Below are 54,829 nucleotides of genomic sequence, written 5' to 3'. Positions count from 1 at the left end.
AAGTCGCTTCGCGGAACGGATCATGACTGTGGCTGCCACCTGTCGCCAACAGAAACGCAATGTCCTCGAATTCCTGATGCAGGCAATCCATGCGAATTTGCGAGGTCAAACTGCCCCTTCTCTCCTGCCCAGGTAGGCTGTTTTGATGCTTCAGACCGCCTGAAGCGTTTTACTGGGCTGAACGGTTACATCATGATTACATGGTGGGTCGTCACACCAAAGTGGCCGGTTATCATAATAATTTTCTTGTTTATATGTACAGCTATATAGAATCCGGGTTTCCGGTGTTCGGCATCTTGAAAGCGCATGAACACGCGGTCGCCATTGTGGGTCATGGTCCGTTGCAACCGGATTGGTTGAGCCTCTGCACCCAGGATGAATGCATCTCGTCGTTTCAATTGATCAATTCCTTGGTGGTGAATGACGACAATAATTTTCCTTACAAGCTCCTCGGACCGGTCAAGGAGCCTGATGAAAAATATGCGATGGATGCCATCAACGGCTTTCTGGTGCCTTTGCCCGAAAAGATCTTCCTGTCAGCCGAGCGGGTGGATGGGTACATGAACCAGATTTTCACCAATCTGGATCTGAACTGGTTCGGACTGGATCTCTCCTTTTTGAAGGGGAGAACGCGCATCGTTCGGTATTTTATAGCGACATCCTATTCTTATAAATCATTTCTGTGTCGGATGAGGGCATCCATCAAAGCACGGATGGTCAATCCTGTCTTTCTGATGGATATGCCCAAATATATTTGGATTGTCGAAGTCAGTGATGCGCAATCGTATGGAAAACAGGAGTGTCTGCTGCGGTTTGTGCTGGACGCCACTGCAAGCGACAAACATGCCTATCCTTTTTTTATGGTGCATGATCGATCTGAAGTGGTTGTTTTTGACCGTTCCCAGCCGAAGATTGTCACGTTGCGGATTAAACTGGATGGGGAACCGTTTACAATGCCTATGTACACCCATAACCTGAATGGGATATAGTGTTTTCAAGAATGGGGTGTTGGATTTTTTTCACTCTTTTCTTGTTTTGCGTAGTGTGCGTCATGACTGCCCAGGACGTCATGTGCGGGATCGTGAGTTCCCGCGAGCGAGACCACTCCGGGTTGGTACCGGCAAGGATGGGACCGGCAGGGCAATGGACGTGGTCACTCTTGAATTGGTGCTGATGTTGCTAACCGTGGAATAAACTGTCGGGCTTGTTCGTTTTTTTGCCCGGTGTCAAAATTTTGTTATTGTTTGTGTGGAGAGGTCCATGTCAATACCCAACTTTTCTGATCCAAGCAGCTTGATGTCTCAATTGGGACCAGAGTGGGAGATCGTGAGCGATGACAGGATCCAGGCGGGCCAGGACTTCTTTGAATCGAAAGTGCTGCCGATCATGGATCAGTTGGATGAAGAGTCGATCAAGGGGTATCAGGAGTTCGCTTTTGTGACGCTCAAGCAATTCTGTCCGGCTTGAAGAGGAATACGCCCGCCCGGCACAAAACAGCCCCGGTTTGACCGGCTGGCGTGTCTGAAAGTCGACAGGGGGCGTTTTTGTGGCAGGGAGTTCAAGGGGCGATTGTTTCCGGATCGCCCATCGGGCAGCGCCGATGGGCGATCGTTGCTGGTGTGTCGTCCGGTATCGAATTACATCTCCTTCAACGCCAGCAATTCGGCGTTGGTGTAGCGCAGTCGGTGGGAGAGGGCGCGGGCGAGGCGGCTGAAAAAGTGGTAGCCCAGATCCGGATGGCTTTTGGCCAGTTCCTCGAAGCGTTTGCGGGAGATGACGTACAGATCCGTCGGGGTGTCCACCAGAGCGTCCGAGGAGCGGCGGCCATAATCCAGAAAAGCCATGTCGCCGAAGAAGTGCCCCCGTCCAAAGACCGCCAACGTCAGGCTTTTGCCGTCTTGCAACGACAACATCATGCGCACCTGGCCCCGGCGGATCAGGTAGAGTTCATCGCCTTCGTCCCCACGATTGAACACCTTGTCACCGGCGTTGAGGCTTCTTTCTTCGGCGGATGAGGCGAGGGTTGCGGTGCTTTCTTCGTTGAGCAGATTCCGCAACAAGGGGATGTCGCTCCAGTTCAACAGTCGTTCCTCTCCGGATTTGATCTTGCGGTTTTCGTCGATCAACCAATCTTCGATCCACTCCATGGCCGCGTCCAGTTCCGGGAAGAGGCGGATGTTGTCCCCATGGGTCAGCAGGCCGGTTTGTTCAAAGTAGGCACCCAGATCCAGTCCCGTGGGCAGGGAGACGGGCAGTTCGCTGAAGATCAGGTAGGCTTCCCGTTCTTTCAACATGGCGCCGATCTGGGTCAGCATGCGAATGCCGGTGAAATCCACCGATTGAACGTGACGCATGTCCATGATCAGGAATCGGCAGGTCTTGATGTCGGCCTCCAGGCTGGTGAAGAGCTGGTCTGTGGTGCCGAAGAAGAGGTTGCCTTGCAACTCCACGATGGTGGTCACCTGACCGTTGGCGGCCAGGATCTCTTTTTCTTCCAGCAGACGGATGCGTTTGGAGGAGACTTGATCCCCATGGCGTCGCCGTCTGACCACCGAGGTGCGCACCTGATCCCGCAGGAAGAGAATCACGGCGAAGCCGATTCCGGCCCCGGCGGCGGCGATCAGGTTGAACCCGACCGCCACCACCACCACCGCGGCGATGACAAAGAAATCCAGGATCATGGTACGCTGTTTGAGCATGGTGAAGCTGTGCCAGTCGAACATGCGGTAGGCCACCACCATGAGGATTCCCGCCAGGGCGGCGATGGGCACCCAGCCGATCAGACGGGCGAAAAGCAGCAGCACCACCAGGGAGAAGACCCCTTCCAGCAGTCCGGAAAGCTGGGTCTGACCGCCACTGTTGACGCTCACCAGGGTGGCGCCCATGGTACCGGCGCCGGGCATGCCGCCCACCACGGCGGTCAACACGTTGCCCACGCCCTGACCGATCAGGGTACGGTTGGAGTCGTGCCGGGAGCGGGTCAGGGCATCCACCACCACACAGGTTTTCAAGGTGTCGATGGACAGGAGTACCGCCAGGGTCAAGGCCGGAACCAGTATGGCCACCAGATCCTTGATGCCCATTTTGCCGACCGCGTTCCAACGGTCTTCCATGCCCCGTGTCATGGCGGTGAAATCCACGTCGATGGGGCCGATCAGCAGTTTGTTGCCCGCCAGTTGATAGAGTTCCGGATGGCCCAGTCCGATGAGAAAATAGGTGGTCATGCCGGCGATCAGTCCGATGATGGGGGCCGGAACGATTTTGGTGAGTCGGGGAGCCTGGCTCATGCCGATGATGGTGGCGATGCCCACCACGATACCGGTCCATTGCCACAAGGAGGGGTCGAACAGTCCTTGCATGGGGGTGGTGCCTTTGGGCCAGCCGAGGAGTTTGGGCACCTGACTTAAGAAAATCAGCACACCCACGCCGCTCAGATAACCGGAGACCACCGGGTAGGGGATGAACTTGATTACCTTGCCGCCTCCGAGAACCCCGAAGAGGATCTGGAGTATGCCGGAGAGCAGTCCCACCACAGCCAGCAGCAACAGCACCTGTTCCGGGGTGACGGAGGACGCGGCCTGGGTTCCGGCCAGCAGTTCCACGGTGAGGGCGGAAAGCACCGCCGCCGCCGGGGCGCACGGCGCGGTGATCAGACGGGGTGCGCCGCCGATGGCCGGGGCGATCAGTCCCAGCACGACGGTGCCCATGACTCCGGCCATGGCCCCGACCCCCAGATAGCTGCTCCCCAGAGGGGTGAAACTCACCACCCCATAGGCGATGGCGGAGGGCAGGGCCACCAGCATGGCCGCCAATCCTCCCCAGATGTCTCCGGCGATTTTGTGTGATGTTGTGGACATGGTATCCGGTCCTTGAGTTTAGGTGGTGGTGTTGATTTTTTTTGTTTTATTTTGTTTTTGTTCGAGAAAATGGATGATCTTTCCGGCCACGTCCGTGCCGGTGGCCTTTTCCAGCCCTTCGAGACCGGGGGAGGAGTTGATTTCCATCACCAGCGGACCCCGATCCGAGCGCAGCATGTCCACCCCTGCCACATTCAGCCCCATGAGTCTGACAGCCCGCACTGCGGTTTGTCGTTCCTGCGGGGTGATGCGGACCGAGGTGGCCTGACCCCCCCGATGGAGATTCGAGCGAAAATCGCCTTCATTGCCTTGGCGTTTCATGGCGGCCACCACCCGTTCCCCGATCACCAGACAGCGTATATCGGCGGAGGCGGCCTCCTTGATGTACTCCTGGACTAAAATGTTGGCGTCCATGCCGCGAAAGGCTTCGATCATGCTTTTGGCCGAGCGGTGGGTTTCGGCCAGCACCACGCCGATTCCCTGGGTGCCTTCCAGCAGTTTGATCACCACCGGCGCGCCGCCCACCATCTGGATCAGATCGTCGGTGAACTGGGTGGCATGGGCGAATCCGGTGACCGGCAGTCCGACTCCGGCTCCGGCCAACAGTTGCAGACAGCGCAGCTTGTCTCGCGACTTGGCGATGGATTCGCTGCTGTTGAGGGGATAGACTCCCATCATTTCAAACTGGTGCAGCACCGCCAGACCGTAAAAGGTGATGGAGGCGCCGATGCGCGGGATCACCGAGTCGAAGCCGTTCAGCACCTTGCCGCCGTAGCGCACCGTGGGTTGATTGGAGGAGATGTTCATATAGACTTTCAAGGTGTCGATGATCTCCACCTCGTGTCCCCGACTCCGTGCCGCCTCCACGAGCCGCTTGTGGGAATAAAGCTCGGGATTTCTGGCCAGAATGGCGATTCTCATCTTTCCTCCGTCTTGTTCCGGGATACCAGGAACGACCGTCCGGGATCCACCAGAAATGTGCGTCCAATGGCCGTGCGTCCCACCAGCATGCGAAAGCCCATGGGTGCCCGGTCGGTCAAGGTGATCTCCACGTCGAGTTCCCGCCCGCCCAAGATCATGCGGGTCAGGATCACGAAGCGGTGTTCGGAGTGGCCGCCGGAGTTGACCACCGCCCGGTTGTCCACCAGCGGCGCTTCGCACAGGAGTTCCGGTTTGCTGGTGCGTTGCATCGGATGCAGGCGAAAGCGTACCAGATGGATCCCGTCCCGGGTGATGAGGAAGGGGTCCAGGGCGTGCAGGGCCGAGGTGCGAGCACCGGTATCGATTTTGGTCTTGATCCGTTCCACCCCCAGCTCAGGCAGACTGACCCACTCCCGCCAGCCGATCACCGGGCGTGTCCGGGTGTGGGTGCCTCCCGGTTTGGCGAGTTTGGTTTTCATGGGATTTTAAAGGTCCGGTGGGTTGTGTTCGGGTTTCAGATCCCGTTCCATCAGCTCCCGGACCGCGTCCAGGGGGGTGAGTCCTTCGTGCAGAATGCCGAATACCGCACGGGTGATGGGCATGTCGATGGCCAGTTTCATGGCCAGCCGATGGGCGCCTTCGGCGGTGCGCACGCCTTCGGCGATTTCGTGGCTGCCTTTCTGGATCGCCTCCAGGCTCTCCCCTTTGCCCAGGCGCACCCCCACGGTGCGGTTGCGGGAGAGGTCCGAGGTGGCGGTGAGCAGCAGATCCCCCAGTCCCGACAGTCCGGAGAAGGTCTCCGGTCTGGCGCCGAGTTGCAGGCCCAGCCGCAGCATTTCGTTCAGACCGCGGGTGATGAGCGCCGCCCGGGCGCTGTGACCCATGCCCAGTCCGTCGCAGATGCCCGCCGCCAGGGCGATGACGTTTTTCAAGGCGCCTCCCAGTTCCAGTCCCACCACATCGTCTGTGGAGTAGGTGCGAAACCAAGTGGTGTGAAACAGTTTTTGTATCCGTTCCACCCGTTCGAAGTCGATGCCGGCAATGGACACCGCCGCCGGAAGACGCATGATGGTGTCCCGGGCGAAGGAGGGACCGGAGAGAAAACAGCTTTTTTCCCCGAGGGTTTTTCCGAGGATTTCGATGTGAATGTCGGAAAGCAGGGTCATGGTGGCCGCCTCCACCCCCTTGCTCGCGGAGACGAACAGGGTTTCCGGTGTCACCACCTCCCGAATGGCGTTGAGTACCCCACGGGTGAACTGGGTCGGCACCACCATGACCAGAATGGCATGATCGCGGGCGGTCTGGGTCAGGTCGGTGGTGGCCACGATGTTGGGGGGCAGGGGGAACTCTTTCAGGAAAAAGGGGTTGTGGTGGATGCGGTTGATCCCTTCCGCCACTTCCGGCTCATGGCACCACAGGGTGACTTCCGGAAGCTTGCTGGCCAGTACCGTAGCCAGAGCCGTGCCCCAGGAACCGGCGCCGATGATCGCTGTTTTGGATGTCTGCATGGTGGATGTCTGGTTCGTGGATAAAGGGTTGAGTTGTAAAAGGATGATTGAAGAGAGTAAATTGATTGTATTGATGAAAAAAAAGAAGAGGAAAGAGAAAAGTCAAAGTCCTGGGGGATGAATCCCCCAGACCCCTTCTTTTTTTTCAATGATTTTTTCCACGGGCCAACGTGCCCGTACATTCAATTCCCATCCATCCCGCTGACCGGCCTCCAGACGCCGCAATCCGGCCAGAGCGATCATCGCCCCGTTGTCGGTACACAAAGACAGCGGGGGGAAATAGACCTGGATTCCCGTCTTTTCGGCGCGCTCCCGCAACAGTTCCCGCAGACGTTGATTGGCCCCCACGCCACCCGCCACCACCAGACGTTTTTCTCCGGTCTGCCGACAGGCGGCCAGGGATTTGCTGACCAGCACATCCACGATGGCCTCTTGATACGACGCCGCCACGTCCCGCCGCCAGGATTCTTCTTGCATCCGTTCCGGATGTTGCCCCAGAAACGTGCGCAGGGAGGTCTTCAGACCCGAAAAGGAGAAATCCAACTGTTCCCGTCCCGGCATGGCCCGGGGAAACGGCATCGCCTGACGGTCGCCACCCAGGGCGAGGGTGGCGATGGCCGGCCCACCGGGATAACCCAATCCCAGCAAGCGCGCCCCCTTGTCGAAGGCTTCGCCCACCGCGTCATCCCGGGTGCGACCCAGGGGGTGATAGTCTCCGAACGCCCGGGCGTGCAACAGCAGGGTGTGACCGCCGGAGACCAGTAGAGCCACGAAAGGAAAATCCATGTCGCCGGCGTTCGGGTCCAGGAAGGGACTCATCAGATGGCCTTCCATGTGATGCACCCCCACCAGGGGACACTCCAGAGCCAACGCCAGGCCTTTGGCCGCGGCCATGCCGGTCAGCAGACCGCCGATCAGACCCGGTCCGGCGGTCACGGCCACGCAGTCGATCTGTCGGGGGGAGAGTCCCGCTTGTTGAAACGCCTGGGCGATCACCGGTTGAATGTTGCGGATGTGGGCGCGACTGGCCAACTCCGGCACCACCCCGCCGTAACGGGCATGCACCTCCACCTGACCATGCACCACATTGGCATGCAGGATGGGTCGGGCCAAGAGATCCCCTGACGTCAGTTCCACCACGGCGGCGGCGGTTTCGTCACAACTGCTTTCGATGCCCAAAGCCCGCATGGTCCTTGTCCTCAAGGGGGGTTTCGTGTCATGGTGTACACAGGATACTCTCTTTTTGATCCTTCCACCATCGGGTTTGAAACGTCAGAGTCAGCGCATGAAGACAATCATCAAGATCGGCACACGGGGTAGCGCCTTGGCCCTTTGGCAGGCCCGCTGGGTCCAGTCCCGGCTTCAGGCGGCCCATCCTGGCTTGCAGGCGGAATTGGTCATCATCAAGACCCGGGGGGATGTGATCCTCGATGTGCCTTTGGCCAAGGTGGGAGGCAAGGGACTGTTCGTCAAGGAACTGGAAGAAGCCCTGCTGGATGGCCGGGTCGATCTGGCGGTCCACTCCATGAAGGATGTGCCGGCGGAATTTCCTGCCGGTCTGGGGGTCTCCGTGATCCTGGAACGGGAAGATCCCCGGGATGTGTTGCTTTCGGTGCGTTATGCCGGGTTGGCGGAGTTGCCCCAGGGGGCGTGCGTGGGTTCGTCGTCTCTGCGAAGACAGTGCCAGTTGTTGCATCTGCGACCGGATTTGCGCATCGAATCGTTGCGGGGCAATGTCAACACCCGCATCGCCAAGCTCGAAGTGGGTCAGTTTGACGCCATCGTGCTGGCCGCAGCCGGAGTCAAGCGGTTGGGATTGATCGAACGGGTGGTGGAGTATTTCGCTCCGGATCAGGTCATTCCCGCCAATGGTCAGGGGGCGGTGGGCATCGAGGCCCGGGTGGACGACGTGGAGACCCATCGTCTGCTTATGCCTTTGAATCATGGGGAGACCCGCATGGCCGTGAGGGCGGAACGGGCTTTCCTCCATGAGTTGGAAGGGGGCTGTCAGGTTCCCATCGCCGGCTATGCCCGGCTGGAAGCGGGACAACTGGTGATGGCGGGTCGGGTCGGCTCCCTGGATGGTCGGGAGTTGATCACCCTGGAGCGTCACGGCCTGCCCGAAGAGCCGGAAATCCTCGGACGCGCCCTGGCCCGGGAACTGCTCGCCTTGGGTGCGGATCGGCTGTTGGCCTTGGCGATTTGACCTGTCGGTCATTTATGCGTGGCTTTGTTGTCGGTTATTCATTGACAATGTCAGCCGGAACCCGCATTGTCGGTCATCGGACGCGCATCAAGTTCATCGGGTTGCCGGGGCGTTCGGCATAGGCTCGGCACCCGGTTTGCTAAAAGGCGTAACGTGACCGGTTTTTCCTCGTTTGATCTGCTTCCCCCCATCCTGGCCGCCATTGAAGAGGCAGGATACACCACCCCGACCCCCATTCAGGAACAGGCCATCCCCCATCTTCGCGATGGACGGGATCTGCTCGGCATCGCCCAGACCGGCACCGGCAAGACCGCCGCGTTCGCGTTGCCGATTCTGGATCGTCTGGCCCGTCGTCGGGTCCGGCCCGGCTCCGGGCAGGCCCGTGCCCTGATCCTGACCCCGACCCGTGAACTGGCCGCCCAGATCGACGCCAGTTTCGCCACCTACGGTCGTCGTTTGAATTTGAGCCGCGCCGTGGTTTACGGCGGTGTGGGACAATATCCCCAGGTCAAAAGCATGGGACGGGGCGTGGATATCCTCACCGCCACCCCCGGACGACTGCTGGATCTGATGAATCAGGGATTCGTCAAGCTGGACCGTCTGGAGATTTTTGTCCTCGACGAAGCGGACCGTATGCTCGACATGGGGTTCATCCACGATATTCGTATGGTGATCAGCCATTTGCCGGTGGAGCGTCAGACTTTGCTCTTTTCCGCCACCATGCCCAAGGAGATCGCCCATTTGGCCCAGGGGCTGTTGAGCGATCCGGAGCGTGTCGAGACCACGCCTTCCGCCACCACCGCCGAACGGGTGGAGCAGAAGGTCTATTTCGTGGAGAAAGGAGACAAGCGGGCCGCGTTGATTCATTTGTTGCGTCAGGAGAACCTGACCCGGGCCCTGGTTTTCACCCGCACCAAGCACGGTGCCGACAAGGTGGTGCTGGATCTCGAAAAACACGCCATCGAGGCGGACGCCATTCATGGCAACAAGTCCCAGGGTGCCCGTGAGCGGGCTTTGAGCCGGTTTCGTAGCGGGGAGTCCCGGGTGCTGGTGGCCACGGATATCGCCGCCCGGGGTATCGATGTGACCGGCATCAGCCATGTGATCAATTTTGATCTGCCCAACGAGCCGGAAAGTTACGTCCATCGCATTGGACGCACCGCCCGCGCCGGACGTGAAGGGGTGGCCATCTCGTTGTGCGATGCCACGGAAGTGGCGTTTCTGCGGGCCATCGAAAAGATCATCCGCATTCCGATTCCGGTGGAGACCCAACATCCCCACCATTCCGAGGTGGCCGCCACGGCCCGTGCCATTGCGGCGGCTCCGGTGCAGCCCCAGAACCGGTATGCCCGTTCGTCCCGACCCTCCCGTCCGCCTCGGGAACCGGGTACCCAGGAACGCAGCCAGCGTCCCCGGGTCCGCTCCGATCAGCCATCCGCCGCCTCTCCCGCCGCCCAACGGAGCGCCAAACCCCGTTCGGCCCCTCAGTCGTCCGCCGGTCACGCCCCGTCGTCCGCCCGTCCCCCCATGTCCAGACGCAAACGGGTGGATTGATCCCGATTGCTTGAAAATATAACGCGCCAAGAGCTTTCCTGAAAAGCGCGTCAAGGCAAAACCCTGGGAGATGAATCTCCCAGGCCCTCTCTTTTTTTCAATGGTGGAAAATCGACGGGTCCAGGGCGATCATCGACCTGGCGGGGTGTGGGATGAAGCCTCACGGTGTGCCGTGTGTTGTCTGCCGGCAAGTGCCCTGGTATCAATCCAGGTGGGGCAGTTGGACGTGAATCTCGGTGCTCTCCTCATCCGGGGTGGTCATGCGGATGGTGCCCCGATGGGCCTCGACGATGAGACGGGCCGAATAGGTTCCCAGACCCGTACCCGATGGTTTGCCCCAGGTAACATACTTGTCGAAGAAAGTGCTCCGGATGAGAATCGGTACCGCGCCGGGATTGCGGATGATCAGGTGGATGCCGGTGGGGTCGATGGTCAGCCTCACCCGGATGACGCTGCCGTTCGGGGCCGCCTCCATGGCGTTGTTGAGCAGGTTGTCCAGCATGCTTTGAATCAGATGACGCTCTCCTCGTGGTTTGGGAGATGGGGGAGTGACCGTGATCGCGGAGGTGACCTCCAACTGTTGGTGGCGGTGGTTGAGCTGTTCTTTTTGTTGCCGGTTCCACAGGGCGATCATGGCGATCAGATCCAGTTCTTCCGGTTCGATGAGCAGGGCGCCCCGTTCCAGCGCGGCAAAACGGGTATTGGTGGTGATGATGTCCAGTGCGCGTCGGGTGGATTCCGCGCACAGACGCAGCAGTTCGTGTTGTTCTTCCCGGGATTCCAGAGTCAGCAGCAGGTTGCACATGTTGTGGCTGTTGCCGACATGATTGCGCAGATCGTGCAACATCATGCCCATGGCCCGCTCCCGGGAGATTTCCAACATTTTGTGACTGGTGATGTTGCGGTGGATCACCAGCAGATGTTTTTGATTTTCCCAGTCACACGGTTGCAGGGTGGCTTCGAACCAACGGTGTTCCCGGGGGGCGTGGCAGGAATAAGAGAGAGTCTGGGGCTGATGTTGCCGACCGTCGAGACATTCCCGCAGTGACCGGGCCATGATGCTGGCCTCCCAGAGCTGGCTGTTGCGGTTGACCGCACGGGTACAGATATCCAGGTAGTTGCAGCCGAGATAATCCCCAAAGCCTCCGTTCTGGTTTGAAAAGGTGCGCCAGGCCGGATTGACCGCCACAATCACGCCGGAGGCATCCAGAATGGCCCAGTGTATGCCGGATGTGGTTTCGATGATTTCTTGTACGGTGTTGCGCATCGTCGGTCTCGTCCTTGTGCGGCGCCGATGGAATCCTCTTTAAAGAACAGGATCCGGTTCAGTTTTCTTTTTTGCGCTTTTTTCCCTGAAATGCAATTGCATGATGAGCCATAACGCGAACATGGAGATCGCCGCGAAGCTCAACGACACATCCCAGGCATCGGTGTCGTACCCGGCGCCACTCAGAAAAGAAATGACCAGGGCGAAGAGATGCAGGATCCACAAATAATATTTCATCGGTACGCATCCTGGGGTGGGCGGATGGTTTTGTACCTGTGGCGCGCCAGGGTATTCGGCATCGGGAATGGGTTCTCCCTGGACAAGAGTTTGCTTCAGAACCATGGGGTGGAGGGCTGAAACAAAAAAACGGCCACCTTTGAGAGTGGCCGTGCATTCTGGCTTGAATTGGTACGCGGTATTGGATTCGAACCAACGACCTTTGGCTTCGGAGGCCAACGCTCTATCCAGCTGAGCTAACCGCGCACGGTCATCGTCAAGAAGAAAGGCAAGCATACGTCATTCCGGGGTGGTCTGTCAAAGGGGGATGTCGGCATGGCCGGGATTGTTGTGATCGTTTCTGCCGGCATGGCATGTGGATGCGGTTGACTTTTGACCGTTTGAGCTTTAGCTTATATACGTCTTCCGGAAGGTGCAACGGGGGAGTGATCCCGCTTGTGCGCTCCGGAATTTTTTTAGCCCGAAACCCGTAAGGAGCCATCCGCGTCATGAGCGAGAATATTTTGCAAACCTCCGACGCCGCTTTCGAGCGCGACGTTTTGCAAGCCAATATGCCGATTCTGGTTGACTTCTGGGCCGACTGGTGCGGTCCGTGCAAACAGATCGCCCCCTTCCTGGAGGAGTTGGCCGAGGAGTACAAAGGTCGCATGTTGGTCGCCAAGCTCAACATTGACCACAATCCCAGCACTCCCGGTCGTTATGGCGTGCGTGGCATTCCCACCCTCATGATTTTCAAGGATGGTCAGATTCAGGCCACCAAGATCGGTGCTTTGCCCAAGTCCAAGCTGTTCGCCTGGGTGGACGAGTCGCTGTAAGCGTCAGCCGCAGCCGTTTTCAGTGGCGTTTGTTGTGAGTCGGGTTCGCTTCCATCCGGTTTTCGGGAGGAGGCGAACCCAGTTTTTCGGCCCAGGCCGTCACCTTGGCCGGATCCGGTGTGGTGACCCGTACCACCTTGTTGCGCGTCCGTTCTCCCTGCACGATCCTGACCCGACCCACCGCCACATCCAGTTCCCTGGCCAGAAATTTTGGCAGAGCCGCGTTGGCCGCGCCTTCCACCGGAGGGGCGGTCAGGGCCACCAGCACTTGGCCATCCCGGACCCCCATCCACCGTTCCCGGGAGGCCCGTGGTTGCACCCGCACGGTGACGATCAGATCCGTTCCATCCCAGCGCAGGCCGGACACGTCCCTCTTATCCGTGTATCATCAGGGAAGGGGCGGCCAATCCCAGCATCAGTTCCTGAAGGATCGACAGCAGGATCCACAGCAGCAGCGCAGCCGCCATCGGGGTGATGTCCATGCCCGACACTGTGGGTACCCAGCGTCGCAGGGGGCGCAAGGCGGGTTCCGTGGCCTGGAAGATAAAGCGGATCCACGGTTTGCGCAGATCGATGCCTGGTGGTTTGCCCTGGCGGAAGGTGTGCCAGGAGTGGAAATGAAAACCGCCCCGGGCCACCAGCAATAGCAGATAAAAGGTCAGCACCAGGTGGATTAGACCCACCAGTTCCGCCAGCAGTGAGGCGATGGCGCCCCCCCCTCCACCGTGAAATACCGTCAGCGCGATCCGTTGGATGACGTGTACCCCCAGCAGGGCCACCAGCGGGGAGAGATCGAGTCCCGCCATGGGGGGAATCACGCGGCGCAGCGGTGCCAGCACCGGCTCCGTGGCACGGAGCAGAAACTGCACGATGGGGTTGTACGGGTCGGGATTGACCCAGGAAAGCAATACCCGTCCCAGGATCAGCCAGGAGTAAATTTCCAGCACAAAATTCAACAAGGCGCCGATGGAACCCGTGATGCCCATGATGATGCACTCTCCTTGCAGTGGAAGCGTTCAGGATTTTCGTGGCGCGCCCAGTTCCCGGGAGCGTTGACAGGCGGCCAGCACCGCCGCCATGAGGGCGCCGCGCACGCCATTTTTCTCCAGGGGTTCCAGACCGGCGATGGTGGTGCCGCCGGGGGAGGTGACCTGATTTTTCAATACGCCGGGATGCAGGCCGGTCTCTTCCATGAGTTTGGCCGCGCCCAGCAGGGTGCGTACCGCCAGACGATCCGCCAGGGGACGGGGCAGGCCGCTGGCCACGCCACCGTCGGACAGGGCTTCGGCGATCAGATAGACATAGGCCGGTCCGGAACCCGACAACGCCGTGACCCCATCCATCAACGCCTCGTTGTCGATCTCTTCCACCAGTCCCACGGATTCCATGATCTGACGCGCCAGCAGCCGGTGGGCCGCCGGCGTGGTGGGCGCCGGCAGCAGAGCCGAAATGCCGGCGCCCACCAGGGCCGGGGTGTTGGGCATGACCCGGGCCAGGGGTTGTCCCGCGGGCAGATGGTCCGCCAGGGTGGGGAGGGTGATCCCGGCGGCGATGGAGAGCACCAGGGTATCGGGAGCGAGCAGCGGGGCGATGGCGTCCAGCACGCCGACCACCACGCCCGGTTTGACCGCCAGCACCACCACCTGGGCCCCCTGGACCGCCTCGGCGTTGCTGGAGAAGACCGGAATGCCGTGGCGTTCCGCCAGGGTGCGGCGTTGGCCTTCCACCGGGTCAGCGGCCCGCAGGCGCTCCGGCTGGACCCCGGCCCGGGCCAATCCCTGGATCATGGCTCCGGCCATGGCCCCGCCTCCCAGAAAGGCGATGATGCTGGTATCGAGGGAGGGTGAGGTGTGCGGCATGCTGGTATTCATCGTTTGGTGATCTCTCCGGGGGTGTGGTTTGGCAGTTTGCGGATCTGTTCCCGGGCCGCTTCCGCCTGGCCCTGATCGTCGAAGGGGCCGATCAGGACGCGATGCAGGATTTTGTCCTGGGAGCGGATGGGTTCCACAAAGGCGGGCAGGCCGAGTTGGAGGTATTGGGTCAAGGCTGTGTTGGCATAGTTTTCATTGCCGAAAGAGGCGGCCTTGAAGACGAGCCGTTCTTTTTTGCCCTCCGGGCTGCTTTTGGCCGGTGTGGCGGATCCTTTGGGGGTCGGTTTGGATGGGGTGGTCTCCGCGGTGGCTTTGTTTCCCGCAGGCTCGGCGGCGGTTGCGGCGGCCGGTTCCGTGGTGGCGGAAGCGGCGACCGGGGGTCGGGCCGGGGGGGTGGCGGTACGGTTTTTGGCCGCGGTGCTCGCTTTGGTGGTGGGTTGCGGATCCGGATGAACCCCTGGAGCGCTCATGCGTTCGATTTTGGGGGCATCCGAAGAGGCGACGGTCGTTTCTTCGGACGCGGCGGGGGCGCGCTCCGGGGGGACGGCTTTGGCCTCTGGAGCCTGTCGCGTACGCGACGCGGCGGCTTCTGTCGAAGCGGAAGCGGCCTTGGCCTCTGCTGCGGTGCGGGTGCGTGGCGTGGTCGCCTCTGAAGCGGACTTGGGATCCGGAGTCTGTCGTGTGCGCGGCGCGGCTGTTTCTGAAGCGGCGGGGGTGGCCTTGTTGGCCTCTGCTGCGGCGCGTGCGCGTGGCGTGGTCGCCTCTGAAGCGGACTTGGGATCCGGAGTCTGTCGTGTGCGCGGCGCGGCTGTTTCTGAAGCGGCGGGGGTGGCCTTGTTGGCCTCTGCTGCGGCGCGTGCGCGTGGCGTGGTCGTCTCTGAAGCGGACTTGGGATCCGGAGTCTGTCGTGTGCGCGGCGCGGCTGTTTCTGAAGCGGCGGAAGCGGCCTTGGCCTCTGTTGCGGTGCGTGCGCGTGGCGTGGTCGTCTCTGAAGCGGCTTTGGGATCCGGAGTTGGTCGTGTGCGCGGTGCGTCAGCCTCTGAAGCGGTCTTGGAATCCGGAGCGGTGGGAGCGGCTTTGGCTTCCGGCGCGGGTTGAGAGCGTGGCGCGGCACTCTCCGGGGTTGAAAGCGCGGCCCGGGATTCCGGCGGAGTGCGGGCCTGTTGAGCCGGGGCAGGGGGCGGATTCGGTTTTTCTGCGCCACGGGCTGTGGCCCGGACCGGCTGGGAGGATGCCGGTGGGGTTTCGGTGTTGCTCGCCGTGGGAGAGTGACGCAAAGCCTGACGGGCCAGTTGATAATAGGGGGCTTCCCGCTCCTGACTGGCCACGATGGTTTCCAGCCAGCGGGTTGCTTCGGCTTCGTTGCCCGCGCCACGGGCTTTGTATCCCAGCAGCAGCAGGGTCAGATTTTCCCGGAGGCGGCTGGCCACCGGATCCTCTCCCGCCCGGGCCGCTTCCAGCCCCTGTTCCGCCGGAATGGTGCCGAGAAAAACCGGGATCAGGATTTCCGGCCAGTTTTTCTGGTCCTTGGGCACCGAAGGATCGGTCAGCAACTCACGATCTCTTTTGCCAAGCCGCAGCCGGGTCAGATACAGCCACAGACGGGTTTCCACGTGACCGGATTGCAGGGGCAGGGCTTGGGCGAGATCCTGTTCCGCCTCGGCGAAGCGTTCCAGCAGGAAAAAGGCCATGCCCCGGGCCAGCAGGGCATCTGGGTTGTTGGTCGGACGCAGACGCAACGACTCGTAAAAATCCGCCACCGCCTGTTGGGGCATGCCGATCAGCAGCCGGCTCATGCCCCGGAGCCGATAGACCTCCTCGTGATCCCGCTTGAACCGGATGAAGGCGATGAAGTCGTCGATGGAGGTCTCGTAATCCCCCTGGGCGATGCGCAGACGTCCTCGGTTGTAGTAGCTCCAGGGGTGATCGGGCTTGAGGCGGATGGCGGCGTCGAGTTCCGCCATGGCCTCCTTGCCCCGTCCCAGTTTGGCCAGGGCCAGGGCCCGGTTCTGAAAGGAAAGATGATCTTCCGGATTCAACGCCACCGCCACCCCGAGATCCTCGGCGGCCCGATCCGCGTGTCCGGCGCTCAACAGGGCCGCACCCCGGATGCGATAGGCGGGATGCAGATCGGATTTCAATTCCAACGCCCGGTCGCAATCGCTGATGGCCTGGGTGATCATGGCTGGATTGCGTGTGCTCAATCCCTGTTTGTAGCGGGTGGCGCAGCGTCCCGCGAAGGCGTTGGCCCGTTGGAGTCGGGTGGCCTCCGAGTCGTTGATCACCTGTCCGTTGAGTTGTTCCGCCTCTTCCAGGGCATCCCGGGCCAAAGCCTCGCTGGCGGATTTCAAGGTGGTGTCCAGGGTGTTGTCGGCCAGGGCGGTGAGGGGAGTCAGCAACAGGCACGCCCCCAGAATCGGGACAACAGCCCGGAATCGTGTGAGCGCGGCGGCGAGGTTCGCGTCTGGCATGTGCAGGGCATCCGTTGGTTGGGTTTTGTCAGGTCGGCGCGAAGACGGCGCTGCCGATGCGAACCAGGGTTGCCCCTTCTTCCACGGCGATTTCGTAGTCATGGCTCATGCCCATGGAAAGCTCGTCCATGCTCACGCCGTCGATCTTGGCCTGGGCGATTTCGTTTTTCAGCCGGGACAGGGCCTGAAACCAGGGGCGGGTCTCTTCGGCCTCGGGACTGAAGGGGGGAATGGTCATCACGCCGCGCAAGGTGATGCCGGGCAAGGCCGCCATGGCCCGGGCCAAAGGCAGGGCCTCTTCGGGCAGAATGCCGGATTTTTGCGGCTCCCTTCCCACGTTGATTTGCATCAGCACCGGAAAAGGACGAATTTTTTCGGCCCGTTTCGAGATCTCCTCGGCGAGTTCCAGGGAGTCTACGGTGTGGATCATGTGAAAAATTTCCAGGGCCGCCTTGACCTTGTTGCGTTGCAACGGTCCGATCAGGTGCCATTCCAGTCTGGGATCGGCGATTTGGGGCAGTTTGTCCCGGGCCTCTTGCACCCGGTTTTCCGCGAACAACCTCTGGTCGCAGGCGGCCACCTGGCGGATTGCGTCGGCGGAGCGGGTCTTGGAGACCACCACCAGCCGGACCTGCGACGGATCCCGACCCCTCCGGCCACAGGCGGCGGCAATGCGGGTGCGGATCTGGTTCAAGGTGGCGGATGGGCTGTGCATGGTGTTTATCAAGGCGCCGGGTTGAAGGGGTTGGGGTGGATGGAGGACTTGGATTGACGCGCAGGCGTGGAAAATGTCAATATTTTGTCTGGCTGAATCGCCATAAGCAAGCAATTTTCGCGGTCCATCGCGTTCCTGGTCATTCATGGACGTTTGGCATGGATTCACAACGAGGGGATGCAACCTTCATGATGACAGGTGATTGGGGTCCGGATGTGGAGTTGCTGCGGGATCGGATCAAGGGATGGATCGGAGAATTTGTGCTGAGTGGCCCTTATGGGGTGCTGACCGCCACCCAGAAGCGGGGGTGTGCCCGGATCATCGAGGCGTTTGTGGGGGCGATGCATCGGGCGCATGGGCGCATGCCGGGAAAATGGACGGCGGGTACCGTGGAACAGTGCTGTCGGGAAGGGTTGCCGTCGGAGTTGTCCGAGAGCCTGCTGATCGCCATGCCGCCGGTGCTGGTGGCTTTTTTTTGGTTTTTGCAGGAGTCGGGTCGGATCGACAATGGCAAGGTGTTGATCCGCGCGGTGAATCGCGCCTGGGAATGGAGCATGCGTCCGGGACATGAGGAGAAGGTCGTGTCCGAGGGGTGGAATTGGGAAGGGGACACCCCCATGGAAGGATTGCGTCGTTTCGGCGCCCAGATCGCCCGGGAGATCGCCAAGGAACGGCCCGCGATGATTTCACGGGAGGCCATGGAGAGCTTCGAGCGTTATCCCATTTTGGTGTTCGATCTGCTGCATCTGCTTGCCGAGGCCTATTCCGATAGCGAGAAGCCGGATGACTATCTGGTGACCGCTTATCTCATGTTGCTGTCCCACGCCTTGCGTAACATACGGTTCGGCCTGGAACGCCGTTTCGAGTGGGCCATGGAACTGGATCGGGAGTTTCAGTCCATGGTGGTGCGGCGGGCCATGTCCGATCCCATGCCGCCGCAGTTGCTGGCCGGCATCGTCGAATCGTTGTCCGAGGCCAGGCTGGAGCCATCCAAAGAGCTTTTGGAGATTTACGAACATCGGATCATGCACCATACCGCTCCCGAGGAGTTGCCGACCCGCAATCAGATCGATTCCATGTTCGAGAATCTGGTCAACGAACATGAGGGGGATCCTTTCTCCATCGGTGAAACGTTATCCCAGATGACCCGCGCCCTTCCCCTGGAGGCCCAATCGGCCCTGATCGGGGAGTTTGCCTGTTCGACTTTGCCGGGCATGAAGGATGCGGTGGTGGTTTTGTGTCTGCACGCCGAAGAGAGCGTGCGGCGCGAGGCGTTGCATTGGCTGCTCAGGAATGTCCGTTCCCTGACCCCGACGGCGCTGCGTCGTTTGATCGTGATTCGCAACTGGCTGCCGGAACCGGAACGCAAACAATTGGATGCCCTCATCAAGGCCGCCCGGATCAAGGGAGTGGAGTGCGCCAGTTGGTCGGAAGGGTTGACGGTGCAGGGGTTGCAATGCTCCCGCATGGATGGCGTGGGGGCGCAGTCGCTGTTGCTCTCCATGCCGGTCAAGCCCGGAAAATCCCGCATCGGCGGGGTGTTGATGAAGCAGGGCATGGGAATCGTCGATGTCTGGTTGACCCCGTTGATTTCCCGTAGCGAAGCTTCCGCCACGTTTCGTCAGGTGGGGCGTCAGGAGTTTTTTCTGGATGTGACCCGGAATTTCTTGCATGCCGCCGTTCGGCATCACTTGGCGGTGGGTCTGGAGAGGGGGGATCCTCCCTCGATGGGACTGTTGCAACTGGCCGAGGCCATCACGGCCACGGGCTGGGTTCCGGAGCGGCTGGATGGACGGCTGCTGGTGGAACGCTTGATCGGCGAGGAGAAACTTTTGACCGATGACACTGGTACGGTGGAGCGGATTGTCCACACCAGCGACTCCTGGAGCGATACCTCCCGGATCACCGATTCCTGGTTTGAAGAGAGTCAGGAGGTGGTGGACTTCATGGAGAAAACCCGCCTGAAGGGACGGGAACGGCTGGTGCGGCGGGTGCTGGAGCTGTTTTGTGAACCGAACCGGGAAATCTGGGCCGAACGGTGCGTCTGGACCGCCTTTTGGTTGCGGGAACAAAACGCCAAGGGGCGGCTCATGGAGGGATTGGATTTTCATTTCGCCGTGCTGGCCCGGGAACTTTACCGGGATCGTCCCATGCACGAGTTGCCCCTGATGCGGCGCATCGCCGAACGGACCATGGGGGGGATTTAGATTGGGTTCGGCCTTCAGCCGGTGGACGCGGCCTGCAAGGCGCTCAGAAACTCGGTGGCGCTTTGAAAGCGGTCACGGGGACGTTTGGCCAGGGCCTTTTGCAGCACCGCGGCCAGAGGGGCCGGCAGCAGGGGATCTCCCGACATCGGCTGGATCGGTTCGGCGGTGAGGATTTGCCGGGTGATCTCCCAGGTATCGGAGCCGGTGAAGGGTTTACGTCCGAAAAGCAGTTCGTGGAGGATCACTCCGGCGGCGAACAGATCGGCCCTGCGGTCGATTTTTTGGCCCATGATCTGTTCCGGGGGCATGTACCCGTGGGTGCCGGTCACCAGGGCCGGGGAGGGGGTGACGCCGCCGGAGGCCAGTTGCCGGGCGGCGCCGAAATCGGTGATGCGGATTTCTCCATCCGGGGTCAGCAGCAGATTGGCCGGTTTGAGATCCCCATGGGCCAACCCGGAGGCATGGATGTGTTCCAGCCCGGAAAGGGTCTGGCGCAGCAGTTCCAACGCCCGCACCGGGCCGGGCCGCGGACCTTTGGCAATCAGATCCCGCAGGGTCGCGCTCGGATACCAGTCGAGTACCAGATAGGGGATGCCTTCCTCTTCTCCATGATCGATCAGCTTGACGATGTTGGGATGGGACAACAGCGCGGCCATTTTGATTTCGTGTTGCAGTCGTGCAATGCGCGCATCCCGCTCTTCTCTTTCCCGCAGGTGGAAGGGCAGCGTCTTGATGGCCACGATGCGCCCATTCTCTGGATCCACGCCCCGCAGAATGCCCCGTCGGCTCTCTTGTCCTTCGGGTGTCAGGAGGCGCCAGCGGCCAAGGGTTTGGGGGAAGGTCATGGGGGGGATTTCAGGTGTGGTGCAGGCTCGCCATGTGTCTTTTCGCCAACCCCCGATAACTCTCCATCGTGGCCCGCATGGCGTCTTGTTCTTCGGGGCTGAGCGGGCGCAGGGGTTTGGCGGGGGAGCCGATCCAGAGGGTGCCGGCGCTCACCCGTTTGCCGGGGGGAATCAGGGAGCCGGCGCCCACCATGGCGGTACTTTCCACCACCGCCCCGTCCAGCACGATGGCGCCGATGCCGATCATGCAGTCATCCATCAGGTGGCAGGCGTGCAGATTGACGTGATGGCCGATGATCACCCGGTCGCCGATGATCAGGGGGATGCCGTTGGGTCGGGATGGGGTGGGACGGGTGACGTGCAGGATTGAGCCGTCCTGGATGTTGCTCCAGGCGCCGATGCGGATCGGGTTGACATCGCCACGAATGATCGTTCCCGGCCAAATGGAACTTTCCGGCCCGATGTGAACATCCCCGATGACCACGGCTTCCGGATGCACGAAAGCGCTCGGGTCGATTTGCGGCAGGATGCCCTCGAAAGGGTAGATGGGCATGGGATGGGCTCCGGAAGGTTGGCGTGGCGCGAAACGGATTCATGTTAATCGTTCGCGCCACGCCTTGGCAACCCCCGGGTCAGGCGGGAATGTGGAATCCTACTCTTCTTTGGGGGCCGGGAAGATCCAGGAGGCCAGCACACCCAGTCCCAGAATCGAAAAGACCACGATCATGCTTTGGCCGGGAGAGATGTGCAGGCCGGGCCAATGGAAGATGGTATTGCCCGCCTCGATGGCCAGTTTGGCCGCGATGTAGAACAACAGTCCGATGATCGCCTTGTCCAGATGGACGAGGTATTTCATCAGTCCGGAGAGAATGAAGAACATGGCCCGCAATCCCATGACACCGAAGATCATGGCGCTCCAGACCAGCACCGGCTCCTTGGTGACGGCGATCACCGCGGGCACGGAGTCGAAGGCGAACAGAATATCCGTGAACAGGATCACCAGGGTGCATAAAAAGGCCGGAGTGGCCAAAACCTTGGCATGGGCCGGTATCCGGATGGAGGGATCCTGGTGGCGCAGGGGTTCGATTTCGGCGCCGGTCAGAAACATCGCCTGACCATGCAGACGGGGATAGACCGGCAGAAACCGTTCGGTCATGCGCACGGACCAGTGCTGGGAGTAGTCGTGCAAGGATTCATCCCCCTCGCCGGCGGTCACCATTTTCCAGGCGGTCCAGCCCACCACCGCGGCGAAGGCCATGCCCACCCAGGGAGAAGCGGCAAAAAGCGCGGTGCCCACGGCGGCAAAGATCAACCGGAACAGCAAGGCTCCCAGAATGCCGTAGAACAGTACCCGCCGCAGCAATTGATCCCGTATGTTGAACGACGAGAAGATCACCATGAAGACCATGACGTTATCGAAGGATAACGATTCTTCCAGCACGAATCCCACCAAGAAGAGCTTGGCATAGGCCGGATCATAGCTGAACCACAAGAAGGCGGCGAAACACAACGCGCCGATCACCCAAAAAATGAACCAGAAGGTGGCTTCCTTGAGACTCATCAGACGGTTCTGGTGGTGGGCGTGGATGTCGGTCACCATGTAAAAGGCGATCACGCCAACCAGGATCATCTGAATGATCACTGGGAAACCGATGGCAGGTACTTCCATGATGGATCTTTTTCCTTATTGGAGGTGTTGAACGAGGGACGGCAATAAATCGTGAAACGTTTTGCCACGGGCGGGCGAGCCAATGGCGAGCATTTTCCATTCCGCGCCATCGCGGTACAGTTGTGCCATGATCAGGGCGGTGTGGGCGCCTTGGCTGTCGAGCTGGTAGCGGGCCACTTCCCGGTCCTGGTCCCGATCGAGCAGTCGGCAGTGAGCATTGGCGATCCGGTCGAAATTTTGACCGCTGAAACTGTTGATCACAAACACCAACGCCTTGATCGACGACGGAACTTGGCACAGGTCCACCACGATTTGTTCGTCGTCTCCGTCCCCGGCGCCGGTGATGTTGTCGCCGGTGTGGCGAATCGAACCGTCCAGGCTGTGCAACTGCTCGAACCAGACCGCATCCTGTATCGTACCGTTTTGATCGAACAGGATGCAAGACGCGTCCAGGTCGATGGTGTCATTCGTTGCCAGAAAACGCATCAATCCTTTTTTTGGGGGAGCGACATCCCAGCCGAGTCCCAGGGTGATCCGTTTGAGGGGTACTCCGTTTTCTTCGCCCAGTTGGAAGGTGTCTCCTTTGTGTAATGAAATGGACATGGTATGGCCCTTTTTTTGAGTTGGTTATGAAACGTGTGTGTTGTTTTAAAGTCAGGCCCATAGGGAGGGCAGTGATCAGGATACGGCCTTGATCTGAACTCAATCTGAAATTGGTATGTTTTTTTTCAGGCCAAGGATGGAGGCCCGGAATGTGCAAAGCTCGGGGAGCAATTTGTCTTTGACTTTTGGTGACGCGGGTATCATGTTTCTTTGGCTTATGGGTTCGTTAATGAAGTCAGGGGGCTGGGCAGGATTTGGGGTTTGATCGTTTGAAACTATTGGGGAGTGTCGGGATGCACCAAGAGATGAATCTGGTGGAGTTGATCGGTCAGGCCGATCCCATGCTGGGTGCGGGTCGGGTCGAAGAGGTCATCGGGCTGTACCGGGGCTGGTTGGCCACCCACCCGGGGGATCCCCAAGCCCATTTTGCTCTGTACAATCTGGGGGTGGTGCTGCTCAATGCCCGGGATCCGTTGGGTGCCCGCGGGGTATTCGAGCAGGCCATTGCCTTGCAACCCGATTTTTATCCCCCCTACATCAATCTGGGCAACGCATTGGAACAGATGGGGGATGCGACGGCGGCGGCGGCCTGTTGGCGGGAGTTGACGGAGCGTCTGCCCGCGATCACCGGGGAGAATCTGGGTTACAAGACCTCGGCGCTCAAGCAGATCGCCCGGGTGGTGGGCATGGCCGAAGCCGAAGAGGCCTTGCGGCAGAGTCTGGAGATCGATCCCAATCAGCACGAGGTGATCGAACATTGGATCAACTGGCGTCAGGTGCAATGCATCTGGCCGGTGATCGTGCCCTTTGGCCGGTGCGATCGGACCCATCTGATGAAAGGGTTTGCCCCCTTGTCGTTGGCGGTGCTGACGGATGATCCTTTGTTGCAACTGGCCAATGCCGCCATGTTTCACCGTTCCGAGATCGGTCAGCCGCTGCCGGTTCATCTCCATGCCCATCGGGCCTTGCGGGTGGCCCCGCCCCCCCGGATCCGGGTCGGTTATCTCTCTTCGGATCTGCGCATTCACGCCATCGGCTACCTGATGGCCGAAATCTTTGAATTGCATGATCGCTCCCAGGTGGAGGTGTTTGTCTATGCCATCGGTTTGCCGTTCGATGACCCCCTGAAACGCAGAATCCAGAGCGCCACCGAGCATTGGCGGGATATGCATGGACTGGGGGATGTCGAGGCCGCCGAGCGGATTCTGGCGGATCGCATCGAAATTCTGGTGGATGTCAACGGCTACACCCACAGCGCCCGCACCAAGATGCTGGCCATGCGTCCGGCACCGGTGATCGTCAACTGGTTGGGTTATCCCGGCACCATGGGCAGTCCCTATCACCATTACCTGATCGCCGATCCTTTTGTGATTCCCGAGGGATTGGAGTTTTGTTACTCCGAAAAGGTGGTGCGTCTGCCCTGTTATCAGCCCAACGACCGCAAGCGACAGGTGGATGCCCACCGTCCTGGCCGGGCCGAGGTGGGATTGCCGGATGGGGTGATGGTGTATGGCTGTTTCAACGGGGTCAAGAAGATCACCGCCTTGACCTGGGAACTCTGGATGCGGGTGCTGGAACGGGTGCCGGAGAGCGTGTTGTGGTTGCTGTATGAAAACGATGTGGCCCGGGATCGGTTGTTGTCCATCGCGGCCCAGCGGGGCATTGCCCCCGAGCGGGTGATTTTTGCCCCCCGCAAGCCCAATCATGAACACATGGCCCGTTATCCGTTGGTGGATCTGATGCTGGATTCCACCCCCTACGGCGCCCATACCACCGCTTCCGACGCCTTGTGGATGGGGGTGCCGATTCTGACCATGGCCGGACTTTCGTTCGCGGCCCGGGTGTGCGGCAGTCTGGTGCGCGCCGCCGGACTGGAGGAGCTGGTTTGCGCCACGGCGGATGAGTATGTGGCCCGCGCCGTGGAACTGGGGACCAACCGGGCATTGCTCGACTCGTATCGGGCCAGACTGGTTTCGGGACGCGATCGGTGTGATTTGTTCAACACGCCATTGCTGGTTTCCAGCCTGGAGGGGGTGTATCGACAGATGCGCGCCGATTTCCTGGCGGATCGGGTGCCTCGTCCGGATTTGACCAATTTGGAGGTCTATCAGGAGCTTGGTATCGCCCTGGATACCGCGGAAGGGGTATGGTTCGGATCGGTGGAGCGGCTGGAGGCCGCCTACATGGAAAAATTGCTGGAGCGGGACCGGTTGTCTTTGTTGCCTTCGGACGGGCGGCTGTGGTCGGCGGAGGCCCGGAGGCGTTACGCGATGCGGAAACGGCCCCTGATGGAGCTGCTTTTGGAACGTGACGAGGCCGATGATCTGGCGGGTTTGGTGGCGTGCGCCCGTCAGCCGGAACACGATCCTTCGGAGTTGATGCTGGCCGTGGCCCAGGGGATCGCCACGGGACGGATTCGCATGGCCTATGTGGTGTCCATGCTGTTGGCCAATGCCGGTTATGTTCATCCGGTGATTTTGGTGGGGTTGTCGGTGGGCGGGGTGATGTTCGGCAATCCCCAGGAGGAGGAACGGGGGTGCGCTTCGTTGGCGACGGCCATGGCGGCGGTGCCGGCAGAACAGCGGAACAATCTGGTGCAGCGGGTGATCGCGCCGGCCATCGCCACTTTGAGAGGGGAGGCGGCCAGAGGGGCGGATCCGCAACGGGTGACGCGTCTGGTGGCGTTGTTGGCGTCCATGGGCGCCTGAGGCTCGTGGCGACGCAACATACCGAAAAGTGAGGCCATCCATGGGGCGGGAGTGGAGTATCGCGGAGTTGGTCACCACGGCCGAGGCGCTGGTGCGGGCCGGAGAGGGCGAGCGGATGCTGGCGTTGTATCGGGAGTGGATCGACGGCAACGGGGACGATCCGTTTTTGTATCTGGTCCAGTACAACCGGGGGGTTTCCCTGAGCGCGGTGGGGGATCCCCATGGGGCGCGGGAGGCCTATCAGGAGGCGTTGCGTCTGAATCCGGATTTTCTGCCGACCTACATCAATCTGGGCAATGTGCTGGAACACCTGGTTTCGCCGGACGCGGCGGCGGCTTGTTGGCGTCAGTTGGTGGCGCGGTTGCCCCAGATCAATCCCGATTGGTTGGAGTATCGGAATTCGGCTTGCAAGCAGATTGGCCGGGTGGCGGACTCCGCCGAGGTGGAGTGGGCGTTGCGCATTGCCCTGGATCTCAATCCCCGTCAGCACGACGCCATCGAACACTGGATCAGCGCCCGGCAGCAGCAGTGCCAATGGCCGGTGGTGGAGCCCTTCCCCCGCTGTTCCAAGGCCCATCTCATGACCGGTTTCGCGCCGCTTTCGTTGGCGGCCTACAGTGACGATCCGGTGTTGCAACTGGCCAACGCCGCTTTGTACAACCAGAAAGAGATCCGCCAGGCCCCGATCCATTTTCTCGATGCCCATGCCGCTCTGCGGGTCGCTCCCGCGCCTCGGCCCAGGGTGGGTTATCTCTCTTCGGATCTGCGGCTGCACGCCATCGGTTTTTTGATGGTGGAGCTGTTCGAGCGGCACGATCCGGAGCAGGTTGACTTGTATTTCTATTATACCGGCCAGCCGGTGGAGGATCCGATTCACCGGCGCATTCGGGCGGTGGCCCCCCGTTGGCGGGATTTGCACGCCTTGTCCGACGAGGATGCGGCCCGTCAGATCCTGGCGGACCGGATCGAAATTCTGGTGGATGTCAACGGTTACACCCTGTTGGCCCGTCTGAAGCTGCTTTCCATGCGTCCGGCCCCGGTGATCGTCAATTGGCTGGGCTATCCGGGGACCATGGGGTCGCCGTATCACCATTACGTGATCGCCGATTCCTTTGTGATTCCGCCGGAAAACGAGATTTTCTACTCGGAGAAGGTGGTGCGTCTGCCCTGTTATCAGCCCAACGACTCCCGTCGTCGGGTGGCGCCCCACCGTCCCACCCGCGCCGCAATGGGCTTGCCGGAGTCGGGGGTGGTGTTTTGCTGTTTCAACGGGGTGCGCAAGATCACCGCGGTGACGTGGGATCTGTGGTGTCAGGTGCTGCACCGGGTGCCGGGGAGCGTGATGTGGCTGCTGCACGAAAACGATTCGGCCCGGAATCGGTTGCGGGAGTTGGCGGTGGAGCGGGGAATCGATCCGGACCGGCTGGTTTTTGCTCCGTTGTTGATCAATGAAGAGCATCTGGCCCGTTATCCGCTGGTGGATCTGGTGCTGGACTGTTTTCCCTATGGTGCCCATACCACCGCTTCGGACGCTTTGTGGATGGGGGTGCCGATTTTGACTCTGGCGGGACTCTCTTTCGCCTCCCGGGTGTGCGGCAGTCTGGTGCGGGCGGCGGGACTCGGGGAACTGGTCTGTGCCACCGGGGAGGAGTATGTGGCCAGAGCTGTGGAACTGGGTACCCATCCGGAGTTGCTTCAGGGGTTGCGCGCCCGTCTGGAGGCGCAGCGCCATCAATGTGTCCTGTTCGACATGACCACCCTGGCGCGGCGGCTGGAAGGGCTGTTCGTGGCCATGCGGGAGGATTTTCTGGCGGATCGGGTGCCCCGTCCCGATTTGACCAATCTGGAGGTTTATCAGGAGATCGGCATCGGATTGGATCCGGAGGCCGGGGGATGGCGTGGCAGTCGGGCCGGGTTGATCGCGGCTTATGAACAGGGTCTGGCGTCACGGGACCGGTTGTGCCATCTGGGCAGCGACCGGCGGTTGTGGACCGATGAAACCCGGGTGCGGTTTCAGCCGGGGGCGGATTTTCACGAGACCATCGGGGCGTTGGATGAGGCCCGGGATCTGGAAGGCTTGATCGCCTGTGCCGGCGGAGGGGCTTTCACCATCGGAGAGAAGATGGAGGCCATCCCCGGCTTGTTGCGGGGGGGACGGGTGTTGGCGGCTTATATCGTGGCCATGATGCTGGCCAATGGGGGAGCCTTTTCTCCTGGAATCGCCATGGCCTTGTGGGCCGGAGGCATCGTGTTCGGCAATACCCAGGAAGAGGAGCGGGGCATTCTGGCCTGGCAGGGTCTGATGGCTGGCATGGGGGAAGGGGAACGGTCGGGTTTGCGGGTCCAGGTGGAGGCGCTGATGGCCTGGGTGGCGCTGCACGTGCCGGTGGTGACGCCGGAACGGCTCGGACGTTTGCTGGTCACGTTTTAGCGGGTTCGCGGGGTTTGGCCCCGAACCTTGCTACGGGTGGATTCTCCATGGGTTGGAAGGAGCGGAGCGCACAGGGGTGCGGTTCGGGATCCGGGGGATGAAACGGTTGTTGATATCTGGCATCGGGTCTGCGGTGTCAGGGGAGAAGCTGGGATGGAAAAACCCGCTGGATATTATGAAGGGATCAATGTTCATCTGCTCAATCAGGTGCCCGCCACGGCTGGCAGGATCCTGGAGATCGGTTGTGGCGCCGGCGCTTTGGGAGCCTGTGTCAAGGAGCGGATGCCCGGGGTGGTCTACCATGGCCTGGAACTCGATCCCGAGGCGGCTTCAAGCGCGGCTGCCCGATTGGATCGGGTGTTTGTCGGCAGCATCGAGTCGGATCTGTTGTCGCAAGTCGAGGCGGGGTATGACTGCATCGTGTTCGGCGATGTGTTGGAACATCTGTATGATCCACTGACGGCGTTGCGTCGGGTGCGGCCCTTGTTGCAGCCGGGGGGGATCGTTTTGTGCAGTGTGCCTAACGCGCAGCATCATTCGGTGCTGGCATCGTTGTTGAGCGGTGATTTCCAGTATCAAGACGCCGGATTGCTGGATCGGACCCATGTGCGTTTTTTTACGTATGCCAGCTTCATCAAGCTGATGCTGGATGCGGGGTTGGTGCCGGAGATCGTGGACGCCACCATTTGGGATCCCGCTCCGGAGTTTTCCGCAGCCCTCAAGGCCACGTTGATCCCGTTGCGACAGGATCCGGTCCGGGGGACGTTTTATTTTTCCGCCTATCAATACATTTTCCGGGGGCGGCTCAATCCGGGTTATGATGTAAGCGAGCCGCTGGCGTTTCCCATCAGTTTCATCGTGCCCACCAACGATCGCAGAGTGTTGGGGGACAATTTTCTCAGTTCCGCGATTTTTCGCCAGCCCCATCCCCATCAACTGATCCTGTTGGAAAACCAGCCCAGCGCCGGCGCCGCCCTGGCCAACGGGGTGCGACAGGCGTTGCACGATTTTGTGGTCTACGCCCATCAGGATGTCTATTTGCCGGATCGCTGGGATCTCCAGTTTACCCGGCGTGTGTTTCAGGCGCGGCAGAGCCTGCCTGAGGCCAGGGTGTTCGGGGTGTACGGGGTCAATCTGCGGGATGGGGAGGGGGTTCACCATGGTCTGGTGATGGATCGCCACTGGGCCAGGGAGAGTGGTGGACCGTTGCCTGTGGCGGTGGAGTCCCTGGATGAAATGTTGATCGGATTCTGGAAGGCCGGTTTTCCGGGCGTGAATCCGGAGTTGGGGTATCATTTTTATGGCACGGATCTGGTGTGCGCCTATCGGGAGCAGGGGGGATGCGCGGCGGTGGTGGAGGCGCTTTGTTTCCACAATTCCGGTCTGGGCTTTGCGGTGGATCAGGCGTTTCACCACTCTGCCCAGCGGTTGATCCACTCCCCATGGCGCAAGTTTCTGCCCTTGGCCACCTCGTGTGTGGTGCTGACCGCGGAAGGAGCTGTGCTGCTTGACCGGGAGCGGGAGGATCGATCTTCTGACACGACGATGAGGGATACGACCATGGATGCAATGGCTGACGCAGCAGGGCGCTTTCAAGAGACGGTGGTGAAGTTGGATGCCAGCGAGGATCTCCAGGGATTGCTGGATTGGCTCCAGAGCCATCCCCACGATCCGGGCGAGATGCTTACGACCGCCGTTGAACTGCTGACCCGCCGCCGGATTCGCACCGCCTACATCCTGGCCATGATTCTGGCCAACCAGGGATATCACAATCCGGTCATTGGGTTGGCCCTCGGCGCCGGAGGGGTGATGTTCGGCAATCCGATGGAAGAACAGCGCGGTCTGGAGTGTCTGCGGGCCCCTCAGGAGAACCTGCCGCTGAACGACGCGCAACGGGAGCTGTTCCAGGGGCAGATTGTCGCATCGGTGATTCATGAACTGTTGGGGATGGCCCTTCCGGAGGCCGGCGCGGAGCGGGTGGGGCGGATTCTGGCGCTTGCCAGGGCCGTGGAGGCGGGTGTGCGGAAGGAGCGTCCGTCAGGGGGCGAGGCCGGTGGCGCTTCCAACGACACGGGTGCGATTCTGTTGGACTATTTCGAGAATTACGAACACCGCATGATCCACAAGTGGATGCACTATTTCGAGATCTATGAACGCCATTTTTCCCGTTTCCGTGGCAAACCGGTCTCTTTGTTGGAGTTCGGTGTCTATCATGGCGGTTCGTTGCAGATGTGGAAGCACTATTTTGGACCCCAGGCCCGGATTTACGGGGTGGATGTGGATCCCAGATGTGTTGAATTGGGTGAAGAGAACATCCAGATCCTGATCGCCGATCAGGAGGACCGGGAATCCTTGCGGGCCATCAAGAGTGCGCTTCCCCGGTTTGACATCATCATCGACGATGGTGGTCATACCATGACTCAGCAGATTGTCACCATCGAGGAGATGTACGCCCATCTCAACAATGGTGGCATCTACCTGATCGAGGATCTGCACACCAGTTACATGCCGGCCTACGGCGGGGGATACCGCAATCCGGAAAGCTTCATCGAATATGCCAAGCATTGGATCGACGCCCTCCACGCGTGGCATTCCCAGAGCGAGGCGTTGACGGTCGATGCCCGTACCCGTTCGGTTTTTGGTTTGCATTATTATGACAGCGTGTTGGTGATCGAAAAGCGCGTCATCGACAAGCCGGACCACTTCATGAGTGGCGCCCCGTCCTTTCCGTTGAATCCGGACGAGCAGGTCATTTACGATCAGAATCGGAGCCGTTGATGTCTTCCGGTTTTTTTCCGCACCAAGCGCCTTCATCGTTCCGGGTTGACCTGCCGGGTTCAGCCCGGCGGGCGGAAGGTTTGCAGGGCCTGGAGATCTTCGGCGCTCAAGGGGATTTTTTCCAAGACCACCTCCAGGGCGTCCACGGCCCGGGGGGTGCGCATGATCACTTCCGGGTTGTCGCCCCGTTGTTGCATTTCCATGCCCAGGGGGCTTAAGTTGAAGTGGAGTTGACGCACCACGAAGCGGGTTTCGGTCCATCCCAGATACCAGAACCAGTCGGTGTAATACAACCAACTGCGCTCGTTGAAAGCGCGGATGTGGGTGGGATCCTGCCATGCCCCGTAGGAGAGGTCATAGGGCACCACGAGGTGCAAGGTGCCCCCCACCCGCAGCAGATCCCGGCAACTGGTCATGGCCGTGGTCAATTCCCGCACATGCTCGAACACGTCGAAGGCCAGAATCTGATCGAAATGGCCCCTGCTCAAGCGGATCGGGCCAAAGCGGCGGGTCGGATAGACAGGATCTGACGGGCCGGGGAGGGGATCGTTGAGATCCGCCAGCAGATCCGGTTTCCAGCCGTCATGCACGTCCAGATTGAGGCAATCTTCGCGGAAGTTCTTGCCGCTGCCGATGTTGAGAATTCGGGGCAGGGGGCGTGACGGGGCCGGAAGGGGATCTGCCATGGGAACGGTTCCTGGGATGATGAGGGTCGCGGGGGAGTCGGGGGTGAGGGCGCGGCGCAGGATTTCGGTTTCCGGACGTTGCGCAAAGGCGCGGAATCCCTCACGGGCCAGGGCCTGACGGCGTGGTTCGTCCTGGATCAGGGTCACGCAGGCGTCCACCAGTTGCGCGTAGGGTACGGCCATCAGCCCGGAGCGCAGATCCGGGTCGATGCGGGTTTCCGGATCCATTTCCGTGACCACGGCCTTGGCGTTGGCCAGCAGATAGGAGATGCGGGCGATCTCGAAGATTTTGGTGTCGTAGTAGTGGATGTTGACGATGATTTTGGCCCGTGAGATGGCCTCATCCCGCTCCTGGCCGTATTTGCCAAAGAGCATCTGCACCGCCAGCCCCGCCTTTTCCAGTTCCTTGAGAATGCGCAGGCGCCGGTCGTTGAGACTGCCGTAGAACAAAACGTCGATGGTCTCCGGATTGTTGGGAATGCGGGTGAGTTCCGGCACATAACCGACGGGCACATGACGGTGACACCCCAGCAGACCGGCCTGACGCAACCGTTCCAGGTTGTGGGCGTCGTAGTCCCAGGTTTCGCAGCGGGCCATCAATTCCGGCAGCACCCCCCGGATCCAGGAGGAGTCCCACTGTTCCAGATTGTACAGGATCGTGCCCGGGGGAACCTGTTCCACCCAGGCTTTGGGCATGAGATTGCCGCCGATCAGGATGTTGCGGGCGGATGGATCGGTCTGGTTGACGGCGATGGTCGAGGTGTATCCCAGGCCCAGCAGACCGTAATGGACCGTCTCGACCATTTCCCGCAACGCCTCGGCGTGGGCATAGCCCTCCGGGGCGATCAGGACCACTCGAAAGGGGGGATGGCTCATGCTGGCCTGACAAAGCGGAGGGTGGATGGGGGCTGACGGTCTGGGAAAACAGTAATGCCCTTTGCTCCCGAAGGCAACCGCAAAACCGTGCTTCCCCGTTCCCCCTTCCGCCCGTCACGGCGCCTTGACCGCCTCGACGAACAGGTTTTCCTGGCTGCGGGCCTCTTGATCGAGCTGTTCCACCTCGGCGATGTTGCCTTCCCTGAAGGCGCGTCTTTCAATGGACGCGGCGGGGAATCCGGCCTGTTCCAGCAGCAAGGCCAGATCCTCGAAGTCGTAGATCCACTGGTGGCCCCAGAAATAAAACAGTTGATTCACCATGAAGGCCCGGTTGCGCACATGCCACGCGGGCACCCGTCCCTCCAGGAACGCGACGCTTTGGGCGAAGGCGGGTCGTTCGGTATGGAAGAACAGTTCCAGATTGGCGTGCAGATCCGGGGTACTCAGACGCAGAATGCCGCCGGGACGCAGCATGCGATGGACCTCTTGCAGGAAGGCCAGTCCCTGGTCCCGGTTCAAGTGTTCGATGAAGTGTTCGGCATAGCAGTGGTCGAACAGGTTGTCGGGTATGGGAAAAGGGGTGGTGGCGTCGTGTTGCAGGTAATAGAAGTTGGTATGCGCGTAGCCGTCGGGGGTGAACAGGGAGACGGGCTTGGTCTGGACCCCGTTGCTGCCTGTAAAGGTTTCGGCGTCGGTGTTGAGCCAGTTTTGTTTCCAGGCCGCGCCACTGCCGCAATGCAGTCCGGTCACCAGCGGGATATCGATGCCGATATCTTTCAAGGCGAAATCAAGTTGAACGCTCATCCATCCCTCCTGAATTTGAGTCGGTCCAAGGTGTCGAATCCCGGCGATGATTGAATTGGGATCAGGCTGACCGCTTTTCAAGAGGGATGGATGTTTTTTTTTCAGGCCGTGACCCGGAACATGGCGAGCAGGTCGGTGGTCATCACCACCCGATCGATGGGAACGCCGGCCTGGATCAGAGTGGCGCGGATCTCTTCGCTTTCCGTGAGATGCAGACAGGCGCTGCGATCCGCGGCGCCGACGGCTGTGGCCGGATCCCGCACCTCCACTGGCAGGGCGGGGGCGATCTGGCGCAGGCTGTCTTGCACCACGGCGGGATTGCTCACCCCGCAACAGACCAGACTGTTGGCCCCGGGCAGGGTCTCGAACCGTTCTTTCAGGGCCTGATAGGCGGCGCCGATCAGCACTGTCGGCTCCAGGTCACGGATGTATTGCCGATCCGGTTCGGTTTTGCTCCAGAGCAGGGCCCGTTTCAGACAGAGGGAGGCGGCGATATAGTCCTGATTGGCCTGGGCGATGTTGGCGGCCACCAGGATGCGTCGCACCGTGAAATCGTTGATCAGGTCCAAGACCACGCTCCGGTTGCCAGGATCGAAATCCGGCATGCCGATGCTGGACAGGGCCAGGGAGGCGGCGATCTCCAGGCCGGAGCGGTAGTGGTCGAGCTGGTCGAGGATGCTGGTGGTGCCGGGTTTGGTGTGGGCGGCTCCGGGGGTGGGGTGGCGCAGCACCGACAGCAGGAAGGGGCGGGGCTGAAAGCGGATCGTCCCGTGGGCGTTGGCACGGAAGGTGGTGACCACCGGTCCGTAGGTGGCCTGAAGATCGAACGAGACCCGCACCAGGGTTTCGGCCCGATGGATGGCCACTTCCGGGAAGATGTGGTTCAACGCGATGAAGTTGAACAGATTGGCTGCCTGATTGCGCTCGAAGATGACCGGCTCTTCCAGGGGATAGAACAGTCCCAGATCCGTGCCGGTGGCGTCGTTCCACAGGCGCCAGGGGGCGTGGGAGGCGACGATCCGGTCGTCTTGGGTCATGAGGTCGAGTTCTTCCAGGAGGATTTCCGGAATCAGTCGGTCGCCGCTTTCCAGGTGGACCCGGAAGGCTCCTTGACCCGAACGCAAGGCGGCCTGGGCCAGGGCCGGGCCTGATAGGACACGGGGCAGGGTGACGTGACGGAACCGGGGGAAAACGCTCCCCAGATTGCGGATCATGGCCTCGTTGCCGGTTGCCTCCGGGCCGGTGACCACCAGGATTTCGATGGCCCGAGGGGTGGTCAGGGTCCATTTCAGGTGTTCCAGGGTGTGGGGGAGCCAGGCCCGACCCGATTCGGTGGTGACGCAGATGGACAGCGCGATGGGTTCGGAGCGGGGCATGGTGGCGAACGGGGGCGTGACCGCGGGTGCCGGAGGCGGGGCGACGGGTGTTGCCGGGCGTGTGGGCGCGAGGGTCGGGGTGGCGCGGATCGGGCTTTCCGGGGAGGCGAAGGAGGGGGGGATATCGAGATGGGTCGGGGTTTCGCCGGCTTCGTGGCGTTGCCAGATGGTCTCGAACACCGCTTCCAGGTCCCGGGTGAAACGGGGGGTATCGAACAGGGGTGAGGTGGCGCGATTGGACTGAATCCGGGTACGCAGGGCCTGGAGGCGTTCCGGATTCCGGGCCAGCTCCAAGGCGATGGAGACGTACTCCTCCAGGTTGGTGGCCACCAGTTCCGGCGCGCCGATGGCGTGCAGCAGGCTTCCCGCCACTCGGGAGACAAAGGTGTCACCGGCGATGGTCACCAGGGGACAGCCGATCCAAAGCGCGTCGCTGGCCGTGGTGTGGGAGGTGACGGGAAAGGTGTCCAGTACCAGATCCACCAGATGATAACGGGCCAGATGTTCGGCCACTCCCAGTTTGGGGGCGAAATGGATGCGGGCCGGATCCATGCCCCGTTTTTCCGCCTCCCGACGCAGGTTGTCCGCCACCAGGGGATTGGATTCCAGCAGCCACAGAATGCTCTCCGGCACCTGACGCAGCACCTCCATCCAGGCGGCGAAGATTTCCGGGGTGATTTTGTAGGTTTGGTTGAAATTGGAAAAGATCAATCCGGTTGCGGGCAGTCCGCAGGCCTCGCGGCTGGGGCCGGACTCCGGCAGCGCCCGCAGGCGATCGTTGGGTTGGTAGCAGTGGGGCAGACGGACCACCTGTTCGCTGTAGTGGTGTTCCTGGCCGTGGGGAATGATGAACGGATCGGCGACGACGTAATCGATGTGGGGCGCCCCCATGGTGCCGGGATAACCGAGCCAGCTGATCTGGAGCGGAGCCGGGCGCTGGGCGGAAATTTCCAGCCGTGCCCCTTTGGTGAACCCTTTGAGTTCTACCAGAATGTGGACGCCGTCCGCGTGAATCTGGCGGGCGGCGTTTTCGTGATCGACGTTTTTCAGGTCCACGAAGCGGTCGCAGGTTTCGACGATGCGCTGGCGCATCTCCTTGCCGTCGTTGTCGCCGTAGGAGTAGATGAAAATCTCGAACCGTTCCCGGTCGTGGAGCTTGATCATCTCCGCCATCAGGATGGCGGTGGCGTGATTGAGAAAGTCGCAGGAGAGATAACCGATGCGGATGCGTCGGGGATGGGGGTCGTGGTTGGGCTGGGCGGCCAGATTGCGGCGGGCCCGGTATTTGCGGTGGATGTAGTATTCGGCGCAGGCTTTCTGTTCGGCGGGAGTGGTGGGCAGGGTCAGAAAAACAAAGGGATTGATCAGTTTGTTGCCCTGGTTGAAACGTTGCATCATGTCGTCGAACAGGGCCGGGCAATCCTGCCAGTCGCAGATCTGCCGCAACAGATTGAGCAGGGAGGCGATCAGGTTGGGATCATCTTTCTTTTTGGCCAGGAGTTGGCGGGTGCAGTCGATGGCCCCTTCCAGGTCGCCCTGGACGTTGCAGGCCACGCCGAGATTTTCCAGGGCGGTTTCGTCACCGGGTTTGATGGCCAGGGCCTGATGATAACAGGCGATGGCTTCGTCCATGCGCTCTTGCAGTTGCAAGGCGTTGGCCATGTGGGTGTAGGATTCGTGCAGATCCGGCTTGATGGCCAAAGCCTGCTGGTGACAGGCGATGGATTCGTCGAGTCGGCCCTGGTCGCACAGCACATTGCCCATGTTGCACAGGGCTTCGTGATAGCGGGGATTGAAGGCCAAGGCCTTTTGGTAACAGGCGGTGGCTTCCTGCCAGCGTCCCAGATCCTGCAACACGTTGCCCAGACAGTTGAGGGCTTCCAGATAGTCTGGACGAATGGCCAGGGCTTTTTCCAACCACTGGATGGCGTCGTCGTACTGTTCCAGTTTTTGCAGCACGTAGGCCATGTTGTGCATGGCGTTGACGTAATCTGGTTTGTGTTTCAAAGCGGTTTGATACGCTGCGATGGCCTCCGGGAACCGTTTTTGTTCACAGTGGATGTTGCCCAGATTGGCATGGGCCTCGAAGAAGTTCGGATCGAGTTTCAGTGCCTGTTCCTGACAGGCGATGGCCTCGTCGAACCGTCCCTGGGACTGGTGCAAGGTACCCAGGTTGCCCAGGGCCGCCTGATAGCGGGGATCGAGTTTCAAGGCTTTTTGATAACAGGCGATGGCCTCGGCGGGTTTGCCGTGGTTTTGATAGACGATGCCGAGGTTGTTGTGAAACAGCGGCTGGCCCGGATCCAGGGCGATGGCCTTTTGGATCGAGACTATGGCCTCGTCCCGCTCCCCCCGTTGGTGCAGGAGAAATCCCAGCAGGTTGTGGGCATCCTGATGGCGTGGCTGATCCCGCAGAATCTGACGATAGAGGCTCTCCGCCTCTTGCAGCCGTCCCGCCTGGTGGAGTTCCAACGCCTTTTGGATGGGCGCGACCAGAGCCGATGAGGCCGGGGCGGGGGTACGGTTTTTCGACTTGCCTGATTTCATGATCGTGACCTTCGAGGGGAGAGCCGGGGATCGAACGATTAAAGAGGGTGCGTCGTGGCACCTTCCGGGGTGTGATGATCATTAAAGCATTCTAGCCGATTTCGGCTGGATTGGGAATTCTTTTCGACACCCTTTGGGGCGTGGCGGTTTTTGTCTTTGACTTTTGCCGGGTGTCTCGGCATGTTTGACGCTTTCTGGATCACGATAGTCCCGAGGATTTCATCATTGATTTGAATTGAAGAGGGGGGAGCGCCATAACGCCCCCGAGAAAAACCTTGACCGCTCCTTTGACCAACATTTCCCCGTTTTTATCGGCCTTGCGGTGTTTGTTTCTGGTGTGTCGGCATCACGGCGTGGATGTCACCCCGGAGCAGTTGCTCGGTGCGCGGGAGGCGGATATCGTCGGCTCGATTTTGCGGCTGATGCAGGAGGTGGGGCTGAAAGGAGCCTTGCTCACCGGTCGCAAATGGAAGGAACTCTCCGGACTGGGCAGCGCCTATCCGGTGATGGCCGAAACCCGCAGCGGTCATTGGTTGATCGTCAGTCGGGTGGCACTGGCGGCCGACGGGGTGCCGAGTGCCACGGTGATGGACCCCAGAAGCGAACAGACCGGCACCGTGGTGGTGACCCGCAAGGAGTTCGAGGCGGATTGGAGCGGCAATCTCTTGCTGTGTCGGCGGGAGCACGAACCGGAAGTGGAGCGTCAGCCTTTCGGGTTGCGCTGGTTCATGCCGGAGATTCTCAATCAGCGCAAGCTGCTGCGCAATGTGGCCATCGCAGCGTTGCTGTCGAGCGTGTTGAGCCTGGCCATGCCGATGTTCTTCAACATCATGATCGACCGGGTGATCCCACATCAAAGCCGTCAGACCCTGTTGACCCTGATTTTCATCCTATTGGTGGTGATGCTGTTCGAGGCGTTGTTCAGCTATGTGCGACAGTATCTGATGCTGGTGGCCACCAACAAGATCGACGCCCGCTTGTTGTCCCGATCGTTTCACCATCTGCTGCATCTGCCGATGCCGTTTTTTGAAAACACCACCACCGGTATTTTGATCCGTCACATGCAGCAGACCGAGGTGGTGCGCAATTTTTTGACGGGAACCCTGTTTCACACCCTGCTGGATGCCGCCACTTTGCCGTTGCTGCTCCTGGGCCTGACCATGTACAGCGGCCTCCTCACCCTGGTGGTGTTGCTGTTCACCCTGGCCATCGCGGCGGTGATCGGGGTGATGCTCCCCACCTTCCGCAGTCATCTGGAGGGGCTTTACAATGCCGAAGGGTTGCGGCAGGCGGATCTGGTGGAGACCATCCACGGCATGCGAGCGGTCAAGTCCATGGCCCTGGAACCGTTGCGCAAGGCGTCGTGGGATCGCAAGGTGGCAGTATCGATTCTGAGTCGCGCCAGAGTGGGGGGAATCGGCATCAAGGCCACGGTGCTGACCGGTGCCTTGCAATCGTGCATGCAGGTGGCCATCATCGGCGTGGGAGCCATGGAGGTGTTCGACAACTCCTTGAGCCTCGGGGCGCTGGTGGCCTTCAACATGCTTTCCGGTCGGGTGACCGGGCCTTTGGTGCAGATCGTCGGTTTGATCAACGAATACCAACAAACCGCCCTGGCCGTGCGCATGCTCGGTTCGGTGATGAACCATCCCCCGGAACGGGATCCGAATCAACGGGGCATCCGCATGCCCATTACCGGGGCCATCGAGTTCAGCAACATCTCCTTCCGCTACGAAAAGGCGGTGCTGCCCGCGTTGAAACGGGTGTCCTTCAAGGTGGAAGAGGGACGCATGATCGGCGTGGTGGGTCGGTCGGGCTCCGGCAAGACCACCCTGACCCGTCTGCTTCAGGGGATCCACACCGCCCAGGAGGGGTTGATCCACCTCAACGGCCACGACATCCGCCATTTCGATTTGGCCCATCTGCGCCGCAGCATCGGGGTGGTGTTGCAGGACAATATTCTCTTCCGGGGCACGATCCGGGAAAACATCGCCGCGGGCCGACCCGAGGCCACCTTGATCGAGGTGATCGAGGCGGCCCGTCTGGCCGGGGCCGACGAGTTCATCGACCGTTTGCCCCACTCCTACGAAACCTGGGTGGAGGAGAACGCCTCCAACTTCTCCGGTGGACAACGGCAGCGGATCGCCATTGCCCGGGCGTTGCTGCTGAGTCCCCGATTGTTGATCTTCGACGAGGCCACCAGCGCCCTGGATCCGGAAAGCGAGGCGATCATCCGTCAAAGCCTCGACAAGATTTCGGCGGGACGCACCATGATCATCGTCTCCCATCGACTCTCCTCCCTGGTCTCCGCCGACGCCATTTTGGTGCTCGACAAGGGAGAGGTGGTGGATTTCGCCACCCACGAAGAGTTGCTGGAACGCTGCGACATCTATCGCCATCTGTGGGATCAACAGACCAGTCACACCACGCACGGCAGGGGTGCTTGAACCGGTTTGGGGGTTGAGGCGTTTCCTCGGCGTGTTCGCCAGGGTCACGTGACGCGGCACCGAATTTGCAAGGCCCAACGGGTCTGGTAAGCGTTCGGCGGTGTCGGTCATTTTTCCAGGAAACGAAATGAAGGAAAAACCAGGGGAGCAGAGCCAGGCCGAGACGGGCCAGGAGGTGGGACAACCCGCCTCGGGTTCTGGTGGACGGTCGGTCGGGTTGTGGCGGAGAATCTGGACACGGGTGTGGACCAGACGCTCCGAACGGGTGGTGCCGGACGCCATTCCCTTTCAGGTGGGCATCGATGTCATCATCGCGGAGAATCCGACTTTTTTGTTGATGTCGGTGTTTTATCTGGTGATCGGCATGCTGGTGTCGGCTTTGGTGATTTCTTCTTTGGTGGAGGTGGAGATGATCGTGGTGGCCAATGGCCGCCTGACCACCGATACCCCGCCGTTGCAGCTTCAGCCCATGGAACGGGCGATCATCCGCGAATTGAAGGTCAAGGCTGGGGACATGGTGACCAAGGGACAGATCCTGGCCACCTTCGACGCCACCTTCGCCCATGCCGATCTGTCATCGCTTCTGGCCCAGCAGCAGGCCCTTCAGGTGCAGATCCGGCGTCTGGAACACGAAATCAACAACACCCCCTTTGAAATCGGCGCCTCCCCCAACCAGGACGAACGGTTGCAGTCGGCGTTGTTGACCAAGCGTCAAGCCCAGTATCAGTCCCGTTTGCTGATGTTCGATGAGGAGATTCAACGCCTTCAAGCCAACATCCGCTCCACCGAGGATGAACGGGTCTCTTTGGCCACGCTCCTGAAAATCTCCAAGGATGTGGAAGGGATGCGGGATACGCTTCAAAAGAGCGGCACCGGCAGTCAGTTGCAGTATCAGGACTCCAAGGTGAACCGGGTGCGCACCGAACAGGCCCATCAGGAGGCGGGCAACCGTCTGGTGGAGATGCGACACAATCTGGCCGCCAAAAAGGCGGAGCGTCAGACCTTTGTGGACGAGTGGACTCGGCAGTTGCTGGATCGGTTGATCGAGGCGCGCACCGAGTCGGCCAAGCTCAATGAACTGGTGATCAAGGCCCGGCGGATGAGCGACATGGAGGTGATGACCTCGCCGGTGGATGGGGTGGTGCTGGATGTGGCCAAACGGGCCACCGGATCGGTGCTGAATCCGGCGGAACTGCTGATCACCATTGTGCCGGCGGACGCGGTACTGATCGCCGAGATCATGCTGGACTCCATCGACGTGGGGTATGTGGGCAACGGTGACAAGGTGGTGATCAAGGTGAGCGCGTTTCCCTATCAGCGCCACGGAGTGTTGGAGGGACGTTTGCAGTTTGTGAGTCAGGAGTCCTTCCAGGGGGTCAACGATGGCCGGGAGAGTGCGGCGCGCAATGCCGGCGGGGCGTTTCATGTGGGTCGGGTCAAGCTGACCAAGACCGATCTGGAGCATCTCCCGGAAGGGGCGCGGTTGATTCGTGGCATGACACTCACCGCCGATATCAAGGTGGGATCCCGATTGCTGATCACCTATTTCCTGTACACCCTGACCAGCATTATGGATGAAAGCCTCAAGGAGCGTTAGATCAGGCGGCAATTCTTGCAGGGTGAGGCAATTTCTGTCGGGTCGGATGGGGAGAGAAGGGGGGCGTGAGCGGTCGAACGGGGATTTATGTATGGTATTTTTTTTGCATGCTGTTTAAAGTGAGTAAAAAGTGATGCCTGGGTCCCGGTCTGCGCAAAAAAGGTTCAAGGCTGGCAGAGGGACGCCGATAAGGCGAATGTGAGTCTCTGTTTTTCTTGTGATGGGGCTGGAAACGGCATGATCCGAATGGTCCTTGAAAAGGATTTGTATGGCGGTTTCCTGACGCATGAAGGATTGCGGAGGCGATTATGTTTGACCCAACGTCAAAAATGTGTTATTCGTTGATGAAAGTCAGTCTGTTAAGAAATTCATGAATCATCCATAATTTTTCCGGTCACCCCCTTAAAATTTTTCTGTTGCGCCTGATTGCGGCATGGTGCTCACAGAAATTCGGTTGCCGCGGGACGCTCAAGAGGAGATCTAATCAAGATGGCTACATCGACCATGATTCAAATGCTGACCACGACTCAGATTGCCAATCTGACCAGTACCTCCTTGGCGACGTTTACGGCAACGGACCTTGGATATTTAACCACCACCCAGGTGAGTGCCCTCAAGACCACCCATATGGGTCTGCTGACCACCACCCAGGTTCCGGGTTTGACGGCCACGCAGGTGAGTGTTCTGACCACGACCCAGCTTTCCGCCTACACCATGACCCAGTTGGGTGTGTTGACCACAGGCCAGGTGGGTGCTTTGACCACCACCGGTGTGAACTCCCTGACCACCACTCAGCTCAGCGGCGTGAAGTCCACCCAGGTGGCGGCGTTGAGTACCACCCAGTTGGCGGTGTTGACCACCACCCGGGTCGCCTCGTTGAGTACCACCCAGTTGGGCGGTCTGAAGAGTACCCAGTTGGGTGCCATGAGCACCACCCAGGTGAGCGGACTCACCACCACCCAGATCAGCTCGTTGGGTTCCGCGCAGGTCACCGGCCTGACCACCACCGCTTTGCGCACCCTGACCACCACCCAGTTGGGGGGAATGAACACCACGCAACTGGGGTCCATCAGCACCACCCAGGTCTCCGGACTCTCCACCACCCAGGTGGTGGCCTTGAGTACCACTCAATTGAGCGGATTGAAGTCCACCCATCTGGCCTCACTGACCACCACCCAGTTGGCATCCGTGACCACCACGGAGCTGGGCTCCTTGAGTACGGCCCAGGTATCCGGATTGACCACCACCGCGTTTGGCGTTTTGAGCACCACCCAGTTGCGGGGATTGAGTTCGACTTCCGTGGGTTCCTTGAACGCGACCCAGGTGGGCGCCCTGACCACCACGGGGGTTGTGGCCCTGACCACCACCCAGTTGGGGGGGATGACCGCCACCCAGTTGGGCGTGTTGACCACCACCCAGTCGAGCGTGTTGACCACCACCGGGATTCTGGCCCTTTCCACCACGCAGGTGGCTGGCCTGAAATCCACCAATATTGCGTCCATGAGTACCACTCAGACCAATATTCTGACCACCACGATGGTCTCTTCTCTTTCTTCGTTGCAGGTGGCGGGTCTGACCACCACGGCCCTGGCGGCCATGTCCACCACGCAGATGACCGGCATGAACACCACGCTGCTGGGTGCCCTCACCGTCACGCAGATGGGAGGTTTGAGCACCACTAAGCTGGTGGCTCTGACCACCACCCAGTTGAGCGGGGTGAAATCCACCCAGTTGGCGGTGTTGACCACCACCCAGATGAGCGGCTTGACCACCACGGGTATCGGGTCGTTGTCCACGAGTCAGGTGAATGGTCTGTCCACCACCGGTCTGGCGGTGATGACCACCACCCAGTTGAACGCCATGACCACCACCAATCTGGGTTCCTTGAAGACCACCCAGGTGGCGGGTCTGACCACCACGGGCCTGTTCGCCATGACCACGACCGTGTTGAGCGGTCTGACCTCGACCCAGTTGGGGGCGTTGTCCACCACCCAGTCGGGTGTGATGACCACCACGGCGTTGCGTTCTCTTTCCACCACCCAGATCGGCGGCCTGAAGACCACCAATCTCGCGGCGTTGACCACGACCCAGACCAGTAACCTGACCACGACCCAACTGGGTGGACTCTCTTCCACGCAGGTGGTTGGTCTGACCACGACCCAACTGTCTGCCTTGACCACGACCTCGCTGAGCGGTCTGGGGACCACGCAACTGGGTGGCCTGACCACGACCCAGATGACCGGCCTGACCACCACCGGCATGGCGAGTCTCAACACGACCCAGTTGAGCGGCGTGAAATCCACCCAACTGGCGGCGTTGACCACCACCCAGGTCGGTGCCATGACCACCACGGGCTTGGTCTCCCTGGCCACGACCCAACTGTTGGGCCTGACCACCACCGAGTTTTCCGTGCTTTCGACGACCCTGCTGCGCAGCCTCACCACCACCCAGCTGGGTGGATTGAGTTCGTTGCAGGTGGGTGCGATTTCCACCACCGGGATGGCGGTTCTGACCACCACCCAGATGACCGGCATGACTTCGACCCAGTTGGGTGCCATCTCCACGACCCAGTTGGCCGTGATGACCACCACTGGACTCGCGACCCTCTCCACCACCCAATTGAGCGGCGTCAAGACCACGCAACTGGCGAATCTGTCCACGACCCAGACCGGCACGCTGACCACCACCCAGCTGGGTGGCTTGTCCACCGCGCAGATCAGCGGTTTGACCAGCACCGCGATGAAAGCCCTGAGCACCACCCAGCTGGGTGGCCTGTCCGCCACACAGATCGGGTCCATGACCATCACCCAGGTGGAGAATCTTTCCACCACCGGACTGGGGGCACTTTCCACCACCCAGACCGGCGGTTTGGCCTCTCAGCAGATGGCGAGCATGACCACCACCCAGGTGTCGGCCATGACCACCACCAAGGTGTTGGCCTTGACCACGACCCAGATGGGCGGCTTGAAGACCACGCAAATCGCGGCGTTGACCACGACCCAGGGTGCGATTCTTTCCACCACCCAGATGAGCTTCCTGACCGCCACCCAGATGGCGTCGCTGACCACCACCATGCTGGCTGCCATGAGCACCACCCAGATGGGTGGGGTGAGTTCCGGTCAGTTGGGTGCCTTGACCACGACCCAGGCGTCTGCCCTCACTACCACCAAGATGGGTGCTCTCACCACCACCCAGGTGGGCGGTCTCAAGACCTCTCAGCTGGCAGTGATGAGCACCACCCAATTGCGCAGCCTGACCACCACCCAACTTGGTTCCATGAGTTCGACCCAGATGGGTGGCTTGACCACCACCGGCATCACGGGCATGAGCACCACCCAGTTGGGTGGCCTGAACACGCTGCAATTGGGCGCGTTGACCGCCACGCAGGTGGGGGGGTTGACCACCACCGGTCTGGCCTCTTTGAACACGACCCAACTGAGCGGGATCAAATCCACCCAGTTGACGGCCTTGACCGTGACCCAGATCAGCGGTTTGACCACCACGGGTCTGGCCTCCCTGAGCACCACCCAGCTGGGTGGACTGAGCAGCACCGGCATGGCCACGCTGACCACCACTCAGTATTCGTCCCTGACCATGACCCAATTGGGCGGCTTGAGTGCCACCCAGGTGGGGGGCATGTCCACCACGCAGCTTTCCAAGGTGACCACGACCCAGATCGGCGGCATGACCTCCACCCAATTGGGGAGCATGACCACCACCATGTTGTCGGTGTTGACCACCACCGGCTTGCGTTCCATGAGCACCACCCAGATCGGTGGATTGAAATCCACCCAACTGGCGGCCATGACCACCACCCAGACTGGTAACCTGACCACCACCCAGGTCAATACCCTGAGTCTGGCCCAGATCGGCGGCCTCACCGTGACCATTCTGGGTTCTCTCTCTACCACCCAGCTTTCGGGGATGACTTCGACCCAACTGTCCGGGTTGAGTACGGTTCAGGCGATCGGTTTGAGCACGACCCAGTTGGTGGCCATGAATACCACCCAGATTGGTGGCATCAAGTCCAGCCAGTTGGCCGCGCTTTCGACCACGCAGCTGCGTTCCCTGACCACCACCGGATTGGCTTCCCTGGCCACTTCCCAGATCACCGGCATCACCAGCACCGGTCTGGGAGCGTTGTCCACCACCCAGACGGCCAGCCTGACCTCGGTGCATCTGGCGGCGATCAGCTCGGCCCAGGTGGGTGGCCTGTCCACCACTCAGGTGGCGGTTCTGACCACCAGCCAGTTGAGCGGTTTGACCGCCACCATCGTGGGTGCCTTGAACACCACGCAAATGGCGGTGTTGACCACCACCGGCGTGGCGGCGCTTTCCACCACCCAGGTGGGTGGCCTGAAGACCACGCAGCTGGCGGCGTTGACCACGACCCAGTTCCGGAACATGAACACGACCCAGCTCTCTTCCCTCACCGCCACCCAGGTGGTTGGGTTGAGTGCCACCGCGATCACCGCCATGACCACGACCCAGATCGCGGGCATGAAAACCACCCAGATCGGCGGCCTCACGGCCACCCAGATGGGCGGATTGACCACCACCGGTCTGGCTACCCTGACCACCACCTTGCTCTCGGGTCTGCAATCCACCCAGTTTGCCGCCCTGTCCACCACCCAGCTTTCCGTGATGACCACCACGGGTCTGGTTTCGTTGAGCACCACCCAGGTGGGCGGATTGACCAGCACCTTGATCAAGGCGATGAGCACCACCCAGTTGGGCGGATTGAATACCACTCAGCTTGGTTCCTTGAATGCTTCACAGGTGGGTGGTTTGAGCACCACCGGTCTGGCGGCCCTCTCCACCACCCTGCTTTCCGGACTGACCTTGACCCAATTGGGTGAGTTGTCGGTGACGCAGGCGGCGGTGTTGACCACCACGGCGGTCCGTGCCCTGACCACCACCCAGGTGAGTGGCATCAAAACCACCCAACTGGCGGCCCTGACCACCACCCAGACCGCCAATCTGACCACCACGCAGATTGCTTCCCTCAGCTCCACGCAGGCGGGAGGCTTCAACACCACCCAGATCGGGCTGTTGACCACCACGCAACTGGGTGGCATGACCTTGACCTCTCTGGGCGGTCTGAGCGCGACCCAGGTGGCCTCCTTGACCACCACCGGTGTGGCCACGTTGAACACCACCCAGCTGAGTGGCGTGAAATCCAGCCAGTTGGCGGCGTTGACCACCACGCAACTGCGCAGCCTGACCACCACGGGTCTGGCCTCCTTGAACACCAGCCAGATCGGCGGTTTGACCAGCACCGAGATGGGGGCGTTCTCGACCACGCAGTTCAGTGCGCTGAATACCACCTTGTTGGGGGCGTTGACCTCTGTGCAGGTGGGCGGCGTGACCACCACGGCCATGGCGGTGATGACCACAACCCAATTGAGCGGATTGACCTCGACTCTGCTGGGCAGTCTGACCACCACCCAGACGGTGGCGATGACCACCACGGGTCTGAAATCCCTCACCACCACTTTGTTGGGCGGCTTGAAGTCCGCGCAGCTCGCTGCGTTGACCACCACCTTGTCGGCCAACCTGACCACCACCCAATTGGGCAGCATGAGCACCACGCAGGTGGGTGGCTTCTCCACCACCGGTTTGGCCAGCATGACCACGACCCAGCTGGGCGGATTCAACTCGACCCTGGTGGGCGCCTTGTCGGCCACCCAGGTGGCGGGTCTGACCACCACGGGTCTGGCCTCGTTGAACACCACGTTGCTCTCCGGCATGAAATCCACCCAGGTGGGTGCCCTGACGGCGACCCAGTTGCTGGCGATGACCACCACCCAGGTGGCGAATCTGGCCACCACCCAGTTGGGTGGTTTGAAATCGACCCAGCTTAGCTCCATGACCACCACCCAGTTGCGTACCTTGACCACCACGCTGCTGGGCTCGTTGACCACGGCGCAGTTGACCGGCATGACCACCACCGGGATGAACACCTTGACCACGACCCAGGTGGCGAATCTGGGGTCGGTGCAGTTGGGCGGTCTTACCACCACCCAGTTCAGTGCGTTGACCACCACGGGTATGCTCGCGATCACCACCACCAATCTGAGTGGCCTCAAATCCACCCTGGTTGCGGGTCTGTCCACGACCCATATGGCCGCGCTCACCACGACCATGATGGGGGCGTTCACCACCACCCAGGTGGGCGGTCTGTCCACCACGGAGCTGGCCACCCTGACCACCACCCAATTGAGTGGATTGAGCGCCACGCAGATTGCCGCGTTCAACATCACGCAGGTGGCGGGTCTGACCACCACGGGTTTTGCGTCTCTCAGCACGACCCAGATGGGTGGCATGGCCTCTCAGCAGATGGCGGTGCTTTCCACCACTGAGATGGCTTTGTTGACCACCACCAAACTCGCCTCCCTGACCACGTCGCAGGTGGGTGGACTCAAATCCACGCAGCTCGGGGCCATGACCACCACGGGTGTGGCGATTCTGACCACCACGTTGATCGGGTCCCTCTCCTCGACGCAGGTGGGTGGTTTGACCACCACGGGAATCAAGACCCTCACGACCACCCAGTTGAGTGCCGTGAACACCACCCTGATCGGTGGCCTCAGCACCACTCAGATGGGCGGATTGAGCACCACTCAGATCGTGGCCATGACCACCACCCAGTTGGGTGGCCTGAAATCGACCCAATTGGGGGTGTTGACCACCACCCAGTTGGGCACGATGACCACCACCGGGCTTGTGGCGTTGAGCACGACCCAGCTGGGCGGTTTGACCACCACGCTGCTTGTGGCCATGACCACCACTCAACTGCGTGCCATGAACACCACGCAGATCGGTGGCCTGAACGCGACTCAGATTGCCGGCATGAGCACCACGGGGATTGCCAATCTGACCACCACCCAGATCACCGGGTTGACCTCGATTCAGCTGGGTGTGTTGACCACCACGCTGACCAAGGCGTTGACGACCACGGAATTGCAGTCGATCACCACGACCCAGTTGGGCGGATTGAAAACCTCCCAGTTGGAGATGATGACGACCACGCAGACCGCCACCATGACGACCACGCAATTGTCGTCGTTGACCTCCACGCAGTTGACGGGTCTGACCACCACCGGTGTGGCCACCTTGACCACCACCCAGTTGCGCGGCCTGACCTCCACGCAGATTGGCGGTCTGACCACGACCCAGACCGGCAGTTTGACCACCACCGGTGTGGCCAACTTGACCACCACGTTGTTGAGCGGCGTCAAGTCCACCCAGTTGGCGGTGTTGACCACCACCCAACTGCTTTCCCTGACCACGACCGGGATCAATTCCCTGGCCACGACTCAGGTGGGTGGTTTGACGGTCACCGGCGTGGCGGCTTTGACCACCACGTTGTTGAGTTCCCTGGGTACGACCAATCTGGGTGCGTTGAGCGCGACTCAGGTGGGTGGCATGACCACGACCCATCTGTCGGCTCTGACCACGACCATGCTGACGGGCCTCACCCTGACCCAGGTGGGGGCGTTGACCACCACCCAGGCCAGTGTGTTGACCACCACGGGTCTGGCCACCTTGACCACCACTCAATTGAGCGGTCTGAAGACCACCCAGTTGAACGGGATGACCACCACTCAGGTGCGTATTCTCACCACCACCCAGGTGAATTCCCTGACTGCCACCCAGGTGGTGGGATTGAACACGACTCAACTGAGCAGCATGAGCACGACTCAGTTGGTGGGCATGAGTACGACTCAGTTGGGGGCGTTGACCACCACTCAGACCGGCGGTTTGACCACCACCGGCCTCGTGGCCCTGACCACCACCCAGTTGAGTGGCCTGAAATCCACCCAACTGGCGGTGTTGACCACCACGCAGATGCGTTCGTTGACCACCACGGGTGTGGTCACGCTGTCCACCACGCAGATGGCCGGTTTGACCAGCACCACGATGGCGGGCATGTCTACGACGCAGTTGGGTTCCTTGACCGTGACTCAGATGGGTGCCTTGAGTTCGGGCCAAGTGGGTGGCTTGACCACCACCGTGATCGCGGTGTTGACCACCACCCAGGTGAGCGGTTTGACCTCGACCCAGGTGGGCGGTTTGACGACGACCCAGATGGGGGTGATGACCACCACCGGCCTCAAGTCGTTGAGCACCACCCAGGTGTTGGGGCTGAAGACCACGCAACTGTCGGCGTTCACCACGACCCAGTTTGCGATTCTGACCACCACCCAGGTGGATTCCATGACCTCGACCCAGGTGGCTGGTCTGAGCACCACCGAGATCGGGGCGATCACGACTACCCAGTTGGGTGCCTTGACCATGACCCAGTTGGGCGGTTTGACGGTCACGCTGACTGCCGTGTTGAGCACGACCGGCCTCAAGGCGTTGACCACCACCCAGTTGAGCGGCTTCAAATCCACTCAGTTGGGTGCCTTGAGCACGACGCAGCTTTCCGGCCTCACCACCACGGGCATGGCCTCCATGTCCACGACCCAGTTGGGTGGCCTGACCAGCACGTCGTTGGGTGGCATGTCCACCACCATGCTGGGTGCCTTGACCATGACCCAGTTGGGCGGGTTTGGTACGGCCTCGGTGAGTGGTCTGTCCACCACGGCGGTGGCGATCATGTCCACGACCCAGTTGGGCGGTTTCAGTTCCTCCCAGCTTGGGGTGTTGACCACGACGCAACTGGGTTCCATGACCACCACCGGCCTGCGTACTTTGACCACCACGCAGATGTCCGGCATGAAGTCCACGCAGGTGGCGGCGCTCTCCACGACTCAGGTGGCGTCGTTGACCACCACCCAGATGGGCGGTTTGACTACCACCCAGATGGGCGGACTGGAGACCACCGATGTCATGGTGTTGACCACGACTCAGGTGGGCAGTCTGACCGCGACCCAGTTGGGCGCGTTGACCACCAGTTCGGTGGGTGTGTTGACCACGACCGATCTGCGTTACCTGACCGCCACCCAGTTTGGTGGTATCAACTCCGCACAGGTGGCGGCGTTGACCTCCACCCAGGTGTCGGTGTTGACCACGACCCAGGTGGCTTCTTTGACCTCAACCCAGGTGCGGGGTCTGGAGTATCTGGACATCTCGTATCTGACCACCACCAACATCGCGGTGATGACCACGACTGCGTTGGGTGGACTCACCTCGACTCAGGTGTCGGGTGTGACGTTGGGTGGCACCACGTATGGTGGATTCACCACGACCCAACTGGGTGTGTTGACCAGTGATCAGTTGACCACCGTGTTGGGTGTGCTGAGCTGATTGCTCTATAGCCTGACGGTTTGACTTTTTCCCACCGGCCAGTCCTTCTCCTTCGGGAGCGGGACTGGCCGGTGTTTTTTTATGGGTGTAATTAGGAGATGGGCCATGTGGCGCCAGTTGAATGTTCGAGAGCAGAAATGGGGTGGTTATTTCCTGCAGGTCTTGCTGATGATCGGTATGGGATCCCTGTTGATTTTCCAGATGGAGACCATTGTTGAGGCCAATGACAAGCTTTACAGGCATCCGTTTCAGGTGAGCAATGCGGCCCAACGTACCAAGTCCTCTCTTTGGAAGATGCAGTTGATCATTCGCAATCTCTTCAACGAGCAGGGGTTTGATCCCGAGAGTGACACCTGGCAGGCCATGAAGCAGCAGGAGATTGAATTCAACACCAATTTGAATGTGATCGGGGAACGGTTTTTGGGCAGTTCGCAACTGGTGCGTCACATTCGGCAGGAGTGTGTCGAGTTGCGTTACATGCAGCAGGAGGTGGTGGATCTGGTGCGATTGGGCAATCTGCCGGAAGCGATCCAGAAAGAGCAGGAGATGAGCCGGGAGCGCATTGTGAGGCTGGAGCATCTGATCAACGAGGTGGTCAGCTTTGCGGAATACAAGGCCTTGTTTTTCCATCAGGAAGTGGTGCGTGCCCAGCAGAAGGCGCTTTGGATGAGTGTGTTGTTTGTGATGGTGGTCAGCCTGATTGCGGTGGCGATCACCCGCAGGCAATTTTTGCATTTTGTCTCGCTGGATGCGACCCGTCAGATGGCGGTGGTCACCTTGCATCGCACCTTGGCGGCGCTGTCGTTGAGCGAAAGCCGTTTGCTGGGCATTATCAATAATTCAAATGCTTTGATTTATCTGAAAGATATGCTGGGGCATCATCTGTTGGCCAATCGTCGTTTCGAGGAGTTGTTCCGGGTCAAGGGACAGGAGTTGGGCAGCAAGACCGTTTTTGATTTGATGCCCGAAGAGATCGCCATCAGCCATTGGCAGCATGACCGACTGGTTGTACAACAACAAACCCTGATCGAAAAAGAGCTGGTGGTGCGTGATGGGGATACACAACGTACCTATCTGTCCGTCAAGTTTCCCATGTATGACGAGAATGGCCAACTGTTGGGGATCGGTGCCATCGATACCGACATCACCGAGCGCAAACGTACCGAGGATGCCTTGCGCAACTTCCACGAACTGTTGGAAAGCCTGTTTCATACCAGTCATTTGTCCATTGCGTTTCTGGATCGGGAGTTCAACTTCATTCGGGTGAACCGCTCCTATGCCGAGCAATGTGCCCTGGATGTGGCGTTTTTTCCGGGAAAGAATCATTTTGTCCAGTATCCCCATCCGGGAAACGAGGCCATTTTCCGGCGGGTGGTGGAGACCGGCGTGCCGTTTACGATCGAGGCCGATCCGTTCAGGTTGCCCGATCATCCCGAATGGGGGGTGACCTATTGGGACTGGTCGCTGTTGCCCATTCGGGGGGCGGATGGGCAGGTGGAGCGGTTGATTCTGACCCTGCTGGATGTGACGGAAAAAATTGCAAATGAGTTGCAACTGTGGGACACCAACCGCATGTTGCGCACCATTCTGGACGCCATCCCGATTCAGGTGTTCTGGAAGGATACCCAGTCGATTTATCTGGGATGCAATCGATCTTTTCTGGATGTGGCGGGTTTGGATCATCCCGATCAGGTCATTGGCAGAAGCGATGATGACATGCCCTGGGCCAATCTGGCGGAGGAGTATCGTCGTGTTGATCGTCTTGTGATTGCAAGTCAGGAGGGGGTGTACAGGCGGGAGATTACCATCGTGAGAAAAGATGGTTCCCCGGGATGGGGATCGGTCACCAAGATTCCATTGCGGGGAAAAGATCATGCCATTGTGGGGGTGTTGGGGGCTGTCGAGGATATCACGGCCATCAAGCAGGCTGCCGAGGAGCGGGTGCGCTTGCAGGAGCAGACCTACCAGAACGACCGGTTGGCCTCGATGGGGCTGTTGGCGGCGGGCATTGCCCACGAGGTGAACAATCCAAACAATATCATCATGGTGAACACCAATCTGTTACAAGTCATGTGGCAGGATGCCCAGAAGATTCTGGATGGTTATTACCATCGCAACGGTGATTTTTCTTTCGGGGGCGCGTCCTACTCCGAGACGGGAGAGACCGTGATGGCCTTGATGTATGGCATCGAGGAGAATGCCCGGCGCATCAAGGCCATTATCAACAACATGAAAATGTTGGCGCGTCCGCAGCAGCAACCCATCATGCAACCGGTGGATCTGCGAGAGATTTTGAATCGTTCGGCATTGTTTTTGCGCGAAAGGATCAGGCGCCATACCAATCATTTCGACACGCAATGGGAATCCTGTCCACACATGGTGCAGGGCAATCCGGAGCAGTTGTTTCAGGTGTTCACCAATCTGATTTTGAATGCGTTGCAGTCCCTGGGTACTCCGCAAGAGGCGGTTGCCATCGCCATGGCGCCGGATCCGCTCTCCCGGGGTGTTCGGGTGGAAATCCGCGATACCGGGTGCGGCATCGCGCCGGAACATCTTTCCCGTCTCGGGGAGGCTTTTTTCACCACCCGTCCGGAGTCTGGGGGGATGGGGTTGGGATTTTCCATCACCAAGAGAATCATCACGGTGCATCAAGGTACGCTATCGGTCCATTCGGAGCTTGGCCAGGGTACCCGGGTGACCATCGTTTTTCCGGAGTGGAACAGTGATTTTACCAGATCCTGATCTTTCCCTGCCCTCTTTTCCCCAGTCCTGTCAGGGTCATCAGGCCCCCCTGGTGGTGGTGGTGGACGACGAGGCCGATCTGTTGTTGGGCCTGCGATTGTTGTTGAGCCATCATGGGCTGGGTCCGGTCAAGACCCTGAGCGACAGTCGCGAGGTGATGCCTTTTTTGGAGAGTGCGTGTGTCGCGGTGCTGCTTTTGGACATGCGCATGCCGCACGTTTCGGGCATGGAGTTGCTGGTGCAGATCAGGGCCCATCATCCCCATATTCCGGTGATCATGGTGACGGCGTTGCAGGATGTGGATACCGCTGTGGCGTGCATGAAAAATGGAGCGGCGGATTATCTGATCAAACCCGTGGAGGTGGAACGGTTGATTGCCGCGGTGCGCAAGGCCAAAGAGTTGGTGGGTTTGCGTCTGCATGCGGATACCTTGAAGGATTATCTGCTGGGCGGAAACCTGAAGCATCCGGAGGCGTTCGAGGGGATTGTGACGTGCAGTCAGAAAATGTTGGGTCTATTCAAATATATGGAGTCTGCCGCTCGCACCGGTGAGCCTCTTTTGATCCAGGGGGAGACCGGCACCGGCAAGGAGTTGTTTGCTCAAGCGTTTCATGCGTTGCGTCGGGCGACCGGTCTTTTGGTGCCGGTCAACGTGGCGGGACTGGATGACCACATGTTCGCCGATACCCTGTTTGGGCACACCAAAGGGGCTTTTACCGGGTCGCAGACCTCTCGGGAGGGATTGGTGAGCAAAGCCGCCCGCGGCACGTTGTTTCTGGACGAAATCGGTGATTTGTCCGAGTCCAGCCAGTTGAAATTGTTACGATTATTGCAGGAGAAGAAATTTGAGCCGTTGGGCTCCGATGCCTCCAAAAACGCTGACGTGACCATTGTCGCGGCCACCAACCGGGATTTGAGGCAACGGATTCAAGCCGGCAAGTTTCGCGCGGATCTTTATTATCGTTTGTCCACCCATGCCATCGTCATTCCTCCTGTGCGGGAACGCCAGGAGGATATTCCGTTGTTGTTGGATCGATTCATCAAAGAAATTTCTCAGACCATCGGATTGATCCCTCCGCCCACACCGCATCCCCAATTGGTGAATCTGCTGGAGCAATATGATTTTCCGGGTAATGTGCGTGAGCTGCGCTCCATGGTCATGGATGCGGTGGCCCGTCATACCCAGGGGGTTCTCTTCATGGAGGGGTTTCGGCATGGAGTGGGGCGTGTCGTCGGGAAAGGGGTGGGCAGTCGGCCTCGGTCAGAGGATGGCGCCACCAATAATGCCCCTCTGTATTGGGCTCCGGGGGAGAACCCCCCCACCCTCAAAGAGGCCGAAGCGTACCTGATCGGTTATGCCTTGGAAAAGAGCCATGGCAATCAAGGTGTTGCGGCGGCCATGCTCGGTTTGACCCGGCAGGCATTGAACCAAAGAATCACCCGTCGCAGCAACCGGCCTGTCCAGAATTGAGGGGAGCCTGCAACGTTTGTTGCAGCCCGCTTGTTTCTTTCATCTTTCGCATCCTGTTGAATAATCTTGATCTTATCCGAAATTTTTCCGGAATGAATGACGGATGTTGCAGCCTGTGTCCGTGTCACATCCCCGAGCGATATTCGTGGATGGGTTTCTGCCGTTTCCCGTGAGGGGGTGGCAGTGTGGATGGTTATGGGGGATATCTGGCCTCACTTGTGCTGCGTATTGCGACGGTCTGGCGGTGTTGGTTGTCGCAGGAGCGGATGAGACGATTTGATTTCAATCCTTTTTTCTTTAATCTGTCATGATAAAAACGACTCTTATTGAATGTATGGAGTAATGATCCCCAAGTGTCAGCCTGA

At 60.2% G+C, this 54,829-nt stretch carries 33 protein-coding genes and 1 tRNA gene; 14 read left to right on the top strand and 20 right to left on the bottom strand.

Features of this window, described 5'->3' with window-relative positions; genetic code table 11:
* The first annotated feature begins 200 nt into the window (after positions 1–200).
* Both HQL98_04480 and HQL98_04475 read left to right on the top strand, forming a co-directional pair.
* On the top strand, positions 201–989 hold the full coding sequence (locus HQL98_04480; protein ID MBF0271324.1) for a hypothetical protein: 789 nt from the start codon (positions 201–203) through the stop codon (positions 987–989).
* A 337-nt stretch (positions 990–1,326) separates the two neighbouring features.
* Positions 1,327–1,467 carry a hypothetical protein gene (locus HQL98_04475; GenBank protein MBF0271323.1) on the top strand — a complete coding sequence of 47 codons (141 nt, stop codon included), beginning with the start codon at positions 1,327–1,329 and terminating at the stop codon, positions 1,465–1,467.
* A gap of 170 nt (positions 1,468–1,637) precedes the next feature.
* Here HQL98_04475 and HQL98_04470 read toward each other — a convergent pair whose 3' ends face one another.
* The 5 genes from HQL98_04470 to tsaD form a co-directional block, all read right to left on the bottom strand.
* A complete protein-coding gene (locus HQL98_04470) occupies positions 1,638–3,857 on the bottom strand; it encodes an SLC26A/SulP transporter family protein (protein ID MBF0271322.1) in 2,220 nt (739 codons plus the stop codon).
* An 18-nt stretch (positions 3,858–3,875) separates the two neighbouring features.
* Positions 3,876–4,778, bottom strand: a complete 903-nt coding sequence (gene rimK, locus HQL98_04465) for a 30S ribosomal protein S6--L-glutamate ligase (GenBank protein MBF0271321.1) — start codon at positions 4,776–4,778, stop codon at positions 3,876–3,878.
* A complete protein-coding gene (locus HQL98_04460) occupies positions 4,775–5,257 on the bottom strand; it encodes an ATP-dependent zinc protease (protein ID MBF0271320.1) in 483 nt (160 codons plus the stop codon). The genes rimK and HQL98_04460 overlap by 4 nt, the downstream gene beginning before the upstream one ends.
* Positions 5,258–5,263: 6 nt before the next feature.
* Positions 5,264–6,286, bottom strand: coding sequence for an NAD(P)-dependent glycerol-3-phosphate dehydrogenase (locus HQL98_04455; protein MBF0271319.1), 1,023 nt, complete (start codon positions 6,284–6,286; stop codon positions 5,264–5,266).
* Between the two features lie 102 nt (positions 6,287–6,388).
* Positions 6,389–7,474 (bottom strand): tRNA (adenosine(37)-N6)-threonylcarbamoyltransferase complex transferase subunit TsaD, encoded by a 1,086-nt coding sequence (tsaD, locus tag HQL98_04450; GenBank protein MBF0271318.1) that lies wholly within the window; start codon positions 7,472–7,474, stop codon positions 6,389–6,391.
* A 97-nt stretch (positions 7,475–7,571) separates the two neighbouring features.
* Here tsaD and hemC point away from each other — a divergent pair, with 97 nt between their 5' ends.
* Both hemC and HQL98_04440 read left to right on the top strand, forming a co-directional pair.
* Entirely contained in the window at positions 7,572–8,492 is a 921-nt protein-coding gene (gene hemC / locus HQL98_04445) for a hydroxymethylbilane synthase (GenBank protein MBF0271317.1), read from the top strand.
* Positions 8,493–8,645: 153 nt separating this feature from the next.
* Positions 8,646–10,046: a DEAD/DEAH box helicase gene (locus tag HQL98_04440; protein MBF0271316.1), complete on the top strand. Its 1,401-nt coding sequence runs from the start codon at positions 8,646–8,648 to the stop codon at positions 10,044–10,046.
* 202 nt (positions 10,047–10,248) lie between these two features.
* Here HQL98_04440 and HQL98_04435 read toward each other — a convergent pair whose 3' ends face one another.
* From HQL98_04435 to HQL98_04425, 3 genes are all read right to left on the bottom strand, one after another.
* Positions 10,249–11,313 carry a HAMP domain-containing histidine kinase gene (locus HQL98_04435; GenBank protein ID MBF0271315.1) on the bottom strand — a complete coding sequence of 355 codons (1,065 nt, stop codon included), beginning with the start codon at positions 11,311–11,313 and terminating at the stop codon, positions 10,249–10,251.
* 39 nt (positions 11,314–11,352) lie between these two features.
* A complete protein-coding gene (locus HQL98_04430) occupies positions 11,353–11,550 on the bottom strand; it encodes a hypothetical protein (protein MBF0271314.1) in 198 nt (65 codons plus the stop codon).
* A gap of 169 nt (positions 11,551–11,719) precedes the next feature.
* Positions 11,720–11,796: transfer RNA gene (locus tag HQL98_04425), tRNA-Arg, on the bottom strand.
* Between the two features lie 242 nt (positions 11,797–12,038).
* Here HQL98_04425 and trxA point away from each other — a divergent pair.
* Entirely contained in the window at positions 12,039–12,365 is a 327-nt protein-coding gene (trxA, locus tag HQL98_04420) for a thioredoxin TrxA (GenBank protein ID MBF0271313.1), read from the top strand.
* Positions 12,366–12,384: 19 nt separating this feature from the next.
* Here trxA and HQL98_04415 read toward each other — a convergent pair whose 3' ends face one another.
* Genes HQL98_04415 through HQL98_04395 form a run of 5 tightly spaced genes read right to left on the bottom strand, consistent with a single transcriptional unit; the run spans position 12,385 to position 17,422 of the window.
* Positions 12,385–12,732 carry a DUF167 domain-containing protein gene (locus tag HQL98_04415; GenBank protein MBF0271312.1) on the bottom strand — a complete coding sequence of 116 codons (348 nt, stop codon included), beginning with the start codon at positions 12,730–12,732 and terminating at the stop codon, positions 12,385–12,387.
* Positions 12,733–12,739: 7 nt separating this feature from the next.
* Positions 12,740–13,351 (bottom strand): YggT family protein, encoded by a 612-nt coding sequence (locus tag HQL98_04410; GenBank protein ID MBF0271311.1) that lies wholly within the window; start codon positions 13,349–13,351, stop codon positions 12,740–12,742.
* 30 nt (positions 13,352–13,381) lie between these two features.
* The gene (locus HQL98_04405) at positions 13,382–14,236 is read right to left on the bottom strand and encodes a pyrroline-5-carboxylate reductase (GenBank protein ID MBF0271310.1); all 855 of its coding nucleotides are present in this window, start codon (positions 14,234–14,236) and stop codon (positions 13,382–13,384) included.
* A complete protein-coding gene (locus tag HQL98_04400) occupies positions 14,233–16,707 on the bottom strand; it encodes an SPOR domain-containing protein (GenBank protein ID MBF0271309.1) in 2,475 nt (824 codons plus the stop codon). The genes HQL98_04405 and HQL98_04400 overlap by 4 nt, the downstream gene beginning before the upstream one ends.
* 28 nt (positions 16,708–16,735) lie before the next feature.
* A complete protein-coding gene (locus tag HQL98_04395; protein MBF0271308.1) occupies positions 16,736–17,422 on the bottom strand; it encodes a YggS family pyridoxal phosphate-dependent enzyme in 687 nt (228 codons plus the stop codon).
* A gap of 188 nt (positions 17,423–17,610) precedes the next feature.
* Here HQL98_04395 and HQL98_04390 point away from each other — a divergent pair, with 188 nt between their 5' ends.
* Entirely contained in the window at positions 17,611–19,629 is a 2,019-nt protein-coding gene (locus tag HQL98_04390) for a hypothetical protein (protein ID MBF0271307.1), read from the top strand.
* A gap of 14 nt (positions 19,630–19,643) precedes the next feature.
* Here the strand turns inward: HQL98_04390 and HQL98_04385 are convergent, their stop codons facing one another.
* The 4 genes from HQL98_04385 to HQL98_04370 form a co-directional block, all read right to left on the bottom strand.
* Entirely contained in the window at positions 19,644–20,474 is an 831-nt protein-coding gene (locus HQL98_04385; protein ID MBF0271306.1) for a serine/threonine protein kinase, read from the bottom strand.
* Positions 20,475–20,484: 10 nt separating this feature from the next.
* Positions 20,485–21,027 carry a gamma carbonic anhydrase family protein gene (locus HQL98_04380; GenBank protein ID MBF0271305.1) on the bottom strand — a complete coding sequence of 181 codons (543 nt, stop codon included), beginning with the start codon at positions 21,025–21,027 and terminating at the stop codon, positions 20,485–20,487.
* A 99-nt stretch (positions 21,028–21,126) separates the two neighbouring features.
* Positions 21,127–22,143, bottom strand: coding sequence for a TerC/Alx family metal homeostasis membrane protein (locus HQL98_04375; protein MBF0271304.1), 1,017 nt, complete (start codon positions 22,141–22,143; stop codon positions 21,127–21,129).
* A gap of 15 nt (positions 22,144–22,158) precedes the next feature.
* Positions 22,159–22,746: a TerD family protein gene (locus tag HQL98_04370; protein MBF0271303.1), complete on the bottom strand. Its 588-nt coding sequence runs from the start codon at positions 22,744–22,746 to the stop codon at positions 22,159–22,161.
* A gap of 293 nt (positions 22,747–23,039) precedes the next feature.
* On the opposite strand from HQL98_04370, the gene HQL98_04365 reads away from it, so the two are divergent.
* From HQL98_04365 to HQL98_04355, 3 genes are all read left to right on the top strand, one after another.
* Positions 23,040–25,454, top strand: a complete 2,415-nt coding sequence (locus HQL98_04365) for a glycosyl transferase (protein MBF0271302.1) — start codon at positions 23,040–23,042, stop codon at positions 25,452–25,454.
* Positions 25,455–25,494: 40 nt separating this feature from the next.
* A complete protein-coding gene (locus tag HQL98_04360) occupies positions 25,495–27,885 on the top strand; it encodes a tetratricopeptide repeat protein (GenBank protein ID MBF0271301.1) in 2,391 nt (796 codons plus the stop codon).
* 153 nt (positions 27,886–28,038) lie between these two features.
* Positions 28,039–30,663, top strand: a complete 2,625-nt coding sequence (locus HQL98_04355) for a methyltransferase domain-containing protein (protein MBF0271300.1) — start codon at positions 28,039–28,041, stop codon at positions 30,661–30,663.
* 59 nt (positions 30,664–30,722) lie between these two features.
* Here HQL98_04355 and HQL98_04350 read toward each other — a convergent pair whose 3' ends face one another.
* From HQL98_04350 to HQL98_04340, 3 genes are all read right to left on the bottom strand, one after another.
* Positions 30,723–32,225 carry a hypothetical protein gene (locus tag HQL98_04350; protein ID MBF0271299.1) on the bottom strand — a complete coding sequence of 501 codons (1,503 nt, stop codon included), beginning with the start codon at positions 32,223–32,225 and terminating at the stop codon, positions 30,723–30,725.
* 114 nt (positions 32,226–32,339) lie between these two features.
* Entirely contained in the window at positions 32,340–33,029 is a 690-nt protein-coding gene (locus tag HQL98_04345; protein ID MBF0271298.1) for a methyltransferase domain-containing protein, read from the bottom strand.
* Between the two features lie 101 nt (positions 33,030–33,130).
* Positions 33,131–36,952, bottom strand: coding sequence for a tetratricopeptide repeat protein (locus HQL98_04340; protein MBF0271297.1), 3,822 nt, complete (start codon positions 36,950–36,952; stop codon positions 33,131–33,133).
* A gap of 296 nt (positions 36,953–37,248) precedes the next feature.
* On the opposite strand from HQL98_04340, the gene HQL98_04335 reads away from it, so the two are divergent.
* From HQL98_04335 to HQL98_04315, 5 genes are all read left to right on the top strand, one after another.
* Complete coding sequence (locus HQL98_04335; GenBank protein ID MBF0271296.1) at positions 37,249–39,399, top strand: peptidase domain-containing ABC transporter; 2,151 nt, start codon at positions 37,249–37,251, stop codon at positions 39,397–39,399.
* 127 nt (positions 39,400–39,526) lie between these two features.
* Positions 39,527–40,996: an HlyD family type I secretion periplasmic adaptor subunit gene (locus tag HQL98_04330; GenBank protein MBF0271295.1), complete on the top strand. Its 1,470-nt coding sequence runs from the start codon at positions 39,527–39,529 to the stop codon at positions 40,994–40,996.
* A 489-nt stretch (positions 40,997–41,485) separates the two neighbouring features.
* Positions 41,486–50,251, top strand: a complete 8,766-nt coding sequence (locus tag HQL98_04325) for a hypothetical protein (protein ID MBF0271294.1) — start codon at positions 41,486–41,488, stop codon at positions 50,249–50,251.
* A gap of 105 nt (positions 50,252–50,356) precedes the next feature.
* Positions 50,357–52,993, top strand: coding sequence for a PAS domain-containing protein (locus HQL98_04320; GenBank protein ID MBF0271293.1), 2,637 nt, complete (start codon positions 50,357–50,359; stop codon positions 52,991–52,993).
* Between the two features lie 49 nt (positions 52,994–53,042).
* Complete coding sequence (locus HQL98_04315) at positions 53,043–54,464, top strand: sigma-54-dependent Fis family transcriptional regulator (protein MBF0271292.1); 1,422 nt, start codon at positions 53,043–53,045, stop codon at positions 54,462–54,464.
* Positions 54,465–54,829: the final 365 nt, after the last annotated feature.

It is taken from the genome of Magnetococcales bacterium (genome assembly GCA_015231755.1).
Taxonomy (GTDB): Bacteria; Pseudomonadota; Magnetococcia; order Magnetococcales; family Magnetaquicoccaceae; genus Magnetaquiglobus.
Note: the sequence above shows the minus strand (reverse complement) of the source record. Positions and strands in the feature narration are given on the sequence as shown.

Bases quoted from the DNA above. Each gene is read 5' to 3' on its own strand.
- HQL98_04470 (MBF0271322.1), bottom strand. From the start codon at position 3,857: ATGTCCACAACATCACACAAAATCGCCGGAGACATCTGGGGAGGATTG.
- HQL98_04365 (MBF0271302.1), top strand. From the start codon at position 23,040: ATGCACCAAGAGATGAATCTGGTGGAGTTGATCGGTCAGGCCGATCCC.
- HQL98_04345 (MBF0271298.1), bottom strand. From the start codon at position 33,029: ATGAGCGTTCAACTTGATTTCGCCTTGAAAGATATCGGCATCGATATC.
- HQL98_04395 (MBF0271308.1), bottom strand. From the start codon at position 17,422: ATGCACAGCCCATCCGCCACCTTGAACCAGATCCGCACCCGCATTGCC.
- HQL98_04410 (MBF0271311.1), bottom strand. From the start codon at position 13,351: ATGGGCATCACGGGTTCCATCGGCGCCTTGTTGAATTTTGTGCTGGAA.
- HQL98_04455 (MBF0271319.1), bottom strand. From the start codon at position 6,286: ATGCAGACATCCAAAACAGCGATCATCGGCGCCGGTTCCTGGGGCACG.
- HQL98_04385 (MBF0271306.1), bottom strand. From the start codon at position 20,474: ATGACCTTCCCCCAAACCCTTGGCCGCTGGCGCCTCCTGACACCCGAA.
- HQL98_04400 (MBF0271309.1), bottom strand. From the start codon at position 16,707: ATGCCAGACGCGAACCTCGCCGCCGCGCTCACACGATTCCGGGCTGTT.
- hemC (MBF0271317.1), top strand. From the start codon at position 7,572: ATGAAGACAATCATCAAGATCGGCACACGGGGTAGCGCCTTGGCCCTT.
- HQL98_04320 (MBF0271293.1), top strand. From the start codon at position 50,357: ATGTGGCGCCAGTTGAATGTTCGAGAGCAGAAATGGGGTGGTTATTTC.
- HQL98_04340 (MBF0271297.1), bottom strand. From the start codon at position 36,952: ATGAAATCAGGCAAGTCGAAAAACCGTACCCCCGCCCCGGCCTCATCG.
- HQL98_04330 (MBF0271295.1), top strand. From the start codon at position 39,527: ATGAAGGAAAAACCAGGGGAGCAGAGCCAGGCCGAGACGGGCCAGGAG.
- HQL98_04480 (MBF0271324.1), top strand. From the start codon at position 201: ATGGTGGGTCGTCACACCAAAGTGGCCGGTTATCATAATAATTTTCTT.
- HQL98_04405 (MBF0271310.1), bottom strand. From the start codon at position 14,236: ATGAATACCAGCATGCCGCACACCTCACCCTCCCTCGATACCAGCATC.
- HQL98_04370 (MBF0271303.1), bottom strand. From the start codon at position 22,746: ATGTCCATTTCATTACACAAAGGAGACACCTTCCAACTGGGCGAAGAA.
- HQL98_04375 (MBF0271304.1), bottom strand. From the start codon at position 22,143: ATGGAAGTACCTGCCATCGGTTTCCCAGTGATCATTCAGATGATCCTG.
- rimK (MBF0271321.1), bottom strand. From the start codon at position 4,778: ATGAGAATCGCCATTCTGGCCAGAAATCCCGAGCTTTATTCCCACAAG.
- trxA (MBF0271313.1), top strand. From the start codon at position 12,039: ATGAGCGAGAATATTTTGCAAACCTCCGACGCCGCTTTCGAGCGCGAC.
- HQL98_04380 (MBF0271305.1), bottom strand. From the start codon at position 21,027: ATGCCCATCTACCCTTTCGAGGGCATCCTGCCGCAAATCGACCCGAGC.
- HQL98_04355 (MBF0271300.1), top strand. From the start codon at position 28,039: ATGGAAAAACCCGCTGGATATTATGAAGGGATCAATGTTCATCTGCTC.
- HQL98_04350 (MBF0271299.1), bottom strand. From the start codon at position 32,225: ATGAGCCATCCCCCCTTTCGAGTGGTCCTGATCGCCCCGGAGGGCTAT.
- HQL98_04435 (MBF0271315.1), bottom strand. From the start codon at position 11,313: ATGCGCAACACCGTACAAGAAATCATCGAAACCACATCCGGCATACAC.
- tsaD (MBF0271318.1), bottom strand. From the start codon at position 7,474: ATGCGGGCTTTGGGCATCGAAAGCAGTTGTGACGAAACCGCCGCCGCC.
- HQL98_04460 (MBF0271320.1), bottom strand. From the start codon at position 5,257: ATGAAAACCAAACTCGCCAAACCGGGAGGCACCCACACCCGGACACGC.
- HQL98_04390 (MBF0271307.1), top strand. From the start codon at position 17,611: ATGATGACAGGTGATTGGGGTCCGGATGTGGAGTTGCTGCGGGATCGG.
- HQL98_04360 (MBF0271301.1), top strand. From the start codon at position 25,495: ATGGGGCGGGAGTGGAGTATCGCGGAGTTGGTCACCACGGCCGAGGCG.
- HQL98_04325 (MBF0271294.1), top strand. From the start codon at position 41,486: ATGGCTACATCGACCATGATTCAAATGCTGACCACGACTCAGATTGCC.
- HQL98_04430 (MBF0271314.1), bottom strand. From the start codon at position 11,550: ATGAAATATTATTTGTGGATCCTGCATCTCTTCGCCCTGGTCATTTCT.